45 protein-coding genes (2 of these 45 only partly in view) are annotated in these 57,671 nt (G+C 37.1%); 32 read left to right on the top strand and 13 right to left on the bottom strand.

The window, feature by feature from the left end:
• The 31 genes from IEV85_RS09700 to IEV85_RS09550 form a co-directional block, all read left to right on the top strand.
• A protein-coding gene (locus tag IEV85_RS09700; protein ID WP_188462730.1) for a SusD/RagB family nutrient-binding outer membrane lipoprotein crosses the window boundary here: on the top strand, nucleotides 1–232 show its 3' end. It extends 1,217 nt beyond the left edge of the window; 232 of the gene's 1,449 nt are visible here — the last part of the coding sequence; its start codon lies beyond the left edge, outside the window; the stop codon is at nucleotides 230–232.
• A 276-nt stretch (nucleotides 233–508) separates the two neighbouring features.
• A complete protein-coding gene (locus tag IEV85_RS09695; RefSeq protein ID WP_188462728.1) occupies nucleotides 509–883 on the top strand; it encodes a GTPase in 375 nt (124 codons plus the stop codon).
• A 180-nt stretch (nucleotides 884–1,063) separates the two neighbouring features.
• A complete protein-coding gene (locus IEV85_RS09690; protein WP_188462726.1) occupies nucleotides 1,064–1,627 on the top strand; it encodes an RNA polymerase sigma factor in 564 nt (187 codons plus the stop codon).
• 215 nt (nucleotides 1,628–1,842) lie between these two features.
• The gene (locus tag IEV85_RS09685; protein WP_188462725.1) at nucleotides 1,843–2,859 is read left to right on the top strand and encodes a FecR family protein; all 1,017 of its coding nucleotides are present in this window, start codon (nucleotides 1,843–1,845) and stop codon (nucleotides 2,857–2,859) included.
• A 151-nt stretch (nucleotides 2,860–3,010) separates the two neighbouring features.
• On the top strand, nucleotides 3,011–4,063 hold the full coding sequence (locus tag IEV85_RS09680; RefSeq protein WP_188462723.1) for a hypothetical protein: 1,053 nt from the start codon (nucleotides 3,011–3,013) through the stop codon (nucleotides 4,061–4,063).
• Nucleotides 4,064–4,108: 45 nt separating this feature from the next.
• Nucleotides 4,109–7,681, top strand: a complete 3,573-nt coding sequence (locus tag IEV85_RS09675; protein ID WP_188462721.1) for a hypothetical protein — start codon at nucleotides 4,109–4,111, stop codon at nucleotides 7,679–7,681.
• A 26-nt stretch (nucleotides 7,682–7,707) separates the two neighbouring features.
• The gene (locus IEV85_RS09670) at nucleotides 7,708–13,083 is read left to right on the top strand and encodes a DUF6443 domain-containing protein (RefSeq protein ID WP_188462719.1); all 5,376 of its coding nucleotides are present in this window, start codon (nucleotides 7,708–7,710) and stop codon (nucleotides 13,081–13,083) included.
• Nucleotides 13,084–13,093: 10 nt separating this feature from the next.
• The gene (locus IEV85_RS09665; protein ID WP_188462717.1) at nucleotides 13,094–13,642 is read left to right on the top strand and encodes a hypothetical protein; all 549 of its coding nucleotides are present in this window, start codon (nucleotides 13,094–13,096) and stop codon (nucleotides 13,640–13,642) included.
• Between the two features lie 560 nt (nucleotides 13,643–14,202).
• Nucleotides 14,203–15,306 (top strand): RHS repeat-associated core domain-containing protein, encoded by a 1,104-nt coding sequence (locus IEV85_RS09660; protein ID WP_188462715.1) that lies wholly within the window; start codon nucleotides 14,203–14,205, stop codon nucleotides 15,304–15,306.
• A 4-nt stretch (nucleotides 15,307–15,310) separates the two neighbouring features.
• Complete coding sequence (locus IEV85_RS09655; RefSeq protein WP_188462713.1) at nucleotides 15,311–15,838, top strand: hypothetical protein; 528 nt, start codon at nucleotides 15,311–15,313, stop codon at nucleotides 15,836–15,838.
• 42 nt (nucleotides 15,839–15,880) lie between these two features.
• Entirely contained in the window at nucleotides 15,881–16,963 is a 1,083-nt protein-coding gene (locus IEV85_RS09650; protein ID WP_229712551.1) for an RHS repeat-associated core domain-containing protein, read from the top strand.
• Nucleotides 16,941–17,759, top strand: a complete 819-nt coding sequence (locus IEV85_RS09645; RefSeq protein ID WP_188462709.1) for a toxin-antitoxin system YwqK family antitoxin — start codon at nucleotides 16,941–16,943, stop codon at nucleotides 17,757–17,759. Before IEV85_RS09650 ends, IEV85_RS09645 begins: the two co-directional genes overlap by 23 nt.
• Nucleotides 17,760–17,936: 177 nt before the next feature.
• Nucleotides 17,937–18,746: a toxin-antitoxin system YwqK family antitoxin gene (locus IEV85_RS09640; protein ID WP_188462707.1), complete on the top strand. Its 810-nt coding sequence runs from the start codon at nucleotides 17,937–17,939 to the stop codon at nucleotides 18,744–18,746.
• 158 nt (nucleotides 18,747–18,904) lie between these two features.
• On the top strand, nucleotides 18,905–19,720 hold the full coding sequence (locus IEV85_RS09635) for a toxin-antitoxin system YwqK family antitoxin (protein WP_188462705.1): 816 nt from the start codon (nucleotides 18,905–18,907) through the stop codon (nucleotides 19,718–19,720).
• Between the two features lie 227 nt (nucleotides 19,721–19,947).
• Nucleotides 19,948–21,342: an RHS repeat-associated core domain-containing protein gene (locus tag IEV85_RS09630; protein ID WP_188462703.1), complete on the top strand. Its 1,395-nt coding sequence runs from the start codon at nucleotides 19,948–19,950 to the stop codon at nucleotides 21,340–21,342.
• A gap of 10 nt (nucleotides 21,343–21,352) precedes the next feature.
• Nucleotides 21,353–21,772, top strand: coding sequence for a hypothetical protein (locus IEV85_RS09625; RefSeq protein WP_188462701.1), 420 nt, complete (start codon nucleotides 21,353–21,355; stop codon nucleotides 21,770–21,772).
• Nucleotides 21,773–22,107: 335 nt separating this feature from the next.
• On the top strand, nucleotides 22,108–23,526 hold the full coding sequence (locus IEV85_RS09620) for an RHS repeat-associated core domain-containing protein (RefSeq protein WP_188462699.1): 1,419 nt from the start codon (nucleotides 22,108–22,110) through the stop codon (nucleotides 23,524–23,526).
• Nucleotides 23,527–24,095: 569 nt separating this feature from the next.
• The gene (locus tag IEV85_RS09615; RefSeq protein WP_188462697.1) at nucleotides 24,096–24,326 is read left to right on the top strand and encodes a hypothetical protein; all 231 of its coding nucleotides are present in this window, start codon (nucleotides 24,096–24,098) and stop codon (nucleotides 24,324–24,326) included.
• 13 nt (nucleotides 24,327–24,339) lie between these two features.
• The gene (locus IEV85_RS09610) at nucleotides 24,340–25,362 is read left to right on the top strand and encodes a pentapeptide repeat-containing protein (protein ID WP_188462695.1); all 1,023 of its coding nucleotides are present in this window, start codon (nucleotides 24,340–24,342) and stop codon (nucleotides 25,360–25,362) included.
• A gap of 3 nt (nucleotides 25,363–25,365) precedes the next feature.
• On the top strand, nucleotides 25,366–26,394 hold the full coding sequence (locus IEV85_RS09605) for a pentapeptide repeat-containing protein (protein ID WP_188462693.1): 1,029 nt from the start codon (nucleotides 25,366–25,368) through the stop codon (nucleotides 26,392–26,394).
• A gap of 29 nt (nucleotides 26,395–26,423) precedes the next feature.
• Nucleotides 26,424–26,891 carry a DMP19 family protein gene (locus tag IEV85_RS09600; RefSeq protein ID WP_188462691.1) on the top strand — a complete coding sequence of 156 codons (468 nt, stop codon included), beginning with the start codon at nucleotides 26,424–26,426 and terminating at the stop codon, nucleotides 26,889–26,891.
• Nucleotides 26,892–27,311: 420 nt separating this feature from the next.
• Nucleotides 27,312–27,638, top strand: a complete 327-nt coding sequence (locus IEV85_RS09595) for a hypothetical protein (protein WP_188462689.1) — start codon at nucleotides 27,312–27,314, stop codon at nucleotides 27,636–27,638.
• Nucleotides 27,639–27,891: 253 nt separating this feature from the next.
• Nucleotides 27,892–28,404, top strand: coding sequence for a hypothetical protein (locus IEV85_RS09590; protein ID WP_188462687.1), 513 nt, complete (start codon nucleotides 27,892–27,894; stop codon nucleotides 28,402–28,404).
• Nucleotides 28,405–28,415: 11 nt separating this feature from the next.
• Entirely contained in the window at nucleotides 28,416–28,931 is a 516-nt protein-coding gene (locus IEV85_RS09585) for a hypothetical protein (RefSeq protein ID WP_188462685.1), read from the top strand.
• Nucleotides 28,932–29,126: 195 nt separating this feature from the next.
• Nucleotides 29,127–29,648: a hypothetical protein gene (locus tag IEV85_RS09580; RefSeq protein WP_229712550.1), complete on the top strand. Its 522-nt coding sequence runs from the start codon at nucleotides 29,127–29,129 to the stop codon at nucleotides 29,646–29,648.
• A 214-nt stretch (nucleotides 29,649–29,862) separates the two neighbouring features.
• Complete coding sequence (locus IEV85_RS09575; protein WP_188462681.1) at nucleotides 29,863–31,242, top strand: RHS repeat-associated core domain-containing protein; 1,380 nt, start codon at nucleotides 29,863–29,865, stop codon at nucleotides 31,240–31,242.
• A gap of 92 nt (nucleotides 31,243–31,334) precedes the next feature.
• On the top strand, nucleotides 31,335–31,922 hold the full coding sequence (locus IEV85_RS09570) for a P-loop NTPase family protein (RefSeq protein ID WP_188462679.1): 588 nt from the start codon (nucleotides 31,335–31,337) through the stop codon (nucleotides 31,920–31,922).
• A 307-nt stretch (nucleotides 31,923–32,229) separates the two neighbouring features.
• Complete coding sequence (locus IEV85_RS09565) at nucleotides 32,230–32,613, top strand: hypothetical protein (protein ID WP_188462678.1); 384 nt, start codon at nucleotides 32,230–32,232, stop codon at nucleotides 32,611–32,613.
• 153 nt (nucleotides 32,614–32,766) lie between these two features.
• Entirely contained in the window at nucleotides 32,767–33,387 is a 621-nt protein-coding gene (locus IEV85_RS09560; protein ID WP_188462676.1) for a hypothetical protein, read from the top strand.
• Nucleotides 33,388–33,398: 11 nt separating this feature from the next.
• Entirely contained in the window at nucleotides 33,399–34,061 is a 663-nt protein-coding gene (locus tag IEV85_RS09555; protein WP_188462674.1) for a hypothetical protein, read from the top strand.
• Nucleotides 34,062–34,473: 412 nt separating this feature from the next.
• On the top strand, nucleotides 34,474–34,935 hold the full coding sequence (locus tag IEV85_RS09550; RefSeq protein WP_188462672.1) for a hypothetical protein: 462 nt from the start codon (nucleotides 34,474–34,476) through the stop codon (nucleotides 34,933–34,935).
• A gap of 9 nt (nucleotides 34,936–34,944) precedes the next feature.
• On the opposite strand, the gene IEV85_RS09545 is transcribed toward IEV85_RS09550, so the two are convergent.
• From IEV85_RS09545 to IEV85_RS09535, 3 genes are all read right to left on the bottom strand, one after another.
• On the bottom strand, nucleotides 34,945–36,147 hold the full coding sequence (locus IEV85_RS09545) for an efflux RND transporter periplasmic adaptor subunit (RefSeq protein WP_188462670.1): 1,203 nt from the start codon (nucleotides 36,145–36,147) through the stop codon (nucleotides 34,945–34,947).
• An 11-nt stretch (nucleotides 36,148–36,158) separates the two neighbouring features.
• Nucleotides 36,159–40,502, bottom strand: a complete 4,344-nt coding sequence (locus IEV85_RS09540) for a CusA/CzcA family heavy metal efflux RND transporter (protein ID WP_188462668.1) — start codon at nucleotides 40,500–40,502, stop codon at nucleotides 36,159–36,161.
• A gap of 76 nt (nucleotides 40,503–40,578) precedes the next feature.
• Nucleotides 40,579–40,974: a hypothetical protein gene (locus tag IEV85_RS09535; protein ID WP_188462666.1), complete on the bottom strand. Its 396-nt coding sequence runs from the start codon at nucleotides 40,972–40,974 to the stop codon at nucleotides 40,579–40,581.
• A 205-nt stretch (nucleotides 40,975–41,179) separates the two neighbouring features.
• On the opposite strand from IEV85_RS09535, the gene IEV85_RS09530 reads away from it, so the two are divergent.
• Nucleotides 41,180–43,183: an ATP-binding protein gene (locus IEV85_RS09530; RefSeq protein WP_188462664.1), complete on the top strand. Its 2,004-nt coding sequence runs from the start codon at nucleotides 41,180–41,182 to the stop codon at nucleotides 43,181–43,183.
• A 59-nt stretch (nucleotides 43,184–43,242) separates the two neighbouring features.
• On the opposite strand, the gene IEV85_RS09525 is transcribed toward IEV85_RS09530, so the two are convergent.
• The 10 genes from IEV85_RS09525 to IEV85_RS09480 form a co-directional block, all read right to left on the bottom strand.
• Nucleotides 43,243–44,466, bottom strand: a complete 1,224-nt coding sequence (locus tag IEV85_RS09525) for a permease (protein WP_188462662.1) — start codon at nucleotides 44,464–44,466, stop codon at nucleotides 43,243–43,245.
• Between the two features lie 91 nt (nucleotides 44,467–44,557).
• Nucleotides 44,558–45,172 carry a DUF3347 domain-containing protein gene (locus IEV85_RS09520; RefSeq protein ID WP_188462660.1) on the bottom strand — a complete coding sequence of 205 codons (615 nt, stop codon included), beginning with the start codon at nucleotides 45,170–45,172 and terminating at the stop codon, nucleotides 44,558–44,560.
• A gap of 98 nt (nucleotides 45,173–45,270) precedes the next feature.
• Nucleotides 45,271–46,974: an efflux RND transporter periplasmic adaptor subunit gene (locus IEV85_RS09515; RefSeq protein ID WP_188462658.1), complete on the bottom strand. Its 1,704-nt coding sequence runs from the start codon at nucleotides 46,972–46,974 to the stop codon at nucleotides 45,271–45,273.
• Nucleotides 46,958–48,226: a TolC family protein gene (locus IEV85_RS09510; RefSeq protein WP_188462656.1), complete on the bottom strand. Its 1,269-nt coding sequence runs from the start codon at nucleotides 48,224–48,226 to the stop codon at nucleotides 46,958–46,960. Before IEV85_RS09510 ends, IEV85_RS09515 begins: the two co-directional genes overlap by 17 nt.
• A gap of 23 nt (nucleotides 48,227–48,249) precedes the next feature.
• Nucleotides 48,250–52,077 (bottom strand): efflux RND transporter permease subunit, encoded by a 3,828-nt coding sequence (locus IEV85_RS09505; RefSeq protein WP_188462654.1) that lies wholly within the window; start codon nucleotides 52,075–52,077, stop codon nucleotides 48,250–48,252.
• A 107-nt stretch (nucleotides 52,078–52,184) separates the two neighbouring features.
• On the bottom strand, nucleotides 52,185–52,601 hold the full coding sequence (locus IEV85_RS09500; protein WP_425562889.1) for an HYC_CC_PP family protein: 417 nt from the start codon (nucleotides 52,599–52,601) through the stop codon (nucleotides 52,185–52,187).
• 156 nt (nucleotides 52,602–52,757) lie between these two features.
• Nucleotides 52,758–53,963 carry an alpha-galactosidase gene (locus IEV85_RS09495; RefSeq protein WP_188462650.1) on the bottom strand — a complete coding sequence of 402 codons (1,206 nt, stop codon included), beginning with the start codon at nucleotides 53,961–53,963 and terminating at the stop codon, nucleotides 52,758–52,760.
• Between the two features lie 96 nt (nucleotides 53,964–54,059).
• The gene (locus tag IEV85_RS09490) at nucleotides 54,060–55,112 is read right to left on the bottom strand and encodes an IPT/TIG domain-containing protein (protein ID WP_188462648.1); all 1,053 of its coding nucleotides are present in this window, start codon (nucleotides 55,110–55,112) and stop codon (nucleotides 54,060–54,062) included.
• 12 nt (nucleotides 55,113–55,124) lie between these two features.
• Nucleotides 55,125–56,696 (bottom strand): RagB/SusD family nutrient uptake outer membrane protein, encoded by a 1,572-nt coding sequence (locus IEV85_RS09485; RefSeq protein WP_188462647.1) that lies wholly within the window; start codon nucleotides 56,694–56,696, stop codon nucleotides 55,125–55,127.
• A gap of 18 nt (nucleotides 56,697–56,714) precedes the next feature.
• On the bottom strand, nucleotides 56,715–57,671 hold the end of the coding sequence (locus IEV85_RS09480; protein WP_188462645.1) for a SusC/RagA family TonB-linked outer membrane protein. It continues 2,244 nt past the right edge of the window; the window shows 957 of its 3,201 coding nt (coding positions 2,245–3,201); the start codon falls outside the window, past its right edge; it ends in the stop codon at nucleotides 56,715–56,717.

Genomic DNA, 57,671 nt, shown 5'->3' with positions numbered 1-57,671 from the left:
CCAAAAATGGATCAGCCTTATCAACATAGGTCATGAGGCCTGGTTTAACATAAGAAGAACAGGCATTCCGACCATTAAAGCCGGGCCCGATGCTGTAAATGATGGAAGATACCCTGTGCGCTATCTTTATCCTGAATCAGAACAGGCTACTAATGCAGAAAATTACCAAGAAGCGGTTAATAGAATTGGTGGCGACAATATTAACAGTAAAGGTTGGTGGGAGAAGGACTAATTTTTAAATAATAATTAGGAGTTGGTTAATTGGGAGTTGGTTAATTAGGGAATTGGTTAATTGGTTAATTAGGGATTAGGAATTAGTTAATTGGGAATTAGGAATTGGTTAATTGGGAATTGGGAATTAATAAATTAAGCTACAGTTACAAATCAAAGATGTAATGCCTGGTGAGAAAGGAAATAACATCTAATCACCTGATAAAAAGGTAATTAACAGAACAACAAGCAGACCTGTGAGGCATTAAAATCCCGCAGGTCTTTTAAAATCAATACAATGATAAAAGATAAAAAATTAATTTTCGTTTATAATGCCAATTCAGGAGCGTGGGCTGGTTATATGGATATAATGCATAAACTTTTATCTCCTCAAACCTATGAATGTAACCTCTGCGCAATAACGCACGATACTTTCTCCATTAATAAAGACTGGGCTGAGTTTAAAGAGACTATTCCTGTTGAGATGAGTTTTTTGCATAAGGATGAGTGGGAAGAACAATATAAGCGAGAAGACGAACTCCCTGCTATTTTTATGGAAGAAGAAGGAAATATTTCAGTCTGGATTGATGTGGAAACAATGAATAGTCTGGACTTAAAGAGTTTGAAAGAGCTGATCAGTCAAAAGCTAGACTTAGCCGCTGGTGCACAATGAGCATTCTTGAATAATATAAATATAGTACAGATAATTGATTTGCGTTTTCTAACTACTTAAATATGTACTTTTCTATCTGTAATTTTTCATATTAAATAAGTTGTCCGTATAAATATTTTATCATAAAAAGTTTTATTTATGCATTTAAATTACTAATATGCATGAAATAATACAACTTTAATGAACAACTTGCAAGATTTCGACTTATGGAATAGACTGAGAGCTGGTGATTCTTCTGCGTTAGATGTGATTTTTGACAAGCATGTGAGGTTGCTTTATAGCTACGGTTATAGAATCTCTAAAAATAAAGCACTTGTTGAAGATTGCATCCAAAATCTATTCATTTATTTATGGGAGAATCGCCAAACAATAGGTGAAACCTACAACATTAAGTTTTACCTGATGAGGTCTTTGCAAAGGTCTATTGTTAAAGAAGTGAATAAGGAAAGTAAATTACGTCAGGATTTCATTCCTGAAAATTACGATTTCGAAATAGCCTTTTCCCATGAGTTCCAGCTGATCAATAACCAACTCTCTCAGGATAGAAAAGAACAATTGAGAATAGCACTGGATCTTTTAAGCAACAGGCAGAGGGAAGTTTTATACCACAAGTTTTTCAATCACCTGACATACGTTGAAATAAGTGTAATAATGGACATGAACGTAAATTCTGTCTATAATCTTGTTTGTCGCGCTATGCAAACGTTATCATTACTCCTTAAGTCTAACAAAACCTTATGGTAATTCCAATTCAATAGCCTACATTTCTCATTCACTTTACTATTCCGAAAAATATTACTTCTCCTGGTATTTCACTCAAACTTATTCAAGCGAGGAAACATATTAATTAATTGATTTACAGTATTTTACAATTTAACATCTGGTTTCAAAGAAATTATTCTCCAAAAGAGTGATGAGAAACAGAGCAAAATGTGCTTTATTCTATAGAAAGCATACAAATGAAAATAGATTATTCCGATTTTAATGAAAACGATTTCGCTGCAGATGAAAACTTTCAGCAGTGGGTACTCTCTCCCAACGAGGAAAATAATTCTTATTGGCAAGCATGGCTCATAGAAAACCCTGAAAGAAGAAGCTATATAGAGGAAGCCAGGGAACTGGTATTATTGATGGAATTTAAGCCTACTTATCTTTCAGAAAGTGAAATCGAAAAGATGAGGATGGGGTACAAAAACTCTATCCGGAAAAGTAATACTATTTTAAAGATTTGGAATTTTAATTCATTTATAAAAATAATTGCCGCTGTAGCACTTCTTTTTGTTACAGTATATATTTTGCAGGATTGGTATCATCAACAAAGGCAATACGAAAGTTATCAAGTGAAGAATGGCTTAAAATTACAGATTATTTTGCCTGATGGCTCTAAGGTTTGGCTGAACGGAGGTAGCACTTTAACACATAGAAAACATTTTGAAACAGGAACTGACAAAATAGTTACTTTTACAGGCGAAGCTTTTTTTGATGTAAATGATGCGGCAGATGGAGAATTTGAAGTGCGTACAAATAATATCATCATCAAGTCGAACAAAGCAGCCTTCAATGTCCAAAACTATTCAGAAGATGAAAATGCTATAATTACAGTGGTTTCAGGCAAAGTTTTTTTCAGGCAAAATAACGCATTAGATAAGCCGGAATTAACCTTAAAAGAAGGCGATCAATTAAGTTTTTACAAAAATACACAGAAAACAAAGGTCTCCCCTGCCAACCTCTTAAAAGAAAGCTCCTGGAAAGAGGGGAAGTTAGTGATTGAAAAAGAGAGGCTAAAGGTTGTTGCCAAAAAACTGGAAAGATGGTATGGCGCTGAAATACAAGTTAAAAGTGGTGAAGCGTGTTTAGTTTCCTGTACCATTGAAAATGAAACACTTGACACTGTATTCCTGCTCCTGGAAAAGAAATTTAGCCTAAATCGCAAGCAAGATGCAGGTAAATTCATCCTTGAAATGGAGTGTGAATAATTAAAATCAAAGAACATTATACAATGTAAGTTTTAAACCATTTAGAGCACTACTATTGTAGAAAAAATTGATTAATTGTAATTTAATTAAAAAAAAATATTGATAATTTACACATAAACCTATATACTTGTGCCGTGCAACCAAGTACCTTATGGTGAGAAATTTACTTATATTATCAATTCTGCTCTTCATTAATGTTTTCAATACGTTTGCTCAGGAAATAACAGTTAAAGGCGATCATAGTCCGCCCACTTTCTCTCATTATCATTTAATAGTTTGCATTAACAAAAACTGTATAACCACCACCAATTTACCTGAAACAACACCCCTCACTGTTACTGATTTCAAAAAAGTACCTCTTGAGAATGCTAATAAGAATGCATTCAATAATCCTGATACTATAAAATCCTATCAATTTCCAGCGAATTCATTAACTATTGAAAAGCCTGCAACTACTGGTATTAAAGAAAACCTAAAATCAGAAGCAGATCATCTTGCGAGTGAATTAAAATCTGATTTAGAGAAAAACATGGATGTATCCTCTTTAGAGAAAGGAAATTTAGAAGTAAGAGAACTTGATCTTGAAAAAGACTTTCAGAAGTCTGTAAATCCTATAAAAGCAGTACATATTGATAGAAAAAACCTGAATGCAGTCAAAAAAGTAAATGAGAAGGTTCTTCATCTTAAAAAGGAAAGAAATTCTGCTTTCAGCCAATATTTTAAAAGCTCGGATTTGGAAAAATGGTATCACTATTTTTCGGCTTTTGCATTTATTGATGTGGTAAACCCGCAAGCCCTGCTTACTGAAAATGCTCTTGGCTTAAGGTGGGCCTACAGTGAAAATATTAGTTTGGGCTTTTCTTATGGAATAAGAACACAAACCAAGGTTTCTACTGACACTTTACTAATTATGAAAAAACCTTTCAACACTTTCAATATTTTTACTGAATTCAGCCTATTCAAGAAAATCTTCCTACGGCCAGGTCTTCAGATCATTAAAAGTGAAAACAAATCAACGAAAGATTTAACTCCTGAAAATGTGAGTATACCCTATTTAATGCTGGGGAGGAATTTCACGCTTAACCAAAGACATAATTGGTATATAGGATCAAAATTTAACCTCATTAACAATAATCTGATTTATAATCAGAGAATTTCAATAGTTCTGGGAATTAATAGAAAACTGAAAAAAGACAAAAAATAGAATTCTTCAGCAAAGTAGATTTAAAACTGCTTAAATTTTAATAATATGAAACACTCAATCAGCCTTACCCTAAGTTTAATTTTGGCTATTTATTTTATCAACCATACTCCTTTACAGGGTCAGGATATAGCTTTTTTAGAACGCCCCGAGTTATATATTACTCCGTCTAATGAACTCACTTCCTCTATCAATGAGGTTACAAAATCTAATAGTCAGGCTGCAGGTATCATGCAAAAAACCATCCAGCTCGGTAGTTTAAAAGGACGGCACATGAGCTATCCTATCAGCTTAACCTACAGAGCCTCAGGCTATCAGAATACTACACACTCCGGTTCTGCAGGTGAGGGTTGGAAGCTGGATAACCTGGGTTCTATCAGCAGGGTAATAAGAGGTATTGACGATTTCAGCCCGGAAGGATATTTGAATAAAGCTTTAAAAACTAATTTCAGTTCATTAACCGAAAGTGACTTAGCAGATATTCTCAATTATTCAAAAGATTCTCAGCCTGACATATTCTTTATTAACATAAACGGCATAAAAGAAGAGTTCTACTTTGATGCCAACGGGGAAGTTGTTATCAGCAGTAATGCTCAAATTAAAATAAAGAGGCCCAATCCTGCTAATAATAATGAAAAATGGGAAGTGTTGGATGGCAGTGGCAATCATTATTTTTTAGGAGGGGCAAATGCTATAGAGAAGGCAAATGGAAATACCAGTGCATGGTTTGTTACGAAGATTATTACTACCAGGAAAGATATAATTCAATTTGGCTACAAGTCATCTCAAGAGATAAATTTAAACAAAGGAAGCTACAGGGCTACCTCACTCAAAACGAATGATGCATCTAATTTATATTCTTCAGATATTTTCTACGCCAACTATTCAGTTAATTACAAAAAGGTATATCTTAATTCTATAACTGTTAATTCAGGAATTGCAGAAAGTAAATGTGAACTCAACTACGCACTTGGCCGAAAAGATACTCAGCAAGAGGATTTGATCTTATCCAATATTTCTTTTCAGAAAAAAAGCAACAATGGAAGTACTTTAGTACTGCAAAATGTGAGTTTTGAACACGTAATAAATACCAACGGACTTTGGCTGCAAAAAATTGATTTTCAATCCTCAGCAGAGGAAACCGTAAGAACAATTGATCTTGAATATAATAATTTAAGATTTCTTTCCGCGAAAGGCCTTAACAGATTTATAGATTACTGGGGTTATATTAACGAATTGGATATAGCTAATAATTACCTCCAAACTCATTATCCTGCTATAAGCTACAATGCTGAAGGTGCAAGCTATACTCCTGTGGGAATTAATACCCGTAATTTTAATAGTAGTAGCACATTTTTCAATGCAGGCTTGCTTGAGAAGATTAATTATTCCAATGGAAAAATAGAGGAATTTGTTTTCGAAAGACATACATTAAGTAATGAAAATCTTGATTTTGCAGGGGGAGCCAGACTTCATTCAATTATTACATCGGACAAAAATTCTCCTGAAAAAGTAACCATATATTATGATTATGAACAGCCGGTATTAATCAGTAAACCTATTAATTTTTACGAGAAGCAGAGTTGGACAGGCTTCACCAATAATGCCACTTTATCAAACATAATTAGTATTGGTAATAAAGCATTCAATTTAAAAAATGAAATATTAGCTCCTTCTGGCGTATTATACAAAAAAGTAATTACTTACGAGCAAGGATTTGGCCGTACAATTTATGATTATGAAATAATTGAGGGAGTTAATACATCAATAACAACAGGAGGAGAAAGTGGGTCAGCTATTATTTTTGATGATTTTGAACTGAAAAGACCTATTGCTTTCTTAAAAAATATTCAAACCTTTAATGAACAGGGCAAACTCCTAAATGAAACAACCAACTTTTATAAGACCTATGCTGTAAGTGCAACCATCCGGGGTTTTAAAATTGCCAGTAATTTTGTTGCTATTAAGCCAAAGGGATCAGACACCATTAATGGAACAGCTTTACCTTCTCTAAGTGCAAGGGCCGGCTTTAAGTCATATAGCTTTCAATTGAAAAGTTTTCGTCAGGATTCTTCCATTACTAAATCTTACGAAAACAGTAAACTAGCTACCACCACTGCAGAAAAAATCAATTTTAATACAGCCGGTTACCCTTCTGTTACTTTGCAATATATCAATGGAATTGCACGGCAACGAAATAAATTTTTCTATCCTTCAGATTTCTCTTTCCTTCCCTATACAGCAATGCGGAATAACAACCTACAGAAAAAACTTATCCTATCTGAGACAGAGATTTTCAGAGACAATGAATGGCTTACTATCAAGGGAGTAATCAATGGATATAATGAAGTACAATACGGGGATAATAATGAAACTACCTACATCAATACTGAAAATTACGGCTTTGAAATAGCTGATGATCAGGCATCAGATATACCTTTAATTTCCAATAAAAATTATAAGCTTAATACGATTACTTCTTTTGACAAATTTCTACATCCTGTACAGGTAGAATTTGTAAAGTCAGGAATATATGAAAGCTTTTTGTATAATAGCCATGGCACACAATTAATAGCTGAGGTAAGCAACGCTAAAGTAAATGATGTTTTTTACACTTCTTTTGAAGAAAATGGCATTTCAGGAGTAACTAAAACCGGCTTAAAAGGACATAGAAATTCCTACCAATTGCCGGTTACTTTCAAGCCCTCAGCGCAAAATTTAAAACTCTCCTACTGGAAAAGAACAGCCTTTTACGCCTGGGAATACGTAGAGAAGCCCTTCACCTCAACCAAAATTGATGTACCTGCAAATACATATATTGATGAGGTCAGGATAATGCCAGGAGATGCCTTAATGACTACTTATAATTTTGATGAAAGGGATAACCTTATTACGCAAACGGACTATAAAAATTCAACTTCAAGGTATGCCTACAGCCTGCTTGATCAGCAAACGGCTGAATGGGATGCAGATGGAAACCTTTTATGGACAATGGAGCACAATTATGCACAATTGAAACCTTGTGAAGACGAAAATGCAAGCCCTTTAACTGCATCGATTTCAGGATCTTCCGAGATAGTGGAAGTTGGAGACCAGATTACAGTTAATGTAAATAGCTCAGGTGGATGTGGAGAAATATATTACTCCTGGTATGGCGTAGAGCAAAATGGGACAGAGGTCGCATTAGGCACTACTCTTGACGGTGAAATTGAATTTGAAATGTTTTGTGCCAACTACCTGACATTAAAGTGCAGGGTGTCAGATGAAGCAGGTCAGGAATCCGTAACTGTACGCAAGTATTTTAAGGTACTGCCCGGAGAGGCTGCTGATGACCTTGATAAGGTGAGCATTTCCATCCATAACCTGGCTACCATACAATTATATCAAAAGCTTCAAATTGTGCTTTATGCATCTGGTGTAAAATGCAATATTCCTAAAATCCAGTGGTATAAGGGTAGTACCTCAGGTGGTTCTTATCAACTGGTGGACGAAGGGCCCAGCCCGGACATTTATTACACAGGCCCTATGAGCTTAAAATGCGTGATGACTGACAGCTTTGGAAGCAAAAAAGAAGAAGTCTTTATCATTATTGCTAAACCGCAACCTAACTCCACTAACTAAAATTTCAACATCAACCGAATTGACTCATGAAGCACTTTAAAAGCATACTACCCCTTTCAATTTTATTCATTTTTGTATTAGTTTTTAACAACACAAATCTACAGGCGCAGGCACAAAAGGACAGCACCGAAATACAGGAAAGAGCATTACCGCTTCCGATTGATCCAGACCCGGACGATCCCGATCCTAATGATCCGGACCCGGGACCTACGCCCTGCAATGTGCAGAGTCCGGTGCCTAATGCTATTTCCGAAAAATCACGTACATGTAGTTCTGTAACCGTTGAGCGCATTAACCCGCCAAGTGGAGTTACCTATTACTGGCAAATGAGTTCCACTCAAAAAACCACCAGTTATGGCAGTGCCAAAACACTGACCGTAACAAGTACTAAAATGGTATATCTGCGCGCTTACAAGAATGGCTGCTGGAGCCCTTATTATGCAAGTAAACAGGTGAGTGTTAGCACCCCTACACCTGGTACACCGCCTGTGCCCACTGTAGTCAATAATTGTGGAAAATCTATTGTTTATAAAACAAATGTATCGGGAGCCCAGGTATACTGGCAAACCAGTGCCAATGGTACAAGCACCAGCAATTCGGCTTCTACCTATGAGAGAACCTCTTCCGGTTATGTATACCTACGCGCAAAAAAATGCAGCAGCTGGAGTACCGCCAGATCGGTGTATGTAAACGTAAAAGCTACACCTGCTGCGCCTCAGGCTAATCATATCACACAAATAGGTCCGGGATTTGGAAAGTTTACTGTCTCAGGCTCCGACAGCTATGACTACTTCTGGTTTAGCAGTGTTTCCGGAGGTGCAGCACTCAATGCAAGCTCTTCCAAAAGTTACGAAACCCTGGTTACTTCCACTAAAACTTTGTATGCTCAGGCAAGAAACTCAAATGGTTGCGTAAGTAGCAGAATACCCGTTACCATTACCCTGATAGACATTCCCGGAATCTATACCTCCAATGGCAGCAATGAAATCAATCCTACCATTGGCTATTTAACACTAAGAGTCCCCACCCTTTATGATACTTACCAGTGGTATAAAAACGGTAAAAAAATTACCGATGCCACTGCTACAACCTATAATGCCACCAAAATTGGTCAATATTCTGTAAAAGTTACCAAAAGTGGAAAAACACTGGTTTCAGATGATTTCTTCGTAAGCACTACGCTTTCTGCACAAGAGCGAGACTTTAGCATTAAAACCACCTTGCTTGTAGAAGGCATAACTGATGAAGATGATGTGGCTAATTTAAATTTTAATAAAAAAAGCCAGGAAATTTTCTATCCTGATGCCATGGGAGGCATTGCTCAAAAACTGACCATTAAAGGAGCCGTGGATGGCGGGGACATTGTGGAATTTGCTGATCCCGTAAAACAAACTAATTCCCCTAAACAATACCTTTCCTACATTGTAGGCAACAGCAATGGACAATACCGGGAAAACCCTGTTAGTGAAGTGAAAAATTTCTACAATAGCGGATTCACATCGGAACAAACAAACCTTATACCCTACTCGCAAGCAAAAATTGAGGAAAGCCCAAGGAAGAGAGTAACTAAAAATGCGGGCATAGGTGATAAAAACAGTATGGCTTCCGGAAATGTAAGCAGCTATAGCTATGAACTGAATACAACTGCTGATGCTATCATGCAACTTCAGTACCAGAATGGACAGCTGTATAAAAGAGGAATATATGCAGCTAACAAACTCTACAAAAGTATTTCAACAGATGCGGATAATAGAACATCTACGAGTTATACAGATGAATTGGGCAGGTTAATTGCATCAAGTGATGGCATAAATACTACCTATTATGTGTACAATGAATATGATCAGCTGTTAATTTTAGTCCCTCCATTACTAACAGAAAAAATTAAAACTCAGGCTAACAACACAACAGTTAACGTTCAAAACATTCGTGATTTAGCTTTTACTTATACCTATGATCAGCAAAACAGGCTTAGCGCCCAAAGCAAACCCGGTGCTTCAAAAGAGTATTTTGTTTATGATAAGCTGGACAGACCCGTACTCTACCAAAATCATAGTATGTTAGCAAAAAAGATCTGGTTGTTTAATAAGTATAATAAAGAAGGCGAGATTATCTATTCAGGCTATTACCCTTCTTCAAGGACACAAGCAGCAATACAGGCAGAGGTAGATCAATTCTATACCTCTTCGAATACAAAACCCTACGAAACAGAAGGCACTGCCATTTATGGCTATACCAACACAAGTTTTCCTACAGGTATATCTATCAAAGATGTATACTCTGTGCTGTATTATGATCACTATGGTTTCGATTTTGCCACCCAAACTAACTTAAAATTTACAGCCCCGGAGAAAATCAATGGGGTGATGAAATCCAACAATACCAATGGAACACTTACAGGTGGCAGGGTGAGAAAGCTGAGAGGCGATGAATGGTCACGCTTTGTCAATTACTATAATTTTAAGCAGGAGCTTATTCAAACAGTACAGGAAGACTTCCTCGGCCATACCCACAGAAGTAGTTTTGCCTATAACTTTCTGAATGCATTATCCGAATTTGAACTGACTATCAATGCAGATACAGATATTACACTTTACAGAAAATCTGAATTCGACAGGTTAGGCAGGCTGATGAAAGTATTTCAGAGTTTTAATGAAGGACCGCTTTTGACTATAGCCGCCTATGAATACAATCGTTTAGGCCAGTTAAAGCAACAAGCCATACACAAAGGGACATCGGGCAAGTTTTTACAGGCCATGGATTACGGGTACGATGGAAACGGCAGACTGTTAAGCATTAATCAGCAAAGCGGTACTTTTAATGCCTTTGCTGATGCCTTCGACATCAGATACTTTTATGATCAACAGGATATTGACTTTTCGAATACACCTTCCTACACTGGAAATATTACAGCAGTATCCTGGAGTACTCCGGAAGGTATGAAAGAAAGAAAACTGGGTTATAGATATGAGTACAATCAACAAGACAGACTTACAAAGGCTAATGGTTATAAGAAAAACCAAGGGCCCTGGCAAGCTACGACAGCTAATTCACTTAGTTCTATTAACTACGATGCCAATGGCAATATTACGGCCCTAAAAAGAACAGCAGCGGATGGCTCCCTGATGGACGAGCTGACCTATACCTATGATGCCAACAGACTTAAATCCGTTTCAGAAAGGGGCAATAAAACACAGGGATTTACCCAAAAAACCGGTGAATTAAGTGCTACCCAATATGAATACGATGAAAGTGGCAGGTTGATTAAAGACCATAATAAAGAGACCGAAATAAGCTATAATTTCCTGAACAAGCCTGAGACCATCCAACTGAAATCCGGCTATGAGCAGGTTTTTGAGTATGATTTTGCCGGCAACCTGCTTGCTGAGAAAATGGTGGATACCGAAAACAACCAGATGATAAGCCGACTGGATTACTCAGGTATTGGACTTTGGGAAGAAGGCACACTCAAAAGCCTGCAATTAAGGGAAGGCAGCATAGTGCTGCATGGCGAAGAGCAGGAAATACCGGAATACCGCTATTACCTGAAAGATGCGCAGGGCAATAACCGGGTGGAATTCTCCAACATGCAAAGCCAGGTGAACATGACAGCCACCATGGAAAGCAGCAATGAAGCTGCCGCCAGCCAGTATTATGCCAAACTGAACACTGCCGTTCCTGTGCCGGCACCGCTTAATCATACGGCCAATACTGGCCAGCAGGCAGGAGCCGTGCGTTTGAACGGTGGAAAAGGAGTACAACTAGGCCCTCAGCTGCAAAGAGAAGTAAAGAAGGGCGACATAGTTGAGCTGGAAGTATTTGTAAAGTACCTGGATTTCAGGCAGCAGGATAACGGACTGGACGCCCTTACTTTTATGGGGGCCTTAATGGGCAGCAATGGCTTAAGCACTGTAAGCAGAGAAGGAATTACCTACATCAGTAATGCCTCAGGCGAAATACTGGCACCTTTATGGAGTGGAGATGATGGCACTGCTCCCCCACTGGCCAGTATGGACTATTACCTCTTTGATGCCAACGGAGAAAGAATTGATGCCGGGTTTGTAAAAGCGACAGAAGCTGCACGTGTGTATGACGAACGGAGCTATTACGGCCCGCACCAGAGGCTGGAGCTCAGCATAGAAATTCCTGAAGATGGCATGCTGGTAGCAGAGCTGACCCACCAGGCAGATGAAGATGTGGAGATTTACTTTGACGATTTCAGCTTTAACCAATTGCAGGAAGGCTTTGAAGTATTACAGCGCATAGACTACTACCCTTTTGGGATGCCAATGGCACACAGCTACAAAAACGATACCCGGAGCCAAAACCGCTATTGGTACAATGCCGGAAGCCGGTACAACGACAGCACCGGGCATTACCAGATGCACTACAGGCATTATGATGCCACTTTGGGTAGGTTTAATGTGGTGGATCCTTATGCCAATGAGTTTGCCAACTTAAGCCCCTACAATTATGGCGGCAATAACCCGATCATGTTTAACGACCCGAGTGGTGGAAGGATGTATCCAAACCCTGACCATCTCAGATCATGGAGAGAGTTAGCAAGCGGTGGCGGAGGCTTAGGCGGAGGTCCTATGCATTCTATAGGTCCGGGAAGCAATTATCATTGGAGTGACGGATTTGGTGGCAGATCCTACGGCTATGGCGGTGGAAATTGGACCTTAAGTACTGGGAATTTAACTGTAAATTACGGAGATTTAGCCGATGGAATACATAACTTTACTTTCACAAACGGGCTGACTAGTCTAAGCAAGTATGGTTGGGGACCAAATTTAAATACACCCTTAATGACTGCCAATGAAGCTGGTCATTATCAAACCTTAGCAGGGATAGGACTAAACGGCAGTGTAGGAAATGGTAGGAATTTATACTCTATTAGTGAAGGAGGCGGAAACCAACTTTTCTTGGAGGGTAATCAATTAGGGGGGCTAAATAAGAATACAAATGGTGGAAGTGATGTTAGTGATTTTAATTTATTGGGTGATTCTAGAGAACCTTATGAAGGGTTTTTAGGAGGATTAGAGTATCTATGGACAGGTGGAAATGAAAATGGAATCCATTATGATAGAGATGGTAATCCTACGGGTCCGGCTCCAGTTACAGGTATAGCTCCTTCGCCAGCTAAGATTGGTAATATTTCCGGAATTTTAGTAAAAAGCAATGGTGTCTGGAAATGGGCTGTTAATGGAAGGGTAGCTTCACAACAAACATTGAAGTCTTTAGGATTAACAAAGCCTGCGCTAAATTATTCTTCTAGGGCAACTCAGATAAATAAATCATTTGAGCAGACAATCACTGGTGTGCCAAATAATACTGGCCCTCTTACAAGATGGGAACGTATAAAACGATATATTGCAATAATTGGTCAAGCACCTTGGTAAATAAAAATAGATGAAAATATTAGTTGGAATTCTCATTGGATGGTTGTCATTGTACTTTTTTGCTATTGTAAAAAAGAATATAGGGCAAAAGAAAGGGATTAAATCAAAAGAGTATGCGAATCTAGCTTTTACAGCTAGATTAAGAGATTCCATTCGGCATATAATTTTCGAATATGACATTAAAAGGAAGAACAATGATTTTTTATTAAATATAAAGATTAAGGAAAAACTCATTATGCAGTTAATGCATAGAGCACATTTTCCTGAATTATGCCAATCGGAGTCAGACATTAATTTTGGTTTAGCATTATATATACCTGTGAATGGTTGGGAAAAAGAACAGGTTTTGAGACTTGATAAGATTGTTAGTGAAGAATCTGAGACGGTAAGAATGAGTAAAAGTGGGCAAATTGAATATTATGTAATCGATTTAGGCAAAAGAGTAAGGTTTAGCGGATATTTTCTCACAAGAATAATAAAAGAAGTTTTTGAAGCAGATGAAAATCAATTTAATTCATCCCTTTATTCAGAAGGAAATTTACCTTATCACTTGAATTAATAAAATTGTTAGGAAATAGAAATATTTGCATATTACTATACTAAAATTTCTTTTAATCTGAAGGACTTTTTATTAATTATGAAAAGTAAGGAATTGGGTAATGTTCCAAAATGTAACTTTCTTGTTCTACCATTATTTTAGGGCATTAATTAATTTTATTTTAGCAATATTAAGTGTCTATTTAAAAATTGGTTAGCTTAAAGCAACTTTAAATTCAACCAAAATTATCCTAATGCAACAAACCGTAACTAAAGTTCCAATTGACTGTAAATACTGCGATGGCAAATGCCATAAGAAGGGATTCAGGCATGGCTCTTATTAATATAGTTAGTTAATAGGAGCCATACAAATGGTGAAAGAATTGATGCCGGGTTTGTAAAAGTAACAAAAGCCGCCCGTGTGTATGATGAACGCAGCTATTACGGCCCGCACCAACGGTTGGAGCTCAGCATAGAAATTCCTGAAGATGGCATGCTGGTAGCTGAGCTGACCCACCAGGCAGATGAAGATGTGGAGATCTATTTTTATGATTGCAGGAAGGCTTTGAAGTGTTGCAGCGGATGGACTACTACCCTTTCGGGATGCCGATGGCGCACAGTTATAAAAACGATACCCGCAGCCAAAACCGCTACTGGTACAATGCCGGTAGCCGATATAACGACAGTACCGACCACTACCAGATGCATTACAGGCATTATGATGCTACTTTGGGCAGGTTCAACGTGGTGGATCCTTATGCCAATGAGTTTGCCAACTTAAGCCCTTACAATTATGGTGGCAATAACCCGATAATGTATAATGACCCAAGTGGGGGTAGAATGTATCCTACACCTCAAAGACTTGCTGAGTGGGCGGACGCTATAAGGGGAGGAAGTGGCGGTTTTAGACCTGGACCTACCCATTCTATTGGTCCTGGGAGTGGGAATCATTGGAGTGACGGATACAGATCAGTTGGTGGAAATGCCGCCATGATGAGTTCATCAACATTTAATAACTATTACGGTGTTAATAGTGGAAACAGATCAGATTTTGCTGCTAGTTTAGGGAAAGAAGGGTGGCTTGCCAAACAACAATCTTCTTTCTTCAATACAGGTAACCGCTACGAATGGTATGAAATAATAGAAGGTGGCGTTATAAAGGGCGGAGCTACATATGAAGAAGCTGTTATGGGACCATATCAAGACAATACTCGGTATTTTGATTTAATGGGCTATACAGCAGATCAAGTTGCAGTTCAAGGCATTTACTTAGGAGGGGTTTCCCAAGGAGTAGATATGTGGTATAATTCAAGGTTTGATAAAATAGTTAATGCTAAATTTACGGGTACTGTAGCCACAGCGAGAGCGACAGGTAACGCTGCAGATAAGGCATGGCTATTTGCTACTAAGCTTGGAAGCGGTGATGAAATGGTTAAATTAGCAAAAATTTCTAAAATAGCAGGACCTGTCGCTACCATTGCAGGGATGGGTGTTTCTGCGTATAAAATAGCATCTGGTCAAGGTAGTGGTTGGGACTATGCTGACATAGGAGTTAATGCAGCTGGCTTAGGCGCCTCTGCAGCTGTAACATTGGGACTTATTTCTAACCCAGTAGGATGGGTAATTGGTGCTGGGGTGCTCATTTATAATGGCTACAGAGTCTATCAAAGCTTTACACAAGAATAAATATATGATAATACCAAGAGTAAAGAATATTTTATGGTTAATAATTATAGCGTTTTTATCTATATCAATTATGCTATTGTTGAGTCCTTATTTTCTTAGTGATTGGAAAGTATGGAGTATGGCAATATTCTTGACATCATTTGCTTTAACTCTTCTATGGGGAATTGATTTTTCTCACTTAAATATTAAGTACGATAATCTAAATATTTTTCTAACTGGCTATTTTAATGGTAGAAATTTAAAGTTAAAATATAGTGAAATTAAAGGTTTTCAAATAGAAGAAAAGGTTGATCAGTATAACGGATTACATCAAGAAATTCAAATTGTAATGACAAATGGAAAAAAAATTTATCTTCCGAAAATAGCTTATGACGATTACAGTAAAGTTGAAATTTTCTGTCATGACAAATTTAAATTTTTGGGAATTAGAAAAATGAAGCATGGTGAATTTATAGGTAAATTAATTCCTGTTATGGGTTTAGTTTCAGGAATTCTATTTCTACTAGTCAGTATCATTAAACAATTTACGTGATTTGAAATCGTGAAATTAGATTATTAACCTAACTTTAACCAGTTGCAGGAAGGCTTTGAAGTGTTGCAACGGATGGACTACTACCCTTTCGGGATGCCGATGGCGCACAGTTACAAAAACGATCCCCGCAGCCAAAATCGTTACTGGTACAATGCCGGCAGCCGGTACAACGATAGCACCGGGCATTACCAGATGCACTATAGGCATTATGATGCCACGTTGGGCAGATTCAATTTGGTGGATCCGTATGCTAATGAGTTTGCCAACCTAAGCCCTTACAACTATGGAGGCAATAACCCAATTATGTTTAATGACCCGAGTGGTGGGAGGATGTATCCAAACCCTGACCATCTCAGATCGTGGAGAGAGTTAGCAAGTGGTGGTGGAGGCTTAGGCGGAGGTCCTATGCATTCTATTGGCCCGGGCAGTGGCAATCATTGGGCTGATGCTTACAGCAGTCAGATGAGAGATTATGCTTTTTCAAGTAGCAGATCCTTTGAAAATAAATGGGATATGAGTACGTTTGATTACCAGGTGAAAAATGCTTTGGAAAAATACGGTAGAGAAGCATGGCTTGCGCTTATGAGTTCTAAGTTCTTTTCTTCTGGCAACAGGTATAAATGGTATGAGCTTATTGAGGGAGGTACAGTTCAGGCAGATAGAATTAAAGTTAAAGAGTCATTCAATATGTTTGATTATTTTCCCGGAGGTAAATATTTTTGGAGTACACATATGGGGCAAGATTTAAAAAGCATGATTCCTTGTGATTGTCAACCATACGGAGAAACAATTATGACCTCAGGTAAAGGAGGAAATGGTTCCAGTACCACTGCTGAACGGTCTGGTATAATAGTTGACCCTATAACCAGAGCACTTCCGGATAAATGGTCTCTCAATGGTCTTGTTTCATGGTATAATCGAGCACGTGATCATTTTACATACACTGGTGAATCATGGCCTATAGATGAAATAAGCGGTGACACAATTTTTTATAATCAAAATGGTAACAGATCATATAATATTGGAGACACATTATTTTTAGTACATCCAAATATCAAAACAGGAGTTAATGATACATCAAAACAACATCGAACTGGTCAATATGAATATTGGTTTCCTAACTAGACATATTCTAATATTATGCGTATTAGTTCTCTTTGAATCTTGTACTTCAGTAGAGAAAGAGTATTATCCTTCAGGTAAGATTGCTTATGAATATAATATCGAAAATGGAAAAAAGGATGGTGTCGCATTAAAATACTACGAATCTGGAGAGTTAATGCAGAAAAGCAATTGGGCAGAGGGAGAAAAAGTAGGGAAATCATTTACTTATTATAAAAGTGGTGTAGAGAAATACATAGCCAATTTTGAAAATAATAAGCAAGACGGATGGACCTTTTATTATGATTCTTTAGGTAATTTAAGAGGAAAACAGGAATTTGTTGATGGTAATTTAGATGGTAAATTTGAGGAGTATTATGCTGATGGTACGGTTATGGCGAAAGGCACAAATAGCTTTAAAGGTGGTACTAAAAAGATTTACGAGTATTTTCCTAATGGAAAACCTAAAAGGTTTGTTTATGAAAGGAATGATAGCTTAATATATTTAAAGTCTTTAGATGAGACTGGAGATATTACAAATGCATATTTTACGATAAAGTTAAAAGCAGAAGATGAAAACCAACTTTGTTTTATCATAGACACTACCATAATACCAGAGGATGAACTTAGTGTTGAGGTTGTGTTCAATGAAACCTCTATAAATGGTAATAACTTAAAGTTTCGTGCAAAAGGCCGTAAAGTTTGTGTAGCTAAAGATAAGTTTAAAGATAAAGAAACGGTTAGTGGTCTGTTCTGTGAAGTTTTTACCGAAGATGAATCTTATCACGGTTGCAATAATTTTTCTTTTGATTTACAGTAATACTGAAATAACTAATAAATGGTCTCTTCTAAATTATTTGAGCCGCCATTATAGATCAATAATAATAATAGTTTCAAAATGTGATTTCAGCTAAGCAATCTTACATTTACCTTTAATCAAGTTTATCTTCTGAAATATGTATTACTATAAAACAGCATCAAACTAGTAAATATACAAATGGATATCTTCTTTAAGTGGCTATTACTAATATTCATAAAATTATTTTTAGGGTCATGTTCTCCAGTAGAAAAGAAATATTATTCTTCTGGTAAGATTGCTTATGAATATAATCTAGAAAATGGAAAAAAAGATGGTATTGCCTTAAAGTACTACGAATCTGGAGAATTAATGCAGAAAAGTAATTATATTAACGGAGTAAAAGTAGGGAAATCAATTACTTACTACAAAAATGGTAAAGAAAAATACAACGCTAATTTTGTGAATAACAAGCAACATGGTTGGGCTTTCTATTACGATTCTTTAGGTAATTTAATGGCTAAACAAAAGTTTGGGGAAGGGCATTTGGATGGCGAATTTGAAGAGTATTATACGAGTGGAGAGTTATTGTCGAAGGGTACTAATAATTATAAAAAGGCGACAAAAGTTATGTATGGTTATTTTCCTAATGGAGACCCAAGGGGCTATGTTTTTGAAAGAAATGATAGCTTGATTTATTCCAAAACCTTTAATGATGAAGGGTATATTATAAAAACTTATTATACAATAAGGATGAAAAAAGAGGATGATAATATGCTAAGTTTTGTCTTAGAGAAGTCAATAATACCAGAAGATGAAATTAGCGTTGAAGTGGTATTCAGGGAGAACACTATGAATGTCGATGAATTCAGGTTTCGTTCAGATGGCTATAAAGTTTGTGTAGCTAGAGATAGATTCAAAAACAAGGATTCCATAAGTGGTCGTTTCTGTGAGCTTATAAAAGAAGATCAATCTTATCAGGGTTGTAATGAATTTTCTTTTGATTTATAATAAAATAAAGAATAGCTTTTAGACTGTTCCTTTCATGAATTATCTGAGTTGGAAAAATGATTTCGTAATGTGATTTAAATTAAATAATGTTACATTTTAATTTAATTAATTTCAGCAGTTAAATCATTTTATACAAAAACAACATCGTACTGGTTAATATGAACTTTGGCTTCCTAACTAGACATATTCTAATATTATGCGTATTAGTTCTCTTTGAATCTTGTACTTTAGTAGAGAAAGAGTATTACCCTTCAGGTAATATTGCTTATGAATATAATATCGAAAATGGAAAAAAGAATGGTGTCGCATTAAAATACTACGAATCTGGAGAGTTAATGCAGAAAAGTAATTGGATAGAGGGAGAAAAAGTTGGTAAAGCTTTTATTTACTATAAAAATGGTAAAAAGAAGTATGTTGCTGAATTTGAAAACAGTAAACAACATGGATGGACCTTTTGTTATGATTCCCTAGGTAATTTAAGAGGAAAACAGGAATTTGTTGAAGGTAATTTACATGGGAAGTTTGAGGAATATTATATTAATGGTCAAATTTCTGTAAAGGGTAAGAATAATTTTAAAGAACGAACTAAAGTAAGTTATGAATATTATGAGAATGGAGACCATAAGAAATATGTGTTTCAACGAAACGATAGTTTAATCTATTATAAAACATATGATTCAGACGGGAAGATTATTGACACATACTTCACTATTAATATGAAAGAAGAGAATAATAAGATTTGCTTCATATTAGAAAAATCCATAATGCCTGAAGATAAACTAATGGTTGAAGTTTTAATTGATAAAGGAGATATAAACAGTGAAAAATTAAGCTATCGAGATGCTGGCTCGAAAGTGTGTATTGATACTGATAAATTTAAGAATAAAGAAAAGATAAAAGGCTATTTATGTGAGATTTTGAAAGATAATCTTTCAAGTCAAGGTTGTAATAAATTTTCTTTTGATTTATTATAAAATAAAGAATAGCTCAGCTACCTGTTCATGTAACTCACCTGAGTTGTCACTATACCTTAATTGTTACAAAACATAACTAAAACAGCCTTTACTTGTAGATTCTGCGATGACAAATACCATAAAAAGGGTATCAGACATGGCTCTTATTAATATAGTTAGTTAATAGGAGCCATACAAATGGAGAAAGAATTGATGCCGGGTTTGTAAAGGTAACAGAAGCTGCAAGGGTGCATGATGAACGCAGCTATTACGGCCCGCACCAACGGTTGGAGCTCAGTATAGAGATTCCTGAGGATGGCATGCTGGTAGCAGAGCTCACCCACCAGGCAGATGAAGATGTGGAGATCTATTTTGATGATTTTAGCTTTAACCAATTGCAGGAAGGCTTTGAAGTATTACAGCGCGTGGACTACTACCCTTTTGGGATGCCAATGGCTCACAGCTATAAAAACGATACCCGAAGCCAAAACCGCTACTGGTACAATGCCGGCAGCCGGTACAACGACAGCACCGGGCATTACCAAATGCACTACAGGCATTATGATGCTACTTTAGGCAGGTTCAATGTGGTAGATCCGTATGCCAATGAGTTTGCCAACTTAAGCCCTTACAACTATGGAGGCAATAACCCGATTATGTATAATGACCCGAGTGGTGGGAGGATGTATCCAAACCCTGACCATCTCAGATCGTGGAGAGAGTTAGCAAGCGGTGGCGGAGGCTTAGGCGGAGGTCCTATGCATTCTATAGGTCCGGGAAGCAATTATCATTGGAGTGACGGATTTAGAGGAAGCTATGGTGGCGGATCCTATGGCTCAGGCGGTGGCGGTGGAGCTGGGTACAGTGGAGGCAACCTTACTATTGATTTCAATAACATTGGCAGATGTGGTGGACAATGGAGCGCAGATGGAGGATACTCTGATTTCAGAAGCTCAATTGAAGCTGGTATTGCCTTTGCCTCTTATAACAGTTTGCATGGCTCTTGGGGAGCCACTATATTTGGTGATTACAATACTTTTGCTGACAGCTATAATGGAGGGGCCGGAGCTACGGTATTCATGCCTGAACGACAGGTAAATACGTACGGACCAGAATGTAATTGCTCTGGTGTAAATGGGAGGCCAGACCCTAATGCAGGAGTCGGTCTCTCATCAGGCGCAGAAAGTTTTATACCGGTTTGGGGAGCAGGAAGGGATGCTGTATATTGGGCTCAACAAGGTGATTATAGTAGGGCATTGGGGAATGGTGTTTTAGCTGTTTCGGATATTTTTCTGGTAAAAGCGGTAGGCACAGCCATTTCAAAAGGAGCATGGAAATTAGGAAGTCATACATGGAAGGCGACAAGAAAATGGTTAGGCAAAAAAGGGTATGCAAAGACAGGAGAACCTGTTCATCATTGGGCTGTCTCGCAAGCAACAGCGAAAAAGTACGGAGTAGAAAACCTAACGAATCAACCATGGAATTTAATGACATTTCCTAACCAAAGTTTGCACATGAGAGCAGGACATGGAATGCAATATTTAGGTCAGCCCGGTTATGGTTTATTAGGACAATTCTTGTTTGGTACTCCTGCGTGGGTAAAAGCAGCAGTTATATCAGTGGGAGGAAGAGCTATTAACTAAAAATTAGAATATGCGAATTAAATTGAATTATCCAGTATTTGCCTTTAGAAAAGATGATAATATGATCTATGTATTTTTTAATGATCGAGATTTAAAAGCTACAAATGAACAAATTTTTCATGAAATGAAATACAATGAAATAATACATATTGATTCTTTAGGGAATCAATATGAAATAATAGGGGCGTTTAAAGTTAAATATTTAGGATTGTGGGGGTTTAACCCTCTTTTGAAGGGCAGACAAATTCTAATTGAATTTGATTATTCATCTGAAGTTAGAAATGTTTCCTTAGAACATTTCAAAACAGATTTAGTAAATCGAATTAATAAGACATCGTCCATATGGAGAGCAGGATGGAACACAGACGAATTAAAAGAAAGGATTAAAAATGCTAATTCATTCAAAGAGATAGCAGAGCTTGTTAAGTAGTAAAGCAATCGAATAACTGACGCGATTCTTCTTAAAATTGATATCGTATAATTTCTATTTGAAAATTTTGTAATGGTCTTAATGTAGGTAATGCTTCAAAACGTAACTTTCTCGCATTATAATTATTTTTAGACATTAACTTATGTTTATTCTAGCAATATTAAGTATCTGTTTAAAAAGTGGTTAGCTTAAAGCTACTATAAATCAACCAAAATTACCTTAATGCAGCAAACCGTAACTTAAATAGCGATTGACTGTAAATACTGCGATGGCAAATGCCATAAAAATGGTATCAGACATGGCTCTTATTAATTAAATTAATAGGAGCCATATAAATGGAAAAAGAATTGATGCAGGGAGGGTTTGTAAAAGTGACAGAAGCCGCCCGTGTGTATGATGAACGGAGCTATTACGGCCCGCACCAAAGGTTGGAGCTTAGCATAGAAATTCCTGAGGATGGCATGCTGGTAGCGGAGCTGACCCACCAGGCAGACGAAGATGTGGAGATTTATTTTGATGATTTTAGTTTTAACCAATTGCAGGAAGGCTTTGAAGTGTTACAGCGCATGGACTACTACCCTTTCGGGATGCCGATGGCGCACAGCTATAAAAATGACACCCGCAGCCAAAACCGCTACTGGTACAATGCCGGTAGCCGGTATAACGACAGCACCGGGCATTACCAGATGCACTACAGGCATTATGATGCTACTTTGGGCAGGTTCAATGTGGTAGATCCGTATGCCAATGAGTTTGCCAACTTAAGCCCTTACAACTATGGAGGCAATAACCCGATTATGTATAATGACCCGAGTGGTGGGAGGATGTATCCAAACCCTGACCATCTCAGATCGTGGAGAGAGTTAGCAAGCGGTGGCGGAGGCTTAGGCGGAGGTCCTATGCATTCCATAGGTCCTGGTAGTGGATTCCATTGGAGTGATGGCTTTGGAGGAAGCTATGGTGGTGGATCCTATGGTTCCTCCGGAGGCGGAGGAGCTGGCTACAGTGGAGGCAACCTTACTATTGATTTCAATAACATTGGCAGATTTGGCGGACAATGGAGTGCTGATGGAGGCTATTCTGATTTTAGAAGCTCAATAGAAGCTGGTATTGCCTTTGCCTCTTACAATAGCTTGCATGGCTCTTGGGGAGCCACTATATTTGGTGATTACAATACTTTTGCTGACAGCTATAATGAAGGTGCCGGTGCTACGGTATTCATGCCTGAACGACAGGTAAATACGTACGGAAGGAAGTGTTTTAGTTGTAATTCGATGATTAACCAAAATGGGGGGACTACTCTACAAGCTGGCTTTGGTCCGGGAGATGAACTATGGAACACCATTTCTAATACTAATAATGGTGTAGGTTTTGTAGTTGGTGGAGCTTCTGAAAGTCTTGGGAAATATCTTCATGGTAGGGCTAATCCCTCCAATTTGGTTGGATGGAATAAAACCACGGGAACGAGTATAAAAACACTTCTCATAAAAGGTGCTGCTGTTAATCGTTCATTACTTAATGGTGCAGCAAATACTTTAAGAGTCGGGGGAGCTGTTTTAGGAGGGGTTGGAGTAGTAATGACTGGAGCCGAAATTATTTCCGGACAAAAAAGTTTAGTTGGTGAAGGCGGCTTAGACTTGATTATGGGAGGAGTTGCTTTTATTCCAGGTGGTGGATGGATCGTATCTGGTGCATATTTTGGTGGAAAAGCACTGTTAGAATATACAGGTAATGATTTTTGGAACAAAAAATAAGGTGGCAATGATGTGGTATTATTATTTAAATTACAGAATATATTTATTTTATGAAAGGAAGAAAGATAGCATGCCTGTATTCTTCTCTTTTTTAGCAACAACCACATTAATATCGATCAACATTTTAACATTGGTGGCTATTCTTAGTTTTACATATCCCATTTTTAAAAATATCAATAAGACTCATGCACTTACGTTGATGGGGCTATGTTCCATTTTTAATTATCTTATACTTTATAGAAAAAAGATTTACGAAGATGTTTTTTCAGATTTCAATAAAACTTCTGACAACTATAATGGTTGGAATAAATCAGTTCTAATTTATATAATTGGATCAATAGTGGCCTTTTTAGTAGTTCTAGCAATAGCAGACTATCGGCATGATGGGCACTTTTAGAAACAGAAATAAATTAAAAGCCTCTGCTCTCACGTTATTTTTTTTTCCAACAAGTAAGTCGAAAGTTTTATTTGAGAAGTTGATGGAAAATATGTGACTAGACAAGCAGTTAAAAATCCAATATAGTAAGGGTAAAGAATTTGAGGCTCTGGCAAATCCGAGGGTGAGTGCCATGATAAGAGGAAAAGGAATAGATAGAGCATTCAGAGAAGGGGCAAGAAACAATTGGATTTTAAATCCTACACAACGTGTGGGGCTGATAAAGATTAATCCTACCAACCGGGGAGCCGATATGGTGGGTAAAGGGTTACTCAATGGTACATGGTGGGATGTTACAACTCATGGAGCCTGGCAGATGCATGTAAAAAAATATGGCTCAGGTGGAATAGGTTTATTTTATTAAAAGTATTACAAGAATGGCAGGAAAAGACCTTATCAAGAGATGGGATTCTGATGAAATGAAGATTTTACGAAGTAAGGTGCTTAAATACATTAGATCAAATAAGCCCTTTGATGGACTAGGTTTAGGTAAAATTGCAGGGCGATGGGACCTGCGAGGAATAAGATTTCCAAAACCTAAAAAGAAGGAAAAATTAAAAGTAAATGGCGGTGATTTGGATCTTAAAAAGAGAACTTACAATCTTGCAAATGTGAGCTTACATAGTATTGATTTTTCATATGCGGATATAAGTGAATGTGTTTTTGTAAAATGTACAATAGAAAATTGCATTTTTGAATCATCTATCTTAAAAAATATTGAGTGTGTTGCATGTAATTTTTCCAATGGTAGTTTTATAAAAACTAATTTATCAAATTCATCTCTTGCTCTTAATCGAGGTGTGGATTCTGGTTCCTTTAAAAATATTGAATTCATAGAATCAAATTTGTCTAAGGTAAGTTTCAGGTTTCCTGTTATTGACAATTGTAAATTTATTAATTGTAAACTTTACGAAGTTAATTTTGATGGGAGTAGATTCAGTAATAGTAAGTTTATAGGAAAATTTGAATCTGGTTGGATAAATGGATATTCTAGGTATGCTTCTAAATCTCTCTTTGGTATTTTTAATAGGGTAAATCCTTATGATTATCCAAACCTAATGAAGAATGTTGATTTTTTAGAGGCCGAACTCGAAGATGTTTTATTTAACTATAAAGTAGATTTAAGGGATTGTAAGTTTCAGGAAAGAGGGGATTTTATTATTGTGAAAAATTTACCAACAACGTATATAAAGGCAAGAGAAATAATTGAAAAAGATTGGTCACGAGAAGATAAACGTCAGGGTCTTTTTTTGATAGATAACTTCTATAACAGTGAGATGAAAAACGGGATGCCAATGGATTATATTGACACAAGTTATAACAAGCATCTAGGCAGAGATTTTCAAAAGATTTTTTTTGATCTGATCGAATCAATAGATTCAGAGTTACTGAATCAGTAGACAATGCAGCAAAGATTGATCAACCGCTGGAAAAGCCAAGAAGGAAAGTATCTCCTATCAGAGGTATTGTCAAAACTATCTTGTAATAAATCCCTTGATACTATTAAAGGATTGGAAAAATATGCTGGGCGCTGGGATTTAAGAGGGGCACCCTTATCAACTCTCAAAAGTGAAAGAAAAATAGAAGGAGAAGGTACTAGCTTTACTCAAAAATATGGAAGTCTAAAGCTTAAGAACATTCATGTTGAATCTATTGATTTTTCATATGCAGATATAAGTTACTCATGGTGGCAACAATGTAGGGTAAACAATTGTATATTTGAAGGGACCAAAGCAAAAGAACTTCAAATCTATGCGTCTGATTTTTTCAATTGTACTTTTAGAAACACTAGCTTTAATTACTCATTTCTTAATAACAATCTAGGTAAAAATTCAGGGTCATATAAAAGGGTAAATTTCATAGAATGTGATTTAAAGGAATGTATATTTAGTTTTCCGGAAATTGAGAACTGTATATTTGAGAATTGTAACCTGATGGCTACAAACTTTGATGGGAGTCGTTTTAAACATTGCAAGTTTATAGGGAAAGTAGACTCTCCCTGGTTTAGTGGTTATTCTACAACGGCTCAAAAGTCAATATTTTGGATTTTTAATCGCGTGAATCCTAAAGATTATCCAAACCTTATGCAAAATGTAGATTTTTCAGAAGCGGATTTAATTGGAGTGAGTTTTATTAATGAGATCGACTTAAGCCAATGTGTTTTTCCGAAAGATGATGAAAAATATATTGTAGTAAGAAATTTAAAAAAAGTATATCACACAGTAGAAAGACTTATGAGAGAAAAATGGGACACGAATGAACTGAGAAAAGGTGTTTCATTGCTAAATAATCTATATTTCACAAAAGACCGTCAGAATCAAAATATAGATTTTATAGATAAGAAGATAATGGTATTCAGTGATGAGAAAAGTGATTTTGGTGAAAAATTTTTCTCCTTAATCAAGGAAACGAATAAGAAAGTTAATAGTTAGAAGATAATTGACTCAATCATCTTATTTTAATGAATAACGAAGAATTGATCAATAATAAATTTAAGGAATCGGTTCAAGGAATTGACGAATCGACACTTTCAAAAGAGGAGTTCTGGTATAAATATGTTATTAACCTTCCCATACATTTAAGGATAGTTTACACAATATTTATTCTTCATCAACAAGTATTAAATGGAGGATTTCATCAATATTTTTTAAATGGCTACGGCCTATTTGGATATTTGACTTTAGACGCTTTAGCAACTATCAATGCAGACTTCACAAGAAACCAGCTAAAAGAAGCTTTAGAAAAAGTAAATAGTGAAGGTTTAGATGTCGAAACATTTAGAAAAAAAGTATTTAAAAAGGAAATTGACAAGATTACAAACTTTGATGAAGGCTTATGTGATTTTTTAGAGATGTGCGATGACAAGTTTTATGAAACAGAACAAAGTCTATTAAATTTATTGGGGCTATATCTAATGAATAATCCATGACGGATTGGTGAGGTAACTGATCCATCAAATTTTATATTTATTTTATGCAAACACTAAAAAGAATAGAGGCGAAGAGTTGAAAGACTTTGTAGTTCAAAGAGTAATCTGTATCATATTTTATGCTGCTGCCTAGTAAAAATGAAATTAATCGACTTAATAAACAATATTTATACCATAAATGAAGAACTAATAATCTTTCAAAAGGATTTGGAGAATTTTAATTCTGATATTCTACTATAAACAGCAAGTTAAGGTGATGGAGGAATGAAAGAAGAAGGGGGGGCTACCTAATCGAAGTTTTTTTAGCTAAAGAATTTATAACAGATTGGACTACAAATCTAGCTTATGAACCAATAGATTTTGAAAAAGCAAAACGGTTGTATGAATATGCAATAAATGATGCGTAAGAAAAGAGGTTAAATGAAATTAGTCGAATTAGTAAGATATCTCAACGAAACTGAAAAGTTACACAAGCTCTATCAAGACTTGGATTTAAATAATCAATCTGAAGCATTATTAATACATTTAAAAGATACCTTAGACTTAGAATCCGAAATCTCTATTTTTACCATAGAAGAAACAGAAGACGACATTGTTTTTGTTAAAGGTGGCGTCAAATATATTCAATTGTTTCCGTTGGATTATGCTATTGAACTTATAGAATCCGACTTAGATATGAAAAACAAGGGATATTCTGATTTAAAAGTAGCACAAAGACTTTTAGAGTACAGAAAAAAAGATGCTTAATAAAATGGCAACTTGGTATGTAGCAGAATTAAAAGAAAAAGTTCATACTTTCAATCCATTTAAATAGATAGCTGAACTTCCTAAGTAAAGAATCAAGTTTTAATATGTGTGTTGTGTATACTTTTGTGAGGCCTAGATCTTATATATGAATCTTTTAATTTGTAGATTATAACCTAGATTATGCAAGTCATCTTTTTATTCAGATGGTTCTACTTATGGAAGAGGAACTTATTCTTTGGAATGTAAAGAAGGTATGACCAATTTTACGAATACCAATCATGCATTAAATATTGCTGCAGGCCTTTATGGAGCTTTAGAAGGCCTTAGTTCCAGTCAGGGTTATTGGTGGGGAGAGAATAGGAAGTACTACAAAACTAGTTGGGGTGGTAATCAATATACTGGAAGTAGAGCAGGCGCGTTAAAGGCTGCTAATAATTATAAAATCGCAGGAAAAGCTACTATAGTTGGTTCCGTTCTTCTAGGAGGATATATAACTTATGAGGGTTATGTAGCAGATGGAGGTAAGTTTGGTTACAATGCACAAAGGGCAGCAGCGAGTAATGTAGCAGGCATAGGCTTTGGCATAGCAGGTGCTAAAGCTGGAGCTTTAATAGGTGCTTCATTTGGAACCGCATTTGGAGGTTTTGGTGCAGTTCCCAGTGTAGTTATTGGTGGCGTAATTGGAGGTTTTGGACTGGGTGTAGGTGGAAGCTATTTAGGTAGTTATTTAGGAGAAAGTGTAGTAGATTATTATCATAAACGTTAATTTACTTGAAAATGATCAGAAAATTTGAACTCTGGCTAAATATTATACATTTCTGCTTATATAAAGTGGATTGTAAGCTTCACATGTTTTCTAATAAAGTAAATCCCTTAGTTCTTCTAGGTAAGATTCCAGCAGTAAAGCGGAAATTTGAAGAGCAAGGAACGACTTTGTTAGATACAACAAATAAAATTTGGGCCGATAAAAGATTTGGTTTTGGTATAATGATATCTGGTAGTGGGTTAGTAATTAGTTTAGCCTTTTTGTTATGGGGCTTGGTAACTGTATCTGCAAGTTTTTTTAATATTTATTTTTATATCCAGTTATTTCATGTGGTAGCCTATGGTGCTATTGCTTATTTAATATGTCACTTGTTAGTGTTTAAGAATAATAAATATATAAAATACTTCAAAAAACTGGATAAGCGACCTAAAGAAAAAAAATGGAAGTATGCTATATTCTCTATTTTATTTGTAATAGGGTGCGTAGCTCTGTGGTTATTTAGTTTTCAATTCTTGCCTAACCGATAGATATAAAAAAGCATCAATCAAGCTCAAGCAGCAGGTGCATTTATAGGTGCTTGGTTTGGTGGAATTGGAGCTATTCCAGGCACAGTCATTGGTGGAGTAATCGGAGGTTTTGGTCTGGGTGTAGGTGGAAGCTATTTAGGTAGTTATCTGGGTGAAAGTGCTATTGATAATTATCACGGACGTTAAATTGAATAGATGAAGATGATAAAAAAGATTGAATTGTGGTTAAATATTTTCCATTATTGCTTATATAAAGCTGAATACAAACGTCATATGTTCACAAATAAGTTGAATCCATTTGTTCTCTTAGGTAGGCTTCCAGTGGTAAAGCGGAAATTTGAAGAGCAAGGAACAACTCTTTTAGATACGACAAATAAAATTTGGACGGATAAGCGATTTGGTTTTGGTATAATGATATCTGGAGCGGGTCTTGTAATATTTCTTTTTCTAATCATATTGTCAATATTTGATATATCAAATGGTATTCTTAAACATCCAATTAATTTTTCATGGCAACCATTTGTAATCTGCATATTATTAGCTTATTTAATATGCCACTATCTGGTGTTTATAGGGGATAAATATATCAAGTACTTTAAGAAGTTCGATAAATGGACAAGGAAAGAAAAGTGGAAATACAGCCTATTATCCTTAGCTATTATAATAGCTGTGATAGCCTTGTTTATTTACAGTTTTCGATTTTTACCAAAGCTGTAAAAAATAGTAATGGAATAGAAAGCCTCGGTCTCACGAAGCTTTCTCATGAATAAGCCTGCTTGGCTTTAGGGTAATGCTTCAAAACGTAACTTTCTTGCTCTACTATTATTTTTAGACATTAATGAATGTTTATTCTAACAATATTAAGTATCTGTTTAAAAAGTGGTTAGCTTAAAGCAACTATGAATTACAAAACCTTCAACATGGTTCTTAGTTGATATATTCACTTCCTAATGCCAACGGAGAAAGAATTGATGCCGGGTTTGTAAAGGTAACAGAAGCCGCCCGTTTGTATGATGAACGGAGCTATTACGACTCGCACCAGAGGCTAGAGCTCAGCATAGAAATTCCTGAGGATGGTATGCTGGTAGCAGAGCTGACCCACCAGGCAGATGAAGATGTGGAGATCTATTTTGACGATTTCAGCTTTAACCAATTGCAGGAAGGCTTTGAAGTATTACAGCGCATAGACTACTACCCTTTTGGGATGCCAATATCTCACAGCTATAAAAACGATACCCGAAGCCAAAACCGTTACTGGTACAATGCCGGCAGCTATTACAATGACAGTACCGGGCATTACCAAATGCACTACAGGCATTATGATGCTACTTTGGGCAGGTTCAATGTGGTAGATCCGTATGCCAATGAGTTTGCCACCTTAAGCCCTTACAACTATGGCGGCAATAACCCGATTATGTACAATGACCCGAGTGGTGGAAGGATGTATCCTGATCCGGATAACCTAAGATCATGGAGAGAGCTAGCAAGTGGTGGCGGAGGTGGCGGTTTTAGACCCGGACCTACCCATTCTATTGGTCCTGGTAGTGGTTACCATTGGAGTGATAACTTTGGTGGCAGATCCTACGGCTATGGTGGTGGATTCTATGGCTCTGGCGGAGGCGGTGGAGGTGGCTACAGTGGAGGCAACCTTACTATTGATTTCAATAACATTGGCAGATTTGGTGGACAATGGAATGCAGATGGAGGATACTCTGATTTTAGAAGCTCAAGAGAAGCTGGTATTGCTTTTGCCTCTTACAATAGCTTGCACGGCTCTTGGGGAGAAACTATATTTGGTGATTACAATACTTTTGCTGGCAGCTACAATGAAGGTGCCGGAGCTACAATATTTATACCTGAAAGACAAGTAAATACTTATGGTAGAAAGTGTTTTAGGTGTAATTCGGTGAGTAATACAAATGGGGGGAGTGATGGTTATGGAGATACCTTTAGTGAACGGATAACAAATGGAGATTTATGGCTAAAGGTAGGTAGTGATTTCTTGTTTGGTAATCCTGATGATGGTAAGATAATTGGCGAATTTCCTTCACTTCCTTTTGGTAAGAAATTGACAATAAAAGGTTTACAGATCGGGTTAAGAAATGTTAAGAATATACCAAAACTCATTGAAGCGATGAGAAATGGTACGTATGAATATAATGCTGTATGTGGAATAATTGCAGGGTATAAAGACGCTAAAGGTGTTTATTATATAAGTGAAGGTCATCATCGAATTGCTGCAGCTCAAGAAATTTTACGGACTACAGGTAATTCTGGTCCATTAAACTTATTAATCCAAAATGGTAGATAGAGTTCGGTTGCTACAGCTCCCGTAGGTGCCCGGCCGCTACCATCCACAAGTATGTGGGGGGCATTTAGAAATTGGTTAGGATATTGAGTAATATGAAAAATATGGTTTTACAGTCAGAAGGATTTACTATTGATAATTACAATTTTCCACCATTTACAGTAGAGAAAGGTGAATATCTTTCTCTACTTTTTTCAGACCCTATAGACTTTATAGTAGAAAAGAAACTTTATAAAGTTCTGTCCGGGTTGATACACAATAATCAAGTGAAGATCTTCGAGAAAATTACTCCTGTAATTGAACCTGTTCTTAAATTCAAAATCAGCTTTTTCTCAGGAAAAAAAGCTTTTAATTACTTGAAGAACAATACGGAATATTCAACTGAAAGAATTAAGGCTATTCTTGAAGATCTTAAAATTGATCCTGCTACAAATATTTATAGTTTAGGAGGGAGTCAACGAAAACTCTTATCATTAGAAGTTGCATATAATCAATCAAAAAATATTGTTATATCTACCTCAGGCTTAGATTACAGCGGAATCGAGAGAATTAAAGAAAGAATCACAAAAGAATTAAAAGAGGGTTGTTTAGTTGAAATTAATTACTTGAATTCAAAAGGTAGAGATTACTTATTAAATGATCCTACCTTAGTACGTAAGAGTGTAAAGGTGACTTTATTATAAAACTCCTTCTCTTCATAGCTTTTGGCTGGTGTCTATATAGAAAAATGTAAGAAGCGCAGCCAAATTGCACTGCCCTTACAATTGGTGTAATAACTTATGAAGTAGGTACAGACACTTGGGATGCGCATACTATTGTAAATGGGACTTTATTAATTGGTGCTGGAGTTGCTACATTCTTTGCCGCACCTGTGGTTTTGACTGGTATTGCAGCGTATGGAATTGGTGATTACTTCTTTGACTTTAGTGGAAGTATAGATGCTACTGTCGGTAGGGATTCTGGTATTTGGTAACCTTAAAAAATCTAATAATGATTTACAATATACTTAAGATAGATTATACACTTTCTCGATGGTTTTCTAAAACCAATGATAAAATTGTACCAGGTACTGCATTTTTGTTTTTAAATAAAGTATCGTTTGTTTGGGGAATGATTTTATTTATTTTATCTACTCCTGTTGGTTTAAATAATAATATAACTTTATTTGTAGGTATTGCGGTTCTTGGAGCATTTATGATTATGTATGGTCTGCAGAAACCCATGGAGCGATACATTGAAAGAAAACATTTTCATTTGTATTATAAGAATCTACCTAGAAGAAACAAAGTCTTGCATAGATTAATTGGACTGCTATCTCTTTTTGTGAGCTTTGGGTTGATGCTTCTCGTTGGGATACTTTCTTTGAAAGGCTAAACATTGCGATTCCGTTTTTTTTCGATTCTTAAATCTTATTGAAGTTTAGTAAATTTCGGAGATTTATCAGACGGTATTCATCATTTTGGTTTCAAAAACAGGCTGACTAGTCTAAGCAAGTATGGTTGGGGACCAAATTTAAATACATCCTTAATGACTGCTACTCAGGCTGAACATTACCAGAACTTAGCAGGGTTAGGACTGAGCGGCAGCGTAGGAAACGGTAGAAATTTATACTCTATTAGTGAAGGAGGCGGAAACCAACTTTTCTTTGCGGGTAGTCAAAGTGGGGGGAGTGTTCAATATGCGGGTATATTTAACGGTGATTATACTTTAAGGGATGTTGTTAATTATGGTATGGCAGGTACTGGACTTGTTCTAGGGGGTGCAGAAGCATATCTTAGAAATGTAAAGGCAGGTTATGCAGTGAAAGGAACCAAAACAGCACAAAAGGTCATAAAGAATGTGATGAATCCAAGTATTACAAAAGTTGCAAGAACTGCAAAGGGTTTAGGAGTAGCAGGTGTATTACTCAATGGAACAATTACTGGAGTCAATTGGTATAATGGGCAAGATGTAACTGCTAGTCAAGTAGCTGATTTAGCGATCAGTAATGGTCTTATTGCTGCTGGTGGTCTTGCTATAATGTCTGCTCCTGTTGCATTAATTGCGGTTGGAACCTATGGAATATTAGACTCCTTCGGGGCTTTTGATGGAATTAAGTCATATTTAGGTGGGGACACTGTGGCATTAGAAGGTTACAGACCTGATTAAATAAAATGAAAATGCATCAATATCAATTAATTCATATTCCAAGAGGTCTTTATACTCTACGACTATTGCTTATTCTAGTTGTTGCTCTTGCGTTACCATTTTTAGCTCTAATGATCATTGAAGTACACCTAAATTTCGTTTTGATTATTTCTATCTGTTTTTTGATAGCATTTCTCTTATTTAAGCTTTCAGCGAGACTTGTTAGAAATGATTTATATGCAGTGATAAACAGAGATTCACTTACTATTATTGAAACTTCATCGATAACAAAAAAGAATAGAAAATGGGAATTTAACTGGACTAATCTTAATTCTTATGTTTTCGAGACAACGCAGTATTACCATATTTTGAGACTTTATATTGCAGAAGGCAAAAAAATCACACTAACATTTGATCATAATAGCCAAGATTTTTCACGTTTTGAAAAAGACTTTCATGATAAAGTTTTAGCGATTAATAAAAACAGGGATTCTGTCATATACATGAGCCCATCAATTTATGAAACCAAAACAGGTCTAATCTTAGCCGCACTACTTGTGTTGCTGATGATTGGGTGGCCTATTGCTGCATGGTGGAATAGTAAGGATTTTCAAATAGGTCTGGCATTAATATTTTATTCTGGTGCTGGTTTCTTTATTTATATGGTTTATCAGTATCGTAGGAGTAAAAAGTGATAGATTAAAACAATTACAATACTTCCCAGTTACTTAAGTAAGTTTTAGTAATAGAAAAGTAGAAGTTAATCAACATAGAAGAGTATTCTGCAAGCTGGTATTGGCCCTGGAGATGAATTATGGAATACACTTTCTAATATCAGATAAGGAGGTGATACACCAAAGCGTCACTTTCTTGCATTATTGCTATTTAAGGATACCAAATATGTGTTTGATAACGATATTAGCTTAAAACACCAGAAATACTCTGATGAAACAAACCGTAACTAAAATTGTAATTGACATTGAATTCTGCGATGACAAATGCCATAGAAAGTGTTTCACACCTGGCTCTTATTAATAAATTAATAGGAGCCATACAAATGGCTAAAGAATTGATGCAGGATTTGTAAAAGTAACAGAAGCTGTTCGTGTGCATGATGAACGGAGCTATTACGGCCCGCACCAACGGCTGGAGCTCAGCATAGAAATTCCTGAGGACGGCATGCTGGTAGCAGAGTTGACCCACCAGACAGATGAAGATGTAGAGATCTATTTTGACGATTTTAGCTTTAACCAATTGCAGGACGGCTTTGAAGTATTGCAGCGAATGGACTACTACCCTTTCGGGTTGCCGATGGCGCACAGCTATAAAAACGATACCCGCAGCCAGAACCGCTATTGGTACAATGCCGGAAGCCGGTACAACGACAGCACCGGGCATTACCAAATGCACTACAGGCATTATGATGCTACTTTCGGCAGGTTCAATGTGGTAGATCCTTATACCAATGAGTTTGTCAATTTAGAAAATTATACTAAAGTAAAATTAAAATACAAAAGCATGCAAAAAGAGCTAACTGACCTTCTTTGCATGCTTTTAATTAAAATCTAAAAAAAATGCTTAATGACTGTGCCCTGCCTCGCTCTTATTCATCTCCGCTTGTAAATAATAAGCATTATTGTAAGCAAATACTTTCTCTTCAGGCATAGCTTCTAAAAACCTGACAGTGGCCCAATTTTTATGGGAAACCCCTGTAGTAACTTCCACTGGAATAAACATCCAACTATCACCTTCTTTTATTGCTTCGTAAACAAAATACCTATCTCCTTCTCTTACTAAAGCATCTTCGGGAAAGGCATAGGTTTCCTTGTTTCCTGTCAATATTTCCCCTCTAATATACATACCGGGAATAAGCTTGCCTGTTTCATTTTTTATTTCAGCATGCACATGAACAGCTTTAGGAGCCTGCTCAAATTTTTTCCCTACGGAGTAAATTTCTGCTACCAATTCTTCATCAGGAACATTCTCAACTGTAAACCTGACCTTTTGCCCTACTTCTACTTTAGATATGTCCTTTTCAAACACCATTAAATCAGCATGAATATGGTGTGTATTGATGATTTCAAAGAGCGTTTTCTCAGGATTAACATATTGGCCTAATTTAACATCTACTTTTATAATGGCCCCATCTATTGGGCTTATCACAGGTATTTGAGTGTAAAAGTCTCCCTCTTTAATCCTTTCAATTCGAAGTCCTAATTGTTTCAGCTGCGTTTCCATACTGCTTACCAGTCCTTTTTTAGCTTTATATTCTGATGCCGTCTGTTGAAAAGTTTTGCCCGAGCCTACCTCTTGCTCATAAAGCTTTTTCTGTCTCTCATAATCCTGCTCAAGAAAACCCAGGTCGTTATAAGCCTGAAGATATTCACCCTGCAGATTAGTGTAGGAAGGGTGCTGTAAATAAGCCAGTACCTGACCTTTCTTCACTTCCTCCCCTTCAATAACTAAGATAGATGAAATGTTCGCTCCCATAACGGCCGTTACTACGGCTTCATTTTGGGGAGGCACCTCCAGCTGACCGCTAGCTGCCACCACATCAAATATATTTCTTTTGCGCAATGTATCTACCCTCATATCCAGGCCATCAAATTGGGCAGAAGACAAATGAACAGCACTTTCCTCATTTTCATCGTGATGTTCGTCTGCATGGCCTACTTCGTGAATATGTTCTTCATTCTGTTGGCCATCTTTTTCACTGCTACAGGAAAGCAACATAGCACCTACAATTAGCAGGCCCAGTATTTTATTAATATATAATTTCATTTCGTTGTCTTTTAATTTGATGAGTTGAGGTAATATTCCATTTGAAATTTAGCTATCAGATATTCTTTGAGGGCATCTTGAGCTTTTAACTCAACCGAAATTGCCTCATTCATATGCTGAATAAATTCCATATAGCTGATTGCTCCTTCCCGAACAGCCAATATCGCTGCTTCTCTTTGTTTCTGTGAGAGGGGTATTGCTTCATTTTGATAAAATTTCCAGGAAGAAAGCCACTTTTGATACTGCTGAAGCAATGCGTTAAAATCGCTCTTTAGTTCATACTTTAATTGTTGCAGTTGTTGAGTTGCTATCTCCTGCTCAATTATGGCTGATTCCACTTCGCCCTTCAACGGCATAAAGAATAATGGAATGGATATACCTATTTGATACTGATAAAAATCAGCCTGACCACCTATTTCCTGGATACCATATTGTGCACTAAGCTTCGGTAAAAAATTTGATCTGATCACTTTTTTTTCTGCTGCTGAAATAGCAACCCTTTGATGGGCTGCTTCTAAAAGAGGGTGTTGGGTGATGGAGTCTATTTCAGCTATTGGCTGCATCCAGGCTTTTCCATCTGTAGTTACCGTAAAAATTGTATCACTCACCAACCATAGATTAAGTTTGGCAAGGGCTGCAGCATATTCATACTCAGCTTGCACCAGATCCTGAGTGACTTGTTTCACTTTATTGGATGCCGCCAAATATTCCAGTTGGGAAATTTCTTCAGTTTCTTTCTGAATGTTGGCCGCACTTTGAAAGTTAGCATATACTGAATCAAGTTCCTGGTATAATACATATTTGCTTTTACTTACAAAAGCGTCAGTATAAGCAGTTCTCACTTTTTGCTTTAGCTCCAGTTCTGAAAGGGCCAAGGCTGCCTCAGCAAGTTTAATTTTCTCCTGCTGCAGTTTCACCTTTGAGTGTATACCGAAAATATTCATATTCTGCTGCTGAATGCCAATTATTGTATATACGCCAGCTCCTCCTGATCCAATTTCTTCTCCCGCATTAAACAGCTTCGTATCACCTAAATCATAAGCACTTTTTTTGAGCACATTCTCCTGAGTTATTTTCAACTGATTAGCTTTTATTGCAGGGTAATTGTTTAATGCACGCTTTTCAGCTTCCTGCAGGGTTATGTCAGGGAAACTCTGTATTTGTTGGGCCTTTACATTTGTGGGTTTTAACACAATGAAGCTTATACAAACTGCAATAATTGCCACTGCTTTCCCATATGAACCATTCCATGTTTTTGTCTCCGTCCACCTGTAAAGAATAGGGAGTACAAATAGAGTAAGTAAGGTGGAAGTAATCATCCCTCCTATTACAACGGTAGCCAAAGGTTGTTGTACTTCTGCCCCGGCAGAGCTTGAAAGTGCCATAGGTAAAAACCCAAAAATATCGGTAAGTGCAGTAAGCATGATTGGCCTGATTCTCCGCCTGGCTCCTTCAGTAATTCTATCATTAAGATGGGTTACTCCTTCCTCCTTCAGTTCATTCCAGCCACTAATTAAAACCAAACCATTTAATACAGCTACTCCGAAAAGCACAATAAAACCTACTCCTGCAGAAATGCTAAAGGGCATATCGCGTAGCCATAGAGAAAACACACCACCTATCGCTGCCATCGGTATAGCTAAATAAATTACCAGCGTTTGCCTGAAGGATCCCAAAGCAAAGAAAATCAATATAAATATTAAAGCTAAAGCTATAGGAACCACTATCCGGAGCCTATTGGATGCTCGCTCAAGGTTTTCAAAAGCACCGCCATACCGAATATAATAGCCGGGAGGTAAGCTGAGTTCTGCTTTCAGCTTTTGCTGTATATCTCCTACTACAGATTGAATATCCCTGCCTCTAACATTAATTCCGACATAGGTTCTCCGGTTGGTATTGTCCCTGCTAATCTGCATGGGACCAGGCTCATACCTCACTTCTGCTACTTCATTTAACGGGATCTGAGCACCATGCTTTGTAGTAATATATAGATTTTTGACATGATCAATTTCTGTCCTATGTACTGAATCTAATCTTAGTACTAAATCGAACCTTCTTTCACCTTCAAAAATAACTCCGGCTTTAGCACCTGCAAAAGCGGTTTCAATAGTTCTGTTGACAGAAGAAATATTTAATCCGTATTGCGCCATTTGATCTCGCTCGTAATGGATAGTCATTTGTGGCAGACCTGTTGTTGCCTCTACTTTTAAATCACCCACTCCTTCAACACCAGCAATTATTTTACCCATTTCTTCAGCCTTTTCGGCTAAAATCTGTAAGTCTTCTCCGTATAATTTTATAGCAATATCTTCCCGAACACCGGAAATCAGTTCGTTGAACCTCATTTCTATAGGTTGAGTAAACTCAAAATTTACTCCCGGCACAATACTGATTTTCTCCTTAACGAGCTGTATCAACTCTTCTTTTGAATTGGCAGACACCCACTCTTCTTTGGGTTTAAGTATCAAAAAACAGTCCGCTATATCCATAGGCATAGGGTCGGTGGGCACATCAGACACCCCATAACGGGTTAAAGCATGCTCTACTTCAGGGAAGTTCTCTAAAATGATTTGTTCTATTTTAGTAGAAGTTTTTATGCCTTCTGATAAGGAGCTACCGGGCTTTAAAATTATATGGAAAGCAATATCACCTTCATCTAACTGAGGAATAAACTCACTTCCTGAGCGTATAAATATAAAAACACTTAAAATAAGTAAAGCTAAGGAAGTGCCCATTATCAGGAAGGTATTTTTTAATGCGCTGCTTAATGAGTGATGATATTTTACCTCCACCCAGTTTACTACTTTATCTCCCCAGCTCATTCTTTCTTTTCCTGAAACTTTTAAAAACAAGGCTGACATTACAGGAACATAGGTAAGGCATAAAATCATAGCTCCCATCATGGCAAAAATAAAGGTAAGTGCCATTGGCTGAAACATTTTCCCTTCTACTCCTTCCAGAAAAAGTATAGGTAAAAAGACTATCAGAATGATTAACTGACCGAAAAAGGCTGAGTTCATCATTTTTGAAGAAGCCTGATAGGTACTTTCATCCCGCTCTTGCTTATCAATGGTTTTTCCCTTTTTCATTCTGCTGTAAAGAAAAAATACCGTACCCTCTACTATAATAACAGCACCATCTACAATTATTCCAAAATCAATGGCTCCTAAGCTCATTAAATTCGCCCACACATCAAAAATATACATTAAAATGAAGGCAAAGAGTAAAGAAAGTGGTATAGTAGATGCTACTATAAGGCCTCCTCTGAAATTTCCCAGGAGAAATACAAGCACAAAAATAACAATCAATGCACCTTCTATAAGGTTGGTAGTAATCGTTCCTGTTGTGCGTTCAATCAGTTCGCTTCTATCCAGAAAAGGAGCTATAGAAATGCCCTCAGGTAGAGATTCCTGAATTTGTTCCAGCCTGGCCTTTACATTTGAAATTACTTCATTTGAATTAGCTCCTTTTAACATAAAAATAATTCCGCCAACAGCTTCCCCCTGCCCATCTTTACTAAAAGCGCCATACCTAACGGCCGTACCATACCTCACTTCGGCAATATCTTTAATTTGAACGGGTATGTTATTGATAGTTTTAACAACTATGCTTTCTATGTCTTCAACATTTCTGGCCAAACCTTCTCCCCTGATAAAATTAGCCATATGGTTTTTTTCGATATAGGCCCCTCCTGTATTCTGATTGTTCAACTGCAATGATTGATATACATCGTTCAGCGAAAGGCCAATTGCCTTAAGTTCATCAGGATTGACAGCTACTTCGTACTGTTTAATATTACCGCCAAAGGCATTTACCTCCACTACGCCTGGTACCATCGCCATCTGTCGTCTGATAATCCAGTCCTGAATAGTTCGCAGGTCAGTTAATGAATATTTATCTTTTGCAGAGGAATCAACTGCTAAAGTATATTGAAGTATTTCCCCGAGGCCTGTAGAGATAGGTCCCATGAAAATTTTGCCAAAGCCTTCAGGAATTTCAGCTCTGACACTATTCAGTTTTTCAGAAACCAACTGTCTTGGCAGGTAGGTCCCCATATCCTCTTCAAAAACTATAGTTACTACGGAAAGCCCAAAACGCGAGGTAGATCTTATTTCTAGCACCCCGGGCAAATTGGCCATTGCCAGCTCCACCGGATAGGTGATAAACTGTTCAATATCTTCTGTTCCCAGATTAGGTGCCTGCGTCATTACCTGCACCTGGTTATTGGTTATATCAGGAACTGCATCTATAGGAACCTGGGTAATACTCCATATTCCTGCTATTATTAAAGAAATTGTGAATAGAGAAATGATTAGCTTATTCTTAATAGAAAAAGCTATTATTCGATTGATCATAGAATAAAATTTAATTAAACTGAAAGAAATAAAAGGAATGCCAGGTTAACCTTGCTATCCTTTAAAAGTAGTTTAATTAAACCTGAGGAGGCTGAAAAAGAGATACAGCGTATGCTGAATTGATATTTGAAAAGTAAATACTTGAATTAGTATGGCTTGTAAAACCTATATTATCAAGCGAAACGCTTTCCACAAAAGCAAAAAAGATAGGTGTATGGCAGCAGTTATGATCACCTTGTAAAGGAAGGTCCTCATGCTCGGAATTATGGTGATCCGGCTGATCAGTGGATTCATCAGCCAGATAGTCATTTAAAAGAAATTGGATAAATGAGCCTTCATTACAAATAATATGCTCCTGATAATGCTCATAAAGGTTAGGGAGTTTATTAAGCTCACAACACAAATCCATTTTAGGAGCAATACTTTGCACCAGAAAAAACAAAGAAAAGAATATGGATTGATAGAGCTTCATGGTTTTAGCAAAGATAAAAACAATACAATAAAATTCCGATGCTTTCTATAAATAATCCCGCAATAAGCTAAAGTAGAAATCCTCCCTCTGAACCACCATTTAAAGTGGAAATGAGTAGTTTCATCGAGTAGTTAATTAATATTTTCCATAAATGCATCATTATAAGCTCTTTATTGTCTTATTTTACTCTATAATTCAATAGTTAATGTATCAAGTAAAGGCACTGTTTCTATTCTTTTTCTTATGCTGCTTTTCAACAGTAGTGGCTCAGCCCTTTGTAATTGATTTGAGAGGAAAAGACCTGGTTAATCACCCTGAAAGATTATCTAACCAATGGCAAATGAAGTTCGGAGAATTACTTTCTGCAGAAGAAATGCAGGCTATTACAGATAAAAACTTTCAGAAAGTACCCGGGTTCTGGAATTCTGACGCTTATGACGGAGAAAAACTTCCGGGAACAGGTTATGCCACTTACTATATAAAAGTACTTGTTGATAAAGACGGACCTCAGCTGGCTATCAACCCTTCGATTACCAGCACTGCCTACAAGTTATTTATCAATGGAATAGTTTTTGGGGAAATAGGTAAAGTAGGTGTTTCCAAAGAAGAAGCGGAACCTAACTATATCAAAAAAATTTATAAACTACCTGAAAACACAGAGGAGCTGGATATTGTATTACATGTTTCCAATTTCCATTATCGAAAAGGCGGAATGGGAAGAGCTCCTATAATAGGAAGCTATGAAGCCTTAATCGATAACCGCAGTAAAAAAATTGCCGTCCTGTTTTTTCTGATGGGATCCATTTTCTTTATGGGGCTCTATCACGTGGGGATAAGCCTATTTCACAGAAGAGATAAACTAGCCATCTATTTTTCTTTGGTTTGCTTTTTAACCATTTTAAGATCACTTAGTGTTGATGAATATCTTTTAATTGAGTATTTAAAGTTTCCCTGGTGGTTAAGTACCAAAGTAGAACTCGTCAGTTTTTTTCTTATCCTGGGCTTCACTATCCAGTTTATTTACCACATGTTTCCGTCATTTATTCCTAAATTCTTCACTACCCTCCCCTACTATCTTGCTGTGGGGGCCAGTATAGTAACAGCTATTCTACCTATGCTGTATAGCTCATATCTTGTTCCGGTAATGCAGATTACCACCTTTTTAACAGGTGTAGGCTTACTATTCTTTATAGCAAAAGAGAGTTTGAAAGGAGACAAAGAAGTACTGATAGCATTAATCGGTTTCATTTTTCTTTTTGGGGTAAGCGCTGTAGAAATCATGGTGCACAGACTCCAACTGGTAGGTGATTTGGTGTTTGCATTCGGTATCTTCATATACCTGTTCTCCCATGTGGTAATCATGGGTCTTAGGTTCAATACTACTTTTGAGAAAAATGAAGAATTAGGGGAAGCATTGCAATCTGCTAATAAAGAATTAGAGGCTAAAGTTTTAGCCAGAACCAAGCAGCTGGATATTAAAAATAAAGAACTCATTAAAGGAAATGAGGAGCTTAAGCGCACAAACGAAGAAAAAAACGGATTAATTCATATTGTAGCTCATGATTTAAAATCACCATTATCTAATAATATAGGATTGATTCAACTGATGCGTATGGATAAAGATGTTTCTGCTGAGCAACTCATCTATTTAAACCATCTGGAAAAGTCGAATAACCAGGGAATGAGCCTGATCAACGATCTATTGGTGCTCTACAATTTAGAAACCCAAAAAGAGATCAATATTAAACCTATTGAGGTTCAGCCTTATTTTTCAGAAGTGCTCAAAAAATATACTGGAATGGCCAGCCAAAAACAGATTGAACTACGAGAAAAAATAGACACTGAGGAGGGCGCATTTTATACAGATAAGAGTTTATTAAACCGCATATTAGATAACCTGATATCAAATGCGATTAAGTTTTCACACCCCAATACATCAGTTACTGTTAAAGCGAGCTTAAAAAATAACAAGCTGAAAATTTCTGTGGCTGATAAAGGAACAGGTATACTGGAGGAAGAACAGCATAAAATATTCAAAAAATTCCAGAAAATGAGCAATAAGCCTACCGGTAATGAAAGCAGCTCAGGGCTTGGGTTGTCTATCGTAAAAGAGCTTGTTGAAAGGTTACAGGGAGAAGTCAGTTTTAGGAGCTATCCCGGAAAGGGAAGCACTTTTTACGTAGATCTTCCCAACCTCAAGAATAGCTAAATCAATTAGGTGCTTACCCAATTAAGGCTTTATATGCCTATTCTCGGTCAGCATAGCCTTTACAAAATAAAATATTTAACAATAATTCCACCTAAAAGCCATACGTAGCTTATAAAAGCTAACCATTTTAAGGTCTTTTCCATTGCCATACTTTTGGGAGCCATCTCTTTATGATACTTCACCTCTTTCCCTTTAAAGAAACCAAAATAAATAAGAATTCCTGAAACAAGTAAAAATGCTACGTTCAGGTAAAAAGTATAGTCAAATTGGAAATGGTCTGTTTCCGTAATACTTTTTCCTGCTGAAGGCTCGGGCAGGAGATTAAAAAGGTTAAAACCATAGTGTAACAGTAAAGAAGCACCTATCAGAGAAGTGAAAAGTAAAAACAAGATAAAAAGAGACATCTTCCATCCATAGTATTTCGCATTTATTCTCAAGACAGGAAACACCACCAAATCGCTGAAAATAAATGCCATGACTCCTGCAAAACTCACACCTTTCCCAAACAATAAAGCTGCCAGCGGAATGTTACCCATTGAACCTATAAAGGTAAGAAAAGCAGCTACGGGGCCTACTATTACATGTTCCAATAGGGTGAAAAAACCAAAAGAAGCCTGTTCTTCACCTGTATTAATGAAAAGGGTTTCAAAAAAAGTATCAGGTACAAATGCGGAAACCAGTCCTGCAATAGTGAAGCCTACAGTTACATCTTTCCAAACCATTTTCCATTCCATGCCATATTGCTTTCCTACTTTAGCCCAACTCTCTGAAGATTTTAATTTCTCCTGAAAAGACTTTTCATCCTCTTTGCTATCGTGATCCTCTTGCAAATTTTCTTTAGCTCTTTTTATAAGCTTTTTCGGATTAATCAATCTGATTAAAAGCCAGCTACTGAGTATAAGTAGCATCCCTCCTACATATTCTCCCACCACAAACTGCCAGCCCAAAAAAATGGAAATGATAATACCCAATTCAATTACCAGGTTAGTAGAAGCCAATAAGAATGCGATAGAGGATACAAAGCTTGCTCCTTTTTGAAATAGTGATTTAGAGGTAGCTAAGGCAGCAAAACTGCATGAGCTACTAATAAACCCAAAGAAAGTGCCTAAGAGTACGCCTTTACCCTCATCTTTCCCCATGCTTTGCTGCATACGCTTTTCAGTAATGAAAACCTGAATCAAACTACTCACGGCATAACCAAGCACGAATGCCCAGAGAGCCATCCAAAAAAATCCTGCAGAGGTATTAGCTGCCTCTCCCCATCTTTGTAAAAAATCATTCATATTTAAATATTATCTGCTTAACTAATACATTGATGCCCTTATAAAGGAAATGATTCAGATAAGCTAAATAAAAGCTTTCACCTTAAGTTTGCTATAAAACTTCCTTAGTGCTTCCACAGCGTAACATTGTTTCTCCAAAATACGGGTTCTCTATTTGCTCAGAGCTGCTAAGCCAATAAGCACCTTCATCATTCAAAGCCATAGGGCAATACTGCCAATAGATTTCATAGTCAAGAATATTTGTCATCTTCAGCATATCATACATTACCGTAGAAAGCTCGCTAAACTTTTTTCTCTGCTCTTCCAATTGTACAGCCTGCATAATGCTTTTTGCCGGGCGGGATATTGACTCTGCCAATTCACTATCTTTATTATCCAAAACCTGCTGCATAGAAGCAGCTGAGGCACTTGCTTTTTCCAACTCCCCCTCTACTAAGGCTTGCTTAATCTCTAGATAGAATGAAAGCAACTTAGTGGCTTCGTCTTTTCTTAAGTCATAATTTTGCTCTAACATCTTTAGATTCTCGTCATCATCCCCTGCCAGGGTTTTAGGACTTACTGGTTCTTCCTCAGAGCCTAAGGTTTTAGGGTTTTCGTATGATTCATTTTCATAAACATCCTCACTTTCAGCATTATCCCCTGCTTTATTTTGACAGGATGATATTATAAAAATTGAGGTAATTAGCATTGAAATTATATTTCTCATATCTGATATTATTAGTTACTTATGTTTCTATTAAAATTACGGGCTACTCCCCAGGAAAGATGAGAATAGCACTGAAAATGCCATTTTTTTTCAAAAATTCAGCGAATGACCCATTTTACTTCACCACAACTAAGCATAGATTCTCCAAAATAAGGGTTAATGATTTCTTCTTCCCTACTAAGCCAATCTGCGCCCACATTATTATCTGCCATAGGACAATGTTGCACATAAAGTGGAGCGTCCAAAGGGTCAAAAGCTTTTGCCAGCGCTATCATTGCTTCTGAAATGGCTATAAAGTTCTTTCTGACATCCTCTATTTGCTTATCGTTAAGGCCTTCCATAGTCTGTTCCAGCACTCGGGATATTTGCCGCCTCACCATTTTCGAATTGCTGCTAAAGTCATTATTATTCAAATTGGTAAATGCCTTACTCATGTTTCTGGCTCCCATTTTTGCTCCGGCATTATTATCTGAGGCCAGTGCATTTTTCATTTCAAAGTAAGCTTCAAATAAAGGTAATAAAGCCTTCTTTTCCTGTATGCTTATTTCCTGTAAATGGTGTTGATCTACCTGCTCATTTTCATGGCTCATCATGCTGGGCTTTCCGGCTAATTCTGCAGCAGCATCTATAGTGAACGCGCCATTTATTACAATCTCCTCTCCCCGCTGTAAACCTTCCTGCACCACATAGTTTTCACCCAAGGCTGTTCCCAAGGTAACTTCCCTCATCTTAAAGCCACCGCTTTCCTGCATATACACTACAGATCGCTTACCGGTCCATAGTACGGCTGATTGCGGAATAATAATCTCATCATTTCCCTGCTCCACAGGATTTTCAATAACACCGGAAACAAACATTTGTGGTTTTAACAGCCCTTCTTTATTGCTGATTTCAACTCTTGCAGTAGCTACACGGCTCTGCGAATTTATGAGTGGATCGATAAAGCTAATTTTCCCATCGAATGACCTTCCGGGAAGAGATTTTACTGTATAGGTCACCTCACTTCCCTCCTTTATCCATCCTAATTCACTTTCATACACATCAAAAAGCACCCATAGCTTTGATAAATCTGATATCTCATAAATAGGCACTCCACTTTCCACATAGTCACCTAACTCTACCATTTTATTGGTCACAATTCCACTAATATCCGCTTTTAATGGAAAAACCTGCTTTACTTTTCCACTACTAATAATTTCATTAATCTGATTTTCTCCTATTCTCCAATTATTAAACTTTCTTTTTGCTGCTTCAAAAAGCTGAGGTTGGCTTTCCTTAATAGAAGCTGCCTGAAGAAGCTCCTCCTGCGCTGCTACTAATTCAGGCGAGTAGATTTTAGCAAGCGTCTGCCCCTTTTTTACGCTCTCTCCTGTAAAGTTCACCATTAATTGCTCAATTCTGCCGGGAAAGTGGCTTGACTGCGTGTAGGTATTTCTCTCATCAATCTGAATTTTACCATTAAGCCTCACTTTTTGCCCTGCTTCAGTGGAACCAACTCTAATAGTCTGCACATTGGCTAACTTCATGGCCGACTCACTCATTTGGTATACAGCTGGATTAGCTTCCGAATCTTCTACAGCCAGAGGAATTAAATCCATTCCACAAATAGGACATTCCCCAGGTTCATTACTTCTAACCTGAGGATGCATAGAGCAGGTCCATATTTCTGCTGCATTGCTGATAGAATGGTCATGCACTGCTTCCTCATTGTTTTTCTCACCGCCAAAAATTAGCCATCCCAGCAACACACCTGCAATCAGAATTCCAGTTGCTTTCAATATATTATTAATATTCGTTTTCATTATTTTCACTTTTTGAAAGTAAATACTCTAAGTTTGCCTTCGCTATCAATGCATTTTTAATAGCTTCAATTTTTTGCGTTTTGTACATCAGAACATCCTGGTTCATTTGTAAAACTTCATCAAAATCCGTAAGATCATTGCTAAATCCGGACACTAACAATTTATTGGCCTGTGCAGCACTTTTTATCTGTCTGTCATAGAGTGCTACCTGTTTCTTCGCCTTATTTAATTCATAAAGGGCAGATTGATATTCATTTACCAGACTATTCATTTGACTTTCCTGCTGATGAATCAGGCTTTCTTCCATTAACTGCGCTTCTTTTGCTGAAGCACGATACTTCTTTCGGTAAACAGGCAGAGAAAGTGACACCATAGGCATAATGGCATCCTGACCATTCCTCTCCAGATCATCCACTGGTCGTTTGGAAATAATAGAATAATCTAATCCCAAACCGATATTAGGAAAACCTTCCTTCTTAGCCACCTGTTCCTGATAACCGTAGGAAGCTTCTTTCTGCTTAAGCGCCTTAATGGAAGGATGATTCTCAAGAAGTTCCATTTCATTTTCCAATAGAGGATTTTGATCTTCAATGAAAAGTGTATCTGCAACATTAATAGCTGATTGAACTTCTCTTGCTGTTAGCAAGTTAAATTTTGTCTGTATTGGCTCTAGCTCCTCTTTCAACCATTCTATTTCTGCTAAAGCAGCATCTTTCTGAATATCAACCTTAACGGCATTTACCATAGGTGCTTTACCACTTTCAAACCTGCTAATGGCTAGTTCTTTATAAGCGTTAAGGATTTTAAGATCTTCCTCTTTCAGCTTTATAATTTCTGTGAGTGCATAAAGCTCCACATAAGCAGAAGTCACATCAAAAATCACTTGTTTTCTCACTTCAAGATAATTTTGAAAGGAGGCTTCAGCTATCAAATTGGCTACCTCACTTTTTGCTTTATTGGTTCCAAACCAGGGAAACATTTGCATAAAAGAAAACCGGGCCTCTTGTGTTCCCAGTCTGGTTTCTATCATTCTGCCAAAAGCGCTGACTGTAAGCGTAGGATCAGGAAGTCCTGTTACCTGTGGTGATTTCTGCAGAGCAGCTTCAAATTGTGCATAAGCTGATTTGACGGCCGGATTATTCTTGACTGCCAATGCTAAATACTCATCCAATTGCTCTTGTGCATTAGCAGTTTTAGTAACATAGAGGATAAGAAATAAGCTACTGAATAATAAATATTTAACTTTTTTCATGTTAAGTTTCTTTAAAGTCAAATTCATTTTTTAATAGGTTCTGTGTTCTTTTTCACCACAGACTCTCTCCAAAGGGCCTGCAAAACCGGCACAACAAAAATGGTCATGATCTGTATAGTCATGCCCCCTACAATAGGAATGGCCATTGGCACCATAATATCAGAACCTTTTCCGGTGGAGGTTAGCACAGGAAATAAGGCAATAATGGTTACTGCGGTAGTCATCATGGCAGGCCTCACTCGCTTACTACCAGCTTCCAGCACCGCACTTCTTACTTCGGCTACAGTTTGCGGGTTATTTTTTTCAAAAACCTGATGGATATAGGTTCCCATTAATACGCCATCATCCGTAGCAATACCAAAAAGTGCTATAAAGCCTACCCAAACTGCCACACTTAAATTGATGGTTTCCATTTGGAACAGGCCTCTCATATTTGTATCAAAAAGGTTGAAATCCATAAACCATGGTTGTCCGTACAGCCAAATCATGATAAAGCCACCTGCAAAAGCCACAAAAACGCCTGAAAAGTGAATAGTTGAGGCTATAACTGTCTTAAATTGAAAATATAACAGCAGAAAAATAAGTATTAAGCAAATAGGTATAACAATAGACAATCTCTTGACTGCCCGTACCTGATTCTCATAATTCCCTGAAAACTTATAACTGACTCCTACAGGTACTACTAGTTCCCCATTATCAATTTTTTGCTGCAAATAAGCCTGAGCATCATTCACTGTATTTACCTCAGCAAAACCCTCGCGCTTATCAAAGAGCACGTACCCCACCAAAAAGGTATCTTCACTTTTAATCATTTGCGGGCCTCTGGTATACTGTATTTCTGCCAACTGCCCCAAGGGAATTTGTGCACCACCTGGTGTAGGAATTAAGATAGATTTAATACTCTCAGGGTCATCTCTGAGCTCGCGCGGGTATCTTACCCTAACAGGAAACCGCTCTCTTCCTTCAACTGTAGAGGTAATTTCCATACCTCCAATGGCCGTCTCCAAAGTTGACTGTACTGCCTCCACTGATAAGCCAAACCTCGCAATGGCCGAGCGATCAATAGCTATTTCAAGATATGGTTTACCTACAGTTCTGTCAGCAAATACCGCTTCTGATTTTACTGAAGGGACTTCTTTAAGCAGCTGCTCCAGTTGCAGCCCAAACTCCTGAATAGTTTGCAGATCAGGCCCATACACTTTTACCCCCATCGGAGCCCGCATACCTGTTTGCAGCATTACAAGCCGAGTCTCAATAGGCTGTAATTTAGGGGCAGAAGTCACTCCAGGTAGCTGAGTACGCTTTACAACCTCATTCCATATGTCATCAGGGTTCTGAATCTGAGAACGCCAGTTTCTGAAATAATCGCCTTCCTCATCTGCTATCAGTTCGTTTTGAGTAACTCCTGCTTTAAGTGCTTCATCATTCGTTAAGCTATCACCCGATTGAAGTATAAATCGATTCTGCTCATCCACTTTAAAAGTAAGAGGCTCTCCCCCTTCAGAAAGCATAAATTCCGGTTTATAATTTATAATGTTCTCATACATGGAAATAGGTGCGGGATCCAGAGCACTTTCAATTCTTCCTAATTTGCCAACCGCCATCTCTACTTCAGGTATTGCAGCAGCAGCGATGTCCAGCTTTTGTAAGATTTCCTTTGAGGCACTAATTCCTGCATGTGGCATGGTGGTAGGCATCAGCAAAAAGCTCCCCTCATTTAAGGAAGGCATAAATTCCTTTCCAACGCCTGGAAAAGCATGAGACATAGTACTCCAAAAACCTGTGCTGCGAACATTAAATCCTGGCTTATCTCCCCCTTTAGGTACAAAACCAAACATAGTAGAAAAACCTAACCAGATCATGGCACCGAAAGCAATAGTGACAAGCGGAACCAATAGAAACTTTCCTTTATTCACAAGGCACCAGTTTAAAATCGGCTGGTAGAATCTCACCAATCCCATTAAAACAAGTAGCGTAAGAGTGAGCAAAATCAGCACAAACAAGTAATTGGAAAATATCGCACTTTGATGTCCTAAAGGCATCCATTGTCCGGTTAAGAAAAATACCGCTACTGCCAGAATAACAAAAAGCATGATTTTTTGAGAATACTTGCCGGCAAACTCAGGCTTGTGGCTTTCAATTAATTTAATTGCTCCAATTAATGTGAGTGCTAAAGGAAGCCATAAGCTAAAGTAAATTGCCAGCACTACCCCTGCCAGTATCAGAAAAATATTCCATGCTTGAATTAACTTTGCTTTCCGCACCCTGAGGTTGAAAGCGAAGTATGAAAACATGGGCAAAATGATAATTCCAATAGTGAATGAAGCTGCCAAAGCAAAGGTTTTGGTAAAAGCCAATGGTTTAAAAAGCTTTCCTTCTGCATTTTCCATAAAGAAAACAGGAAGAAAACTGATAATAGTAGTAGCAAGTGCGGTAGTCACTGCCGGAGCCACTTCAATAGTAGCCTTATAAATAATTGATAGTAACTTTTTACCTTTAGCATCAGCATTTTTATCCATTTCTAAATGCCTGATAGTATTTTCTACAAATACTATTCCTACATCCACCATTACCCCAATAGCAATAGCAATCCCGGAAAGTGCCACCACATTGGCGTCTACCCCAAGGTATTTCATGGCAATAAAAGTGATCAGTACAGCTATAGGAAGTAATGAAGCTATGATTAATGAAGCCCTTAAATTCAAAACCAATACAATAATGACTATGATACTAATAAGAATTTCATGTGAAAGGGCTTCTTCCAGCGTGTAAATAGTTTCATTGATGAGTTTTGTTCTATCATAAAACGGAACTATTGTTAACTGGCTTACTGTACCATCTGCTAAGGTTTTTTTGGGTAAGCCGGCAGATATTTCCTTAATTTTTTCTTTCGTTTTTTCTATTACCTGTAAAGGATTAGCTCCATACCGAGCCACCACAACACCACCCACTACTTCAGCTCCACCTTTGTCTAAAATACCTCTTCGCTCCGCAGGCCCTAAGCTAACAACTCCCAAATCTCTAATCAGAACCGGCTTATTCTCCACTTCGGCCACAACGGAGTTTTCAATATCCTTGATTGACTTGATGTAGCCTAAACCACGCACGAGGTATTCTACCTTATTAATTTCCAGGGTTTTAGCACCAATATCCCGATTGGAATTTCTTACCGCCATCATTACCCGGTCAATGCCTATACCGAAGGCTTTTAGTGCATCAGGGTTAACATCTATCTGATATTCCTGGATGAATCCGCCAACGGAAGCTACTTCAGAAACGCCTTCAGTCCCGCTAAGGCCCAGTTTTACATAATAGTCCTGAATGGTACGCAATTCATGCAAGTCCCAGCCCCCTGTAACATTACCTTCAGAGTCTCTGCCTTCCAGCGTATACCAAAATACCTGACCAAGACCTGTAGCATCCGGTCCCAAAGTAGGCTTCACATCATCCGGCAATAAGTTTTCCGGCAAAGCATTTAGTTTTTCCAGTACACGTGTACGTGACCAATAAAACTCTACATCTTCGTTAAAGATTAAATAGATAATTGAAAAACCAAACATTGAGGTGCTCCGAACAGACTTTACTCCGGGAATACCCAACAAGGTGCTGGTCATAGGATAGGTAATCTGGTCTTCTATGTCTTGTGGAGAACGACCAGCCCACTCTGTAAAAACTATTTGCTGATTTTCCCCCAAATCAGGAATAGCATCAACGGGTACAGGATCTTTTGGTAAAAAACCTAAATCCCAGTTAAAGGGAGAAGTAACCAAGCCCCAGGAGACTAAAAAGACCAATAAAATAATAGTAACCAGTCTATTATATAGAAAATACTGAATAAGTTTATTAAACATTTCTAGAGAATTTGAATAAAATAATCCACTTAATGAAAATGCCATTAAAGCAATTCATCAGGTTTGCAGCTTCGGGAATCCAAGCTGTTTTGCGAATTATATGCTATTCAAATAAGAAATTGCTCGTGAATGATAGGAATATCTTGGACGAGTATGGGTGGAGAATAGAGGTGAGAAGAAACAACCGCAGAACTTTCAGTTAAAAGTAACTCAGGCACTAAAACAGCAGCTATAATAACCAGTTGTGCAACAGGTACTTTAGAAATGCTGGCGGAGGTAATCTCTTCCTGTGCTTCAACACTTAAGGTGTGGTCTTGGCAACAGGGTTTGCTATCCAGTACTGGTTGCTCTGCTTTATGGCAAACAGGCTTTACCTCTTCCATTTTGCAGTTATCACCTGCATCAAAAAAAGAAATATTTGCCAGCTCATCCATACAGAAATGCATGTTTAGGGAATAGCTAATAGAGCTATGCATCACCATAAAGGCTAAAATGATCGCTGATATTTTCCTTAGAGCTTGCAAATTGGATAGTTATAATAGCAAACATACGAAATTTGCTTTAAATAAGTTCGTTATAAAGTTAAATTAGCTATACATTCATATTATGTCATTCTCAATTCAGCGTGTCCAGAATTATCATCAGATAATTAATTTACCTGATGACAATTTCATGGTTTTTCAATTTTTAGTTAACAATAGTGTAACTACATCTTCAGCAGGAATGCTAATTTTCAAAGGCTTTTGAGTGTCTTTTAAATTTGCTTCCTTCCAAATATTTTGGATTTTATATACTTGCGAGGCTAAATTCATTTTATAGCCAAAGTCCGGATCAATAATCTCCTGTTCTTCCCATTTCATATTTAATTTTTGTTCATTTTTGCTCCTATTTAGAAAAGTAATTGCCCAATCTCCATTCGACAATGGTTTTATCCAGGTCTCGACACCATCTTTAGTTTGATATTTAAAAGCTTGTATTCCCAAGGCATCCTGACTAATAGCTATTATTTCCTTTTTGGTAAGTATATCAATAGTTTCCTGTGTCATATTACTCAAATCATTCCCTGCAATTAAGGGTGCTGCCAGCATTGCCCACATTGTAAAATGTGCTCTATCATGGTTAACTTTCATTCCATTTCCAACTTCCATCATATCAGGATCATTCCAATGACCAGGTCCGGCATATTTTCTTAAGCCTTCCTGCATATCTAAAATTCTCAATACACCAAAAGAGGACCAAGTACCATGGTCTTCTTCACAGTCCCAACAATTATAAATATCTCCTGTAGTTCTCCACAGGTGACCAACATCTTCAGCCCACTTCCACGGTTTGTTTTGACCCCATTCACATATACTTAAAACAATTGGCCTCCCTGCTTCATACAAAGCATCTCTCATGGTGAGGTAGGCTCCTTCTGCTTTTAATCCTTCAGTATTACACCAATCATATTTAAGATAATCCACACCCCATTTAGCATAGGTTTGTGCGTCTTGAAATTCTCTTCCCCGACTACCAGGTTTTCCTCCACAAGTTTGCCATCCTGCATCAGAATAAATTCCAAATTTTAACCCTTTAGAATGTACGTAATCAACAAGTGCTTTCATACCAGAAGGAAAACGTTCTTTATTTGCTGATATAAAGCCCTTTTCATCTCTTTCACCATGCCAGCAATCATCTATTATAATATACTCATATCCAGCATCTTTCATACCACTTGAAACCATTGCATCAGCCGTTTGCTTTATTAAATCTTCGTCCACATTACAGGCAAACTTGTTCCAACTGTTCCAACCCATAGGTGGTGTTTGTGCCAGATCCTCAAATTTTTGAGCTAAGACAATATTTATGCTCATTAAAATTAATAGCAGTAGGAATATATTCTTCATAAGAATGTGCATCAAATGTTAATCATCTATTGTTGAAATAAAAAATACTCTCTGGAGAAGACCAGAGAGTATTAAAATTAAACTAAACAAATTATATTAAATTAAACCTAAATCATCAATGTAGACAGTAGCTGGTACACTCCCTGCAAATTCTTGAATTACAATTTCTGTCAAAGTTTCTGGATCGCCTAATTCTGATAAAGGAACAGTGATATCATTCCACTCACCAGAAACTAATTCTATTTCTTTTCCTGCTTCATAATTTCCATTAAGTACAAGTTTTACTTTTACGGCATTTTCCCCTGCAAATAATGAAACTTTTACAGCCTCTTTATCTGAAAGTTCAATGGTGGCTCCTCCATTACCAATCTGGAAGCCAGAATAACCTCCTTCATAAATTCTTTTAATGGAATAAGTACCTCGCTTTACCTGTTCAGTACTTTCAAAATCTTCAGTACCAGACCATCCTCCTATCCACCAACCTGTAGCTAGGGCGTCATCATAAACTACAAATTTGAATCCAAAAGCTGCTGTACTTCTGGCTATGCCACCAGCTGTTTCAACGAAAATAAAAGCCTGAACAATTCCTTCTGGCACTTCAACTTTAATTTCAGTGCTTGAGGAAGAAACTACTATAGCCTCAACCTCTCCAAAACTTACTGAAATGAGTCCCTCAAATATTGAACCTTTAATTGTAACAATATCCCCTTCGCCAGCTGCCAATGGGGCAAAGCTTTCAATTTTAGGGGCAGGTTGGGCTATGGAAATATCCAAAGTTGCTTCGCCTTTAGTGGTGATCACCTTTATTTGATCCGATGCATTAAAGTAAGGGGCTTCATCAGGTACTGCTACAAAAATATTATTGGCTGTCACTAAAGCAGGATTAAAATAAGCTTCAGTTTCATTGATAAAAATCTGCTCAGTACCTAATAAATTGGTTCCATGAAGCACATAAAGATTTCCTCTCACAGTTTGTGAAATAGCAGAATCAAGATTTGCTGCCGGACTAATATTTTCAAGTGTAGGTGGTCCTGATGATACTTCGATCTCTTCATCTACATCTGTGCAGGAAAAAACTGAAACAAGTATTATTATGGAAAGTATATTTCCAATGAATACAGATAGATTTTTTTTAAATATTGATTTCATAACTTTTAAAGTTTAATCATTGAATTCATAAGGTACCGGGTCTTCTAATAACAGGGGGTTTAAGGCCACATCTACAGCTGGATAAGGCATAGTAAAATCTTCAGATGAAGGAGTATAAGTCTGAGAATAAATAACAGGAGGATCATCATTGCTATAGGTACCTCTCTCCTGATTACTAATAATTTCAATGGCCTGTTGACGATTTATTCTTCCTAAATCAAACCAATACTCTCCTTCGATGGCAAATTCTACTCTTCTTTCTTGCAGAATATCCTCAAAGGTAATAGATGGAAAAGTGCCTAAACCAGCTCGTTGCCTAATTGTATTAAATGACTGAAGAGCACCTTCATCAGCTGTGCTTGCCCCACCTGCTAAAATGGCCTCAGCATGAATGAGTAATACATCAGCATAACGCATAATGTAGGTGTTATTGGCTGTTGCCTGTGCCAAACCAGCCCCACCGTTATCCTGAGGAGTACCTACTACATATTTTTTAATACCAGCTTTTGTATTCTGTGCATTAACATCCTCAGGAACGGTATAACCTCCATCTGATGATCTGATTTCAGGATAGTAATCTCCTGCCAACATAATAGTTGCCTTACGCCTTTCATCTCCTGCTTCATAAGCTTCCTGCAAATCAATTGTTGGGCCTATTACTCCGTAACCATCACCAGTGCCAGTAATAGTAGAACTAATTGCAAATGAAGCTTGCATGGCATTTCCTGTACCATAGCTTGCAGCTGTCCACTGCATAGCTACTATAGATTCTTCGTTATTGTTAAACTCGGTTTTAAATAAGTCTGCATAAGAAGTTCCAGGAACATCTACTCCTAATAGTTTAAATTCACCACTGTTAATCACTTCTTGTGACAAGCGCTGCGCCTCACTATATTCTTCCTGATACAAGTGTACTTTAGCTTTTAGTGCTTTAGCTGAACCGCTGGAAACATGTCCGTTATCGGCATAGTTACCTCCTCTGTTTTTGACGTAAAGGTTTTCAATAGCAAATTGAAGGTCTCTTTCAATGAATTCATAAATATCCTCCACCCTGTTAGTAGGGATTTTAGGGGAGAAAACATAATCAAGACTGTTTTCAACAATAGGAACCGGTCCCCATATTCTCACTAAGTAAAAGTAAGCTGTAGCTCTCATAAATCTGGCTTCACCTAAAGCATTATTCACAACTTCCTCCCCAACATTAGCTCCCACTCTTTCGGGTAAATAATTAATTAGTGCATTAGATTGAGCTATTACACCCCAAAGAGATTCCCAGCCGTCTGTAAGTACTGTATTATCTCCTGTTACTGTGAAATTCCCAAAATTGATAACATCTCCGGAAAAGGTTCTTGCATTTCCTGAAGCTAATTCAGTGATTGACCAAAATGCTTTAGTATTAAAATTAAACCATGTAGTGCCGTAAAGTGCATTTAGACTAGCCGTTATTTCTTCTTCACTGGAATAAAAATTATCCAAAGAAATGCCATCTTCAGGAGGTCGGTTCAAAAACTCATCCTGACATGCACTGACAAAAATGGTTATGAAACTAACAGCCAGAAAGAATATATATTTAAAATTTTTCATCTGTTTATTATTTTAAAATTAAAATTCAGCATTTATACCAACTGTAAATGTTCTTGGAATAGGATATCTACCTATGTCTACACCCATCTGCAAAGCATCTTGATTGAAAGCTCCTATTTCAGGATCGTAGCCAGTGTAATTGGTAAATGTGTGCAGGTTTTGAATACTTGCAAATACTTTTAACCTGTTAATGCGTACTCGCTGAGTAAGATCTTGATTTAAGGTATAACCCAGTTTAATATTTTGTACTCTTAAATAAGATCCGTCCTCAACGTACCTGTCTGAAATGAAGAGATTGCTATTATCATCTCCTCTTTTTGGTCGAGGATATTTCGCATCTGTATTTTCTTCTGTCCAATAATCTGAAGATTCTTCTAGTTGATTATTATACAATCTGGAAAGACTTGATGTCTCTTTTCTGGTAAGATTAAGTACATCATTACCATATGACCCTTGCAGAAAGATGGTAAGATCGAAATTTTTATATCTAAAATTGTTAGAGAAACCAAAAGTGAAGTCAGGATGTGGGTTACCTATAAAAGTTCTATCATCTTCATTAATTACACCATCATCATTAACATCTTCATATTGTATATCACCTAACCAGATTCCTCCTAACTCTTCAGAGAATGGTGTATCAAATTGCACAGGTAAATCTTCAAAGGCTGTCTCATCATTAAAAATACCTTTTACTTTATATCCATAATACAGCCCAATTGGCTGACCTTCAATGGTTCTTGTGAGCGGTGATGATAAAAATCCTGTTGTAATGGTTCTAGTGATATCGAAATTATCTCCATATAAATCAATTACTTTATTTTTATAATGGGATAAATTGAGGTTAGAAGACCATGAGAAATCACTATTCTCTGAAACGAGAGAGTAATTAATTGATAAATCAATACCTCTATTCTGCAATTCTCCTAAATTAACATAAGGGGAACCAACGCCTGCCAAATAAGATTCGCCTCCGGA

This window comes from Marivirga lumbricoides, from assembly GCF_014636295.1.
In the GTDB taxonomy this organism is placed as follows: Bacteria; Bacteroidota; Bacteroidia; order Cytophagales; family Cyclobacteriaceae; genus Marivirga; species Marivirga lumbricoides.
Note: the sequence above shows the minus strand (reverse complement) of the source record. Positions and strands in the feature narration are given on the sequence as shown.

What these genes read in the sequence shown, in the direction of transcription:
- IEV85_RS09695 (WP_188462728.1), top strand. Translation starts at nt 509, where the DNA reads ATGATAAAAGATAAAAAATTAATTTTCGTTTATAATGCCAATTCAGGA.
- IEV85_RS09690 (WP_188462726.1), top strand. Translation starts at nt 1,064, where the DNA reads ATGAACAACTTGCAAGATTTCGACTTATGGAATAGACTGAGAGCTGGT.
- IEV85_RS09685 (WP_188462725.1), top strand. Translation starts at nt 1,843, where the DNA reads ATGAAAATAGATTATTCCGATTTTAATGAAAACGATTTCGCTGCAGAT.
- IEV85_RS09680 (WP_188462723.1), top strand. Translation starts at nt 3,011, where the DNA reads ATGGTGAGAAATTTACTTATATTATCAATTCTGCTCTTCATTAATGTT.
- IEV85_RS09675 (WP_188462721.1), top strand. Translation starts at nt 4,109, where the DNA reads ATGAAACACTCAATCAGCCTTACCCTAAGTTTAATTTTGGCTATTTAT.
- IEV85_RS09670 (WP_188462719.1), top strand. Translation starts at nt 7,708, where the DNA reads ATGAAGCACTTTAAAAGCATACTACCCCTTTCAATTTTATTCATTTTT.
- IEV85_RS09665 (WP_188462717.1), top strand. Translation starts at nt 13,094, where the DNA reads ATGAAAATATTAGTTGGAATTCTCATTGGATGGTTGTCATTGTACTTT.
- IEV85_RS09660 (WP_188462715.1), top strand. Translation starts at nt 14,203, where the DNA reads ATGGACTACTACCCTTTCGGGATGCCGATGGCGCACAGTTATAAAAAC.
- IEV85_RS09655 (WP_188462713.1), top strand. Translation starts at nt 15,311, where the DNA reads ATGATAATACCAAGAGTAAAGAATATTTTATGGTTAATAATTATAGCG.
- IEV85_RS09645 (WP_188462709.1), top strand. Translation starts at nt 16,941, where the DNA reads ATGAATATTGGTTTCCTAACTAGACATATTCTAATATTATGCGTATTA.
- IEV85_RS09640 (WP_188462707.1), top strand. Translation starts at nt 17,937, where the DNA reads ATGGATATCTTCTTTAAGTGGCTATTACTAATATTCATAAAATTATTT.
- IEV85_RS09635 (WP_188462705.1), top strand. Translation starts at nt 18,905, where the DNA reads ATGAACTTTGGCTTCCTAACTAGACATATTCTAATATTATGCGTATTA.
- IEV85_RS09625 (WP_188462701.1), top strand. Translation starts at nt 21,353, where the DNA reads ATGCGAATTAAATTGAATTATCCAGTATTTGCCTTTAGAAAAGATGAT.
- IEV85_RS09620 (WP_188462699.1), top strand. Translation starts at nt 22,108, where the DNA reads ATGGAAAAAGAATTGATGCAGGGAGGGTTTGTAAAAGTGACAGAAGCC.
- IEV85_RS09615 (WP_188462697.1), top strand. Translation starts at nt 24,096, where the DNA reads ATGATAAGAGGAAAAGGAATAGATAGAGCATTCAGAGAAGGGGCAAGA.
- IEV85_RS09610 (WP_188462695.1), top strand. Translation starts at nt 24,340, where the DNA reads ATGGCAGGAAAAGACCTTATCAAGAGATGGGATTCTGATGAAATGAAG.
- IEV85_RS09605 (WP_188462693.1), top strand. Translation starts at nt 25,366, where the DNA reads ATGCAGCAAAGATTGATCAACCGCTGGAAAAGCCAAGAAGGAAAGTAT.
- IEV85_RS09600 (WP_188462691.1), top strand. Translation starts at nt 26,424, where the DNA reads ATGAATAACGAAGAATTGATCAATAATAAATTTAAGGAATCGGTTCAA.
- IEV85_RS09595 (WP_188462689.1), top strand. Translation starts at nt 27,312, where the DNA reads ATGAAATTAGTCGAATTAGTAAGATATCTCAACGAAACTGAAAAGTTA.
- IEV85_RS09590 (WP_188462687.1), top strand. Translation starts at nt 27,892, where the DNA reads ATGACCAATTTTACGAATACCAATCATGCATTAAATATTGCTGCAGGC.
- IEV85_RS09585 (WP_188462685.1), top strand. Translation starts at nt 28,416, where the DNA reads ATGATCAGAAAATTTGAACTCTGGCTAAATATTATACATTTCTGCTTA.
- IEV85_RS09580 (WP_229712550.1), top strand. Translation starts at nt 29,127, where the DNA reads ATGAAGATGATAAAAAAGATTGAATTGTGGTTAAATATTTTCCATTAT.
- IEV85_RS09570 (WP_188462679.1), top strand. Translation starts at nt 31,335, where the DNA reads ATGAAAAATATGGTTTTACAGTCAGAAGGATTTACTATTGATAATTAC.
- IEV85_RS09565 (WP_188462678.1), top strand. Translation starts at nt 32,230, where the DNA reads ATGATTTACAATATACTTAAGATAGATTATACACTTTCTCGATGGTTT.
- IEV85_RS09560 (WP_188462676.1), top strand. Translation starts at nt 32,767, where the DNA reads ATGACTGCTACTCAGGCTGAACATTACCAGAACTTAGCAGGGTTAGGA.
- IEV85_RS09555 (WP_188462674.1), top strand. Translation starts at nt 33,399, where the DNA reads ATGCATCAATATCAATTAATTCATATTCCAAGAGGTCTTTATACTCTA.
- IEV85_RS09545 (WP_188462670.1), bottom strand. Translation starts at nt 36,147, where the DNA reads ATGAAATTATATATTAATAAAATACTGGGCCTGCTAATTGTAGGTGCT.
- IEV85_RS09540 (WP_188462668.1), bottom strand. Translation starts at nt 40,502, where the DNA reads ATGATCAATCGAATAATAGCTTTTTCTATTAAGAATAAGCTAATCATT.
- IEV85_RS09535 (WP_188462666.1), bottom strand. Translation starts at nt 40,974, where the DNA reads ATGAAGCTCTATCAATCCATATTCTTTTCTTTGTTTTTTCTGGTGCAA.
- IEV85_RS09530 (WP_188462664.1), top strand. Translation starts at nt 41,180, where the DNA reads ATGTATCAAGTAAAGGCACTGTTTCTATTCTTTTTCTTATGCTGCTTT.
- IEV85_RS09525 (WP_188462662.1), bottom strand. Translation starts at nt 44,466, where the DNA reads ATGAATGATTTTTTACAAAGATGGGGAGAGGCAGCTAATACCTCTGCA.
- IEV85_RS09520 (WP_188462660.1), bottom strand. Translation starts at nt 45,172, where the DNA reads ATGAGAAATATAATTTCAATGCTAATTACCTCAATTTTTATAATATCA.
- IEV85_RS09515 (WP_188462658.1), bottom strand. Translation starts at nt 46,974, where the DNA reads ATGAAAACGAATATTAATAATATATTGAAAGCAACTGGAATTCTGATT.
- IEV85_RS09510 (WP_188462656.1), bottom strand. Translation starts at nt 48,226, where the DNA reads ATGAAAAAAGTTAAATATTTATTATTCAGTAGCTTATTTCTTATCCTC.
- IEV85_RS09505 (WP_188462654.1), bottom strand. Translation starts at nt 52,077, where the DNA reads ATGTTTAATAAACTTATTCAGTATTTTCTATATAATAGACTGGTTACT.
- IEV85_RS09495 (WP_188462650.1), bottom strand. Translation starts at nt 53,963, where the DNA reads ATGAAGAATATATTCCTACTGCTATTAATTTTAATGAGCATAAATATT.
- IEV85_RS09490 (WP_188462648.1), bottom strand. Translation starts at nt 55,112, where the DNA reads ATGAAATCAATATTTAAAAAAAATCTATCTGTATTCATTGGAAATATA.
- IEV85_RS09485 (WP_188462647.1), bottom strand. Translation starts at nt 56,696, where the DNA reads ATGAAAAATTTTAAATATATATTCTTTCTGGCTGTTAGTTTCATAACC.